At 63.5% G+C, this 41,530-nt stretch carries 31 protein-coding genes (1 of these 31 running past the window's edge); 18 read left to right on the top strand and 13 right to left on the bottom strand.

Features of this window, described 5'->3' with window-relative positions:
- The 6 genes from gyrB to dnaA all read right to left on the bottom strand — a co-directional run.
- A protein-coding gene (gyrB, locus tag AC1DRE_RS06545; RefSeq protein ID WP_476983858.1) for a DNA topoisomerase (ATP-hydrolyzing) subunit B crosses the window boundary here: on the bottom strand, window positions 1–1,024 show its 5' portion. Its footprint begins 1,067 nt before the window's first position; the window shows 1,024 of its 2,091 coding nt (coding positions 1–1,024); its start codon is at window positions 1,022–1,024; its stop codon lies beyond the left edge, outside the window.
- Window positions 1,025–1,437: 413 nt separating this feature from the next.
- On the bottom strand, window positions 1,438–1,992 hold the full coding sequence (locus AC1DRE_RS06550; RefSeq protein WP_104174614.1) for a DciA family protein: 555 nt from the start codon (window positions 1,990–1,992) through the stop codon (window positions 1,438–1,440).
- Entirely contained in the window at window positions 1,989–3,194 is a 1,206-nt protein-coding gene (recF, locus tag AC1DRE_RS06555; RefSeq protein WP_476983859.1) for a DNA replication/repair protein RecF, read from the bottom strand. The genes AC1DRE_RS06550 and recF overlap by 4 nt, the downstream gene beginning before the upstream one ends.
- 36 nt (window positions 3,195–3,230) lie before the next feature.
- Complete coding sequence (gnd, locus tag AC1DRE_RS06560) at window positions 3,231–4,115, bottom strand: phosphogluconate dehydrogenase (NAD(+)-dependent, decarboxylating) (RefSeq protein WP_476983860.1); 885 nt, start codon at window positions 4,113–4,115, stop codon at window positions 3,231–3,233.
- Window positions 4,116–4,222: 107 nt separating this feature from the next.
- Complete coding sequence (gene dnaN, locus AC1DRE_RS06565) at window positions 4,223–5,347, bottom strand: DNA polymerase III subunit beta (protein ID WP_104174611.1); 1,125 nt, start codon at window positions 5,345–5,347, stop codon at window positions 4,223–4,225.
- 536 nt (window positions 5,348–5,883) lie between these two features.
- On the bottom strand, window positions 5,884–7,305 hold the full coding sequence (gene dnaA, locus AC1DRE_RS06570) for a chromosomal replication initiator protein DnaA (protein WP_476983861.1): 1,422 nt from the start codon (window positions 7,303–7,305) through the stop codon (window positions 5,884–5,886).
- Window positions 7,306–7,773: 468 nt separating this feature from the next.
- Here dnaA and rpmH point away from each other — a divergent pair, with 468 nt between their 5' ends.
- The 8 genes from rpmH (at window position 7,774) to AC1DRE_RS06610 (ending at window position 13,480) form a co-directional block, all read left to right on the top strand.
- Complete coding sequence (rpmH, locus tag AC1DRE_RS06575; RefSeq protein WP_003800212.1) at window positions 7,774–7,911, top strand: 50S ribosomal protein L34; 138 nt, start codon at window positions 7,774–7,776, stop codon at window positions 7,909–7,911.
- A gap of 42 nt (window positions 7,912–7,953) precedes the next feature.
- A complete protein-coding gene (gene rnpA, locus AC1DRE_RS06580) occupies window positions 7,954–8,364 on the top strand; it encodes a ribonuclease P protein component (RefSeq protein WP_476983862.1) in 411 nt (136 codons plus the stop codon).
- On the top strand, window positions 8,357–8,752 hold the full coding sequence (gene yidD, locus AC1DRE_RS06585; RefSeq protein ID WP_476983863.1) for a membrane protein insertion efficiency factor YidD: 396 nt from the start codon (window positions 8,357–8,359) through the stop codon (window positions 8,750–8,752). Before rnpA ends, yidD begins: the two co-directional genes overlap by 8 nt.
- 16 nt (window positions 8,753–8,768) lie before the next feature.
- Complete coding sequence (gene yidC, locus AC1DRE_RS06590; RefSeq protein ID WP_476983864.1) at window positions 8,769–9,740, top strand: membrane protein insertase YidC; 972 nt, start codon at window positions 8,769–8,771, stop codon at window positions 9,738–9,740.
- Window positions 9,740–10,306: a Jag family protein gene (locus AC1DRE_RS06595; protein WP_104174606.1), complete on the top strand. Its 567-nt coding sequence runs from the start codon at window positions 9,740–9,742 to the stop codon at window positions 10,304–10,306. The genes yidC and AC1DRE_RS06595 overlap by 1 nt, the downstream gene beginning before the upstream one ends.
- A gap of 19 nt (window positions 10,307–10,325) precedes the next feature.
- Window positions 10,326–10,976 (top strand): 16S rRNA (guanine(527)-N(7))-methyltransferase RsmG, encoded by a 651-nt coding sequence (gene rsmG / locus AC1DRE_RS06600; RefSeq protein WP_364122771.1) that lies wholly within the window; start codon window positions 10,326–10,328, stop codon window positions 10,974–10,976.
- 87 nt (window positions 10,977–11,063) lie between these two features.
- On the top strand, window positions 11,064–12,131 hold the full coding sequence (locus tag AC1DRE_RS06605; protein ID WP_476983865.1) for a ParA family protein: 1,068 nt from the start codon (window positions 11,064–11,066) through the stop codon (window positions 12,129–12,131).
- Between the two features lie 65 nt (window positions 12,132–12,196).
- Entirely contained in the window at window positions 12,197–13,480 is a 1,284-nt protein-coding gene (locus AC1DRE_RS06610; RefSeq protein ID WP_476983866.1) for a ParB/RepB/Spo0J family partition protein, read from the top strand.
- A gap of 7,140 nt (window positions 13,481–20,620) precedes the next feature.
- Here AC1DRE_RS06610 and trxA read toward each other — a convergent pair.
- The 5 genes from trxA to AC1DRE_RS06635 form a co-directional block, all read right to left on the bottom strand.
- Entirely contained in the window at window positions 20,621–20,947 is a 327-nt protein-coding gene (gene trxA / locus AC1DRE_RS06615; RefSeq protein WP_011693983.1) for a thioredoxin, read from the bottom strand.
- A gap of 37 nt (window positions 20,948–20,984) precedes the next feature.
- Window positions 20,985–21,941, bottom strand: coding sequence for a thioredoxin-disulfide reductase (gene trxB, locus AC1DRE_RS06620; RefSeq protein ID WP_476983867.1), 957 nt, complete (start codon window positions 21,939–21,941; stop codon window positions 20,985–20,987).
- Window positions 21,942–22,149: 208 nt separating this feature from the next.
- Window positions 22,150–23,760 (bottom strand): ABC transporter substrate-binding protein, encoded by a 1,611-nt coding sequence (locus AC1DRE_RS06625; RefSeq protein ID WP_476983868.1) that lies wholly within the window; start codon window positions 23,758–23,760, stop codon window positions 22,150–22,152.
- A gap of 165 nt (window positions 23,761–23,925) precedes the next feature.
- On the bottom strand, window positions 23,926–26,016 hold the full coding sequence (gene murJ, locus AC1DRE_RS06630; protein ID WP_476983869.1) for a murein biosynthesis integral membrane protein MurJ: 2,091 nt from the start codon (window positions 26,014–26,016) through the stop codon (window positions 23,926–23,928).
- 66 nt (window positions 26,017–26,082) lie between these two features.
- Window positions 26,083–26,583, bottom strand: a complete 501-nt coding sequence (locus tag AC1DRE_RS06635; RefSeq protein WP_104174597.1) for an NUDIX hydrolase — start codon at window positions 26,581–26,583, stop codon at window positions 26,083–26,085.
- A gap of 208 nt (window positions 26,584–26,791) precedes the next feature.
- Between AC1DRE_RS06635 and AC1DRE_RS06640 the strand changes: the two genes are divergently transcribed.
- The 6 genes from AC1DRE_RS06640 (at window position 26,792) to AC1DRE_RS06665 (ending at window position 33,503) form a co-directional block, all read left to right on the top strand.
- Window positions 26,792–28,282, top strand: a complete 1,491-nt coding sequence (locus tag AC1DRE_RS06640) for a CCA tRNA nucleotidyltransferase (RefSeq protein ID WP_476983870.1) — start codon at window positions 26,792–26,794, stop codon at window positions 28,280–28,282.
- 3 nt (window positions 28,283–28,285) lie between these two features.
- Complete coding sequence (locus AC1DRE_RS06645) at window positions 28,286–28,867, top strand: histidine phosphatase family protein (RefSeq protein WP_476983895.1); 582 nt, start codon at window positions 28,286–28,288, stop codon at window positions 28,865–28,867.
- 720 nt (window positions 28,868–29,587) lie between these two features.
- The gene (locus tag AC1DRE_RS06650; protein ID WP_476983871.1) at window positions 29,588–29,728 is read left to right on the top strand and encodes a hypothetical protein; all 141 of its coding nucleotides are present in this window, start codon (window positions 29,588–29,590) and stop codon (window positions 29,726–29,728) included.
- A gap of 202 nt (window positions 29,729–29,930) precedes the next feature.
- Window positions 29,931–31,400, top strand: a complete 1,470-nt coding sequence (locus AC1DRE_RS06655; protein ID WP_476983872.1) for a glycosyltransferase family 87 protein — start codon at window positions 29,931–29,933, stop codon at window positions 31,398–31,400.
- Window positions 31,393–32,832, top strand: coding sequence for a phytoene desaturase family protein (locus tag AC1DRE_RS06660; protein ID WP_476983873.1), 1,440 nt, complete (start codon window positions 31,393–31,395; stop codon window positions 32,830–32,832). The genes AC1DRE_RS06655 and AC1DRE_RS06660 overlap by 8 nt, the downstream gene beginning before the upstream one ends.
- Window positions 32,833–33,140: 308 nt before the next feature.
- On the top strand, window positions 33,141–33,503 hold the full coding sequence (locus AC1DRE_RS06665; RefSeq protein WP_364122745.1) for a winged helix-turn-helix transcriptional regulator: 363 nt from the start codon (window positions 33,141–33,143) through the stop codon (window positions 33,501–33,503).
- On the opposite strand, the gene AC1DRE_RS06670 is transcribed toward AC1DRE_RS06665, so the two are convergent.
- Window positions 33,464–34,177, bottom strand: coding sequence for an ABC transporter ATP-binding protein (locus AC1DRE_RS06670; protein ID WP_476983874.1), 714 nt, complete (start codon window positions 34,175–34,177; stop codon window positions 33,464–33,466). The genes AC1DRE_RS06665 and AC1DRE_RS06670 overlap by 40 nt on opposite strands.
- Window positions 34,178–34,220: 43 nt before the next feature.
- Window positions 34,221–35,336 (bottom strand): ABC transporter permease, encoded by a 1,116-nt coding sequence (locus AC1DRE_RS06675; protein ID WP_476983875.1) that lies wholly within the window; start codon window positions 35,334–35,336, stop codon window positions 34,221–34,223.
- Window positions 35,337–35,542: 206 nt separating this feature from the next.
- Between AC1DRE_RS06675 and AC1DRE_RS06680 the strand changes: the two genes are divergently transcribed.
- Genes AC1DRE_RS06680 through AC1DRE_RS06695 form a run of 4 tightly spaced genes read left to right on the top strand, consistent with a single transcriptional unit; the run spans window position 35,543 to window position 41,231 of the window.
- A complete protein-coding gene (locus tag AC1DRE_RS06680) occupies window positions 35,543–36,829 on the top strand; it encodes a sensor histidine kinase (protein WP_476983876.1) in 1,287 nt (428 codons plus the stop codon).
- Window positions 36,826–37,482 carry a response regulator gene (locus AC1DRE_RS06685; protein ID WP_476983877.1) on the top strand — a complete coding sequence of 219 codons (657 nt, stop codon included), beginning with the start codon at window positions 36,826–36,828 and terminating at the stop codon, window positions 37,480–37,482. Before AC1DRE_RS06680 ends, AC1DRE_RS06685 begins: the two co-directional genes overlap by 4 nt.
- Before the next feature lie 48 nt (window positions 37,483–37,530).
- On the top strand, window positions 37,531–39,501 hold the full coding sequence (locus tag AC1DRE_RS06690; protein ID WP_476983878.1) for a penicillin-binding transpeptidase domain-containing protein: 1,971 nt from the start codon (window positions 37,531–37,533) through the stop codon (window positions 39,499–39,501).
- Window positions 39,502–39,548: 47 nt separating this feature from the next.
- The gene (locus tag AC1DRE_RS06695; RefSeq protein WP_476983879.1) at window positions 39,549–41,231 is read left to right on the top strand and encodes an ABC-F family ATP-binding cassette domain-containing protein; all 1,683 of its coding nucleotides are present in this window, start codon (window positions 39,549–39,551) and stop codon (window positions 41,229–41,231) included.
- The last annotated feature ends 299 nt before the right edge of the window (window positions 41,232–41,530 follow it).

Genomic DNA, 41,530 nt, shown 5'->3' on the forward strand with positions numbered 1-41,530 from the left:
GGAAGCCCTCTTCGTGGGTGCCGCCCTCATGCGTGTTGATGGTGTTGGCGTAGGTATGGACGCTTTCGGAGTACGCGTTGGTCCACTGCATCGCCATTTCCAGGGCGATCTTCCGTTCCGTGTCCTCGGTTTCGAAGGCGATGACGTCCTCGTGGACCACATCAACCTTCTTGCCGGAGTTCAGGTGCTTCACGTAGTCCAGCAGGCCGTCGTCGTACTGGTAAACAACCGTCCGGTATTCGGCGGCGACTTCGCCCTCGGTGGGAACGGCGTCGAGATCGAGGTCCCCGTCTTCGGAGTTTTCAAGGGTGGCGTTGCGCTCGTCCGTCAGCGTGATGCGCAGGCCCTTGTTCAGGAATGCCATCTGCTGGAACCGGGCGCGGAGCGTCTCGAAATCGAATTCCGTGCTCTCGAAGATGCTGGCATCCGGGTAGAAGGTCTGCGTCGTACCGGTCTGGTCCGTCTCTTCACCCTGGACCAGGCCGCCCTGGGGCTTGCCGCCGTCGGCGAAGGACATCCGCCAGACGTGGCCCTGGCGCCGCACTTCGGTGTCCACCCGGCTGGAGAGGGCGTTGACCACCGAAATGCCCACGCCGTGCAGGCCGCCGGAAACGGCGTAACCGCCGCCGCCGAACTTTCCGCCGGCGTGCAGGATGGTCATAACAACTTCAACCGTGGGTTTGTGCTCCGTGGGGTGCATATCCACGGGGATGCCTCGGCCGTCGTCAATCACCTTGACGCCGCCGTCGCTCTGGAGAACAATCTCGATGTGGGTGCAGTACCCGGCCAGGGCTTCATCCACGGAGTTGTCCACCACTTCGTACACCAGGTGGTGGAGGCCGCGGGGTCCCGTGGAACCGATGTACATGCCGGGCCGTTTGCGGACAGCCTCAAGCCCTTCAAGGACGGTGATGTCGCTGGCACCGTATCCCTTGCGCTCGGCTGCCTCCGCCGGCGCATCAGTTGTACGGGCATCCTCAGCTGCGTGTTCCACTGCCGGGATATCTGCATTGTCGTTAGCCACAGGCGCTTTCGACTCCTCTGTATTCGTATGGCCGGCCGTCACCGTCTCCGATAGAAGAGGTTCCTGCCAACAGGCACGTCACTGATAACGCCGATTACTTCGGTGACTGGCGGAACCGTGCCCCGGCCGCAGGAAAATGCGCCGGAAAACGGACTCAGTCAACGTTTCACCGGCGCCCAGTTATCTACCCCGATTCTACCGTGCGGGCGGGCGTAATCCCGCATTCCAGGGCCGCAAACGCGGAGGAAAGTGGCGCTGGCAGGCCATTGGCTCCGCCTGCAAGGCTCCAGGGGTCCGGTCTCTGGGTTCCTATACGGCCAAGGGCCGTTTGAGCGCCCTACACGCCGTTTGGCCATTTTTCAAGAGTCGCGAGTGCCAGCAGCCGGGATCGCAGCGGCGGTCGTGGCGTTCCGCTATCCGTAGGTGTCCCGGGGACCGCGGCCGTTGACTGTCCGTCCGCCCTTCCGCCAGCTGGGCGCCGCCGGTCCCAGGACCTGGATTTTGGTGACAACGCCCTCGCCCAGTTCCGTGCGGAATTTCTCCAGGAGACTGAAGCTGAGGAGGCGGAGCTGGGTGGCCCACGCCGTGGAATCGCACCGGACGTGGAGCGTGGTGTCGGTGAAACTTTCCGGGGTGCAGTGCGCCGAGATCTCCGGACCCACCAGGGTGCCCCATTCGGCCATGACCGAGCCGACCGCAACCGGGGACGTCCAGCCCCGTTCTGCCACCAACCGTCCCACCACTTTGCCCAGACCGAGCGGATCGCGGCCAGTGCCGTGGAACTGGGTGAAGCCGCGGGTTCCCGCGCTGCGCCCCGGCTTTTTGGCTCCGTTTGCGGGCAGTGGATGCTTGCGGCGGATTTCACCGCGGGCGGCCGCCGCTTCGCGCATGCGGTTGAGGGCTGCCTGGGGGGCATCGATGTCGTCGGGGTCGCGGCCGGGCTGCAGACCCCCGGTGTCCTTATTCATGGGGATTCCGACTCATCGATTCCTCCCGGGATGACCTTCACCCGCCGCCCGGTCAGTTCCTCCGGAATGTCGGCGTCGACGGCGGCAGTCACCAGCACCTGTTCGGCGCCGGATACTATTGCCGCCAGTTTACGCCGCCGCTGGACGTCGAGTTCGGCAAACACATCGTCGAGTATGAGGATCGGTGCAGACCCGCCCGTACGGGCATCGTCCTGCATCACGTAGTAGGACGCCAGGCGCAGGGAAAGGCACATGGACCACGTTTCGCCGTGGGATGCGTACCCTTTTGCCGGCGCCTCGCCGAGGATGAGTTCCACGTCGTCACGGTGCGGCCCCACGAGCGAAATGCCCCGCTCCAGTTCCTTGCGGCGGGACGCCGCAAACGCCTGCACATAGCGTTCGGTCAGCTCGTCGACGGAGAGTGCCCGCAGGTCCTCAACGCGCCCGACGGCGGACGGTTCGGCAGCGTAAGCCGCACCGGCGCCGTCGTCATCCAGCAGGTCCTGGAGCGTGGACCGGTAAATGGCGTCCGCCTCTTTGGAACCGTCGGTCAACTGCGCATAAGCCTTGTTCAGGTGGGGCCTGAGCCGTTCCACCAGTTCCAGCCGGGCGTGCAGCAGTTCGGCGCCGGCCCGGGCCATGTGCTGGTCCCACACATCCAAGGTTGCCTCGTGGCCGGCGGTAAATTTGCCGGCACGGCCTGATTTCAGAAGGGCGTTGCGCTGTTTGAGGACGCGGTCGTAGTCGCTTCGCGTGGCGGAATGGCGGGGTATGAGGCTGACCAGCAGCTCGTCGAGGAAACGCCGGCGGTTGGAAGGATCGCCCTTGACCAAAGCCAGGTCTTCGGGCGCAAACAGTACTGTCTGGCAGATGCCGAGGATGTCACGGGCACGCACGGGGTTGCTGCGGTTGATACGCCCTCGGTTGGCGCGGCTTGCATTGATTTCCAGTTCCAGCACGGTGGACTGCTCACCCCGGACCAGCTTGGCCCGGATCAGGGCGCGTTCTGTTCCGAAGCGCAACAGCGGAGCGTCCGAACTGACCCGGTGCGAGCTCAGGGTGGCCAGGTAACCGATGGCCTCCATGAGGTTGGTCTTGCCGATGCCGTTGTATCCCACGAGCACCGTCACCCCGGGCTCGAGGGTGAGGTCAACCTGGGCATAACTGCGAAAATCGGTCAACGAAAGCTTTTCTAGGTACACGCCGTCTTCAGGATTCCCGGACTGCCAGGACTGCCGCTACTTGGCCGGACGGGTGGCATGCCCGCCGAACTGATGCCGCAGTGCGGACACCATCTTCATGGCCGGCGAGTTGTCCTCGCGGGAGGAGAAGCGTGCAAACAGGGCGGCAGTGATGGCCGGCGCGGGCACCGCGTTCGCGATTGCTTCTTCGACGGTCCAGCGACCTTCCCCGGAATCTTCGACGTAGTCGTCAATCGAGGCCAGGCCCGGATCCTCGTCGAGTGCCTTGACCATGAGGTCGAGCAGCCAGGAGCGGACAACCGTGCCCTTCTGCCAGGCCCGGAAGGTTCCCGGCAGGTCGGTGACGATGTCCTTGGCGGCCAGGAGTTCATACCCTTCGGCATATGCCTGCATGAGCCCGTACTCGATGCCGTTGTGCACCATCTTGGCGTAGTGGCCCGCACCGATTCCGCCGACGTGGACAAAGCTGTCCGCCCGGTCGCCGTCGGGACGGAGGGCATCAAAAGCGGGCATGGCCCGTTCGATGTCGGCGGCATCGCCGCCGGCCATGAGCCCGTAGCCGTTCGCCAGGCCCCACACGCCGCCGGATACACCGCAGTCGGCGAAGCGGATACCCTGCTCAGCCAGAGCGGCCCCGTGTTTCTGGTCCTCGGTGAAGCGGGAGTTGCCGCCGTCGATCACCAGGTCACCGGCGTCGAGCTTGGAACCGAGCTCGGTGATCACGGCGTCGGTGATTTCACCGGCCGGGACCATGACCCAGATGACGCGCGGAACGGGAACGGCCGCGATGAGCTCGTCAACCGTCGCGACGTCGGTGACGTCAGGGTTGCGGTCGAAGCCAGTGACCTCAATGCCACCCTTGCGAAGCCTCTCGCGCATGTTGAAACCCATTTTGCCAAGGCCGATCAGTCCGATATGCACGGTAGAAACTCTTTTCTGCGCTGGTGGTGTGGTGGGGCTGCGGTGATGTACCCAACTGGGTCGCAGTAAGTGTCGTTTTGGGTGCCCAAAACGACATCAGCTGCTACCTAGTTGGGTAGGCGCACCGGCATGACCAGGTACCGGTAGTCGCCTTGGTCTTCGCCGTCGGCGTCGGCCTGTGCCGTGATCATGGCCGGCTTGGGGGCCGTGGTGAAGGAGAACCGGACGAACTTGGTTTCGATCACGCTGAGGCCCTCGATGAGGTAGTGCGGGTTGAACGCAACCGTGATTTCTTCGCCGGTCAGCTGTGCTTCAAGTTCCTCCGACGCCTGGGCGTCCTCGCCCGTGCCAGCGTCGAGGTGGAGCTGGCCTTCGGTGAAGGCAAGTCGAACCGGGGTGTTGCGTTCTGCAACGAGGGACACGCGCCGGACAGCTTCGACCAGTTCCTGGGTCTGCACCGTGGCGTGGATCGGCGTGGCATCCGGGAACAGCGACCGGATCTTGGGGTAGTCACCGTCCACCAGGAGTGATGTGGTGGTGCGGCCGCCGCTCTCGAAGCCGATCAGCCGGCTGTCGTCGTCAGCCAGTGCGAGGTTGATGTCTCCGCTGTTGCCGAGGGTTTTCGCAACTTCGTTGAGGGTTTTCGCTTTGACCAGGGCACTGGTGGAGATGCCCGGAGTGACGGGCTTCCACGGCACTTCGCGCATGGCCAGGCGGTAGCGGTCTGTGGCCAGCAGGGTGATGAGGTCGTCCTCGATCTCCATGCGGACGCCGGTGAGGATCGGCAGTGTGTCGTCCTTGCTGGCGGCGATGATCACCTGGGAGACGGCCTGGGCGAAGGAATCGCCCGGCACCGTTCCGCTGATGGTGGGCAGCGCAGGCAGCGGAGGATATTCGGCCTCGGGCATGGTGGCGAGGTGGAAGCTGCTGCGGCGGCAGGTGAGGGTGACTTTGTTGCCGTCGGTTTCGACTTCAACCGGAGCAGATGGCAGGCTGCGGCAGATGTCCGCAAGGAGGCGGCCCGAAACCAGGATGGTGCCTTCAACGCTGATATCAGCCGGGATTTCGAGGCGGGCCGAGGTTTCGTAGTCAAAACTCGAGAGGCTCACGGTGCCGGACTCGGCCTTGAGGAGGAGCCCGGAAAGCACCGGAACCGGCGGCCGCGGAGACAACGACCGGGCGGTCCATGTGACGGCTTCTGCCAGGACGTCCCGTTCGACTCTGAACTTCACGGAAGGGTGCCGCCTTTCATTGCTGCTGCCATTTTTTCAACGGGAACTCCCTCAGGGAGTCCAAAAAACCTCGCCCCCGGACACCGGAACCTGCATGGTCCGCGCTTGCTGAACCACAAACAGACCCAAGGATGGGAGCGCTGCTGACAGCTTAGCCGGAACATTGAGGATTTCCCCATCCCCGACAGGGACGCTGGCCCTTCCGGGCCGAGGTCACGAGGCTGTGCGGGGCGGGGAACGAGATTGTTATTTGAGGGAATTTCAATTTTTTGGGATTAGTAGTGTTAATAACTGCTGTGGAAACTGTGGATAACCCTGTTTCACGGCACGATTCCGCGGTTAAGCCCTGTTCATCCATTGTGGGCGAAGCAGGTTTTAAACAGGGTGTGGATGGGGACAACTTTTTGGGCCGTTTCGCTGATCCACAGATGCCTTAAGGGTTTTAAGCCCATTAACCGCGGTTGTCCCCTTAACTATCCACAGGCTTATCCACATGCCCCTGTTAATAAGGTAAGGATGCGGGCCGGAAGCCAGGTTCAGGAATCCCGCTGCTGCTGCTTGATGCGGTTGGTCAGCTCCGTAACCTGGTTGTAGATCACACGTCGCTCGGCCATCAGTTCGCGGATCTTGCGGTCTGCGTGGATCACGGTGGTGTGATCGCGGCCGCCGAGCTCCTGCCCGATCTTGGGAAGCGACATGTCCGTCAACTCGCGGCACAGGTACATGGCGATCTGGCGTGCGGTCACCAGCGTGCGGGTCCGAGACTTGCTGCAGAGCTCCTCCATGCTGAGCTTGAAGTAGTCGGCCGTCTGGGTCAGGATCTGCGCCGAGGTGATCTCCTGGGCGCCGTCGTCCGTGATGAGGTCCTTGAGCACCATCTCCGCGAGGGCCACATCCACCGGCTGACGGTTCAGGCTGGCGAAGGCGGTGACGCGGATCAGGGCGCCCTCGAGCTCGCGGATGTTGCTGGAAATCTTGGACGCGATGTATTCGAGGGCGTCGTCCGGTGCGGAGAGGCCTTCGCTGAGGGCCTTCTTGCGGAGGATCGCGATGCGGGTTTCCAGTTCCGGCGGCTGGATGTCGGTGAGCAGGCCCCACTCGAAGCGGGACTTCATCCTGTCCTCGAACCCTGCGAGCAGCTTGGGCGGCTGGTCGGACGTGATGACAACCTGCTTGTTGTTGTTGTGGAGCGCGTTGAACGTGTGGAAGAACTCTTCCAGCGTGCGGTCCTTGCCGGCCAGGAACTGGATGTCATCGATCAGCAGGACATCCACGTTGCGGTAGGTGGTCTTGAAGCTGGTGCCCTCGTCGTCCCGGATGGAGTTGATGAAGTCGTTGGTGAACTCTTCGGAGTTCACGTAGCGGACCCGGATGCCGCTGTAGAGGCGGCGGGCGTAGTGCCCGATCGCGTGCAGCAGGTGGGTCTTGCCCAGTCCGGAATCCCCATAGATGAACAGCGGGTTGTACGCCTTGGCCGGTGCCTCGGCGACGGCGACGGCGGCTGCATGCGCGAACCGGTTCGACGAACCGATCACGAATGTGTCGAACACGTACTTCGGGTTGAGCCGGCCGAATTCGTGGGAAGTGCTCGGCAGCATGGGCTGCGGCTTCAGTTCCACGGTGGGATCGGTCGCGAGGGAAAGTTCGACGGCGGGTTCCGGCTCCGTGTGGAGGGGCACCAGATCGGTGTCGACGTCGATGGCGCAGCGGATGTCTTCGGAGAAGACGCTGTGGAGGGCGTCGTCGAGGGCTTCCTTGACCTGGGTCTGCAGGACTTCGCGGGTGAGTTCGTTGGGCACCGCCACCAGGAGGGTGGACCCGATCAGTCCCTGCGCCTGGGCGAGGATTACGAAGCCGCGCTGCCGGGGTGAAACCCGGTGGTCCTGCTCCAGAAGGCTCACAACCCGCCGCCAGGAACTTCCGACAGTATTCGCGTGGTTGGCTTCGTCTACTGTCATCAATCAGTTCCTCAAACTTGCTTGCCTGCATTACCTGCAGCCACAAGTCCTGAACCAGGGGTGGTTCCGGCTTATATCCACAGGGTTATGCACAGAGCGTGGATAATCGGCTACTGAGCCACTCTAGGGGATCAAAAGCCTAGAAGATAGCTGGGTAGAGCCTTGTGGATAATTACACCGGTGTGGTTCGAAAACGCGCCCTGTGAGCCACTTCATCCACAGGCTGTGGGCAGAGGTTAACCACAGCGGGTGCAGGGCAGTGAACCCTGGCCCGGTTTGACTACGGCAGGCTTTTTGGCCTAACGTTGTGAAGTCCTTTGTGTCCGCTTTTCGACCTCATTTGAATCTCTCTGACGTTCTGCGTCCTACGAGCCGAGGGCAGCGTGTGCACATACAAAACTTAGCGTCGGCCAGTTCTTCCCCTTTTTGATCGGGTGGGCGCACCTTTGATCCACTGGAGTAACTAACGTGAGCAAGCGGACTTTTCAGCCGAATAACCGCCGTCGAGCCAAGAAGCACGGCTTCCGCCTTCGTATGCGTACCCGTGCCGGCCGTGCCATCCTGGCAGCCCGTCGTGGCAAGGGCCGCACCGAACTGTCGGCCTAAATACACTGACTCGTCGGTCTACATCCCTTTGCGAGTTTAACGGTGCTAGCCACCAGGAACCGTCTTAGGACACCAACCGATTTTTCAACAACTGTACGTTCCGGCGTCCGCAATGGACGCCGGAACGTAGTGTTATATACGGTAGCTATTGCTGCTGACGAACCAAGCCGGATCGGATTCATCGTTTCCAAGAGTGTTGGGAACGCTGTTGTCAGGAACCTCGTTAAGAGGAGACTGAGGGAAGCCGGCGCTTTGTCGTTGCAGGATTACGGTACCGGGTTCGCCATTGTGGTCCGGGCACTGCCTGCGGCCGCGACTGCCAGCTGGGACCAACTGCTGGCAGATTACAACGCCGCTCTGGAAACGACCATGAAACGGCTGGGCGGCCGCCTTCCTCGGGCCGCGTCAGCGGTTTCACGGGAAACAACACAGGAAGGGACACCGCGTGCGTAACGCCATTGCCGCCGTCGTCCGTTTCCTCAAACCAGCAGCGCTCCATATGGGCAAGACGCTCTGGAACCTGCCCCGCAACTTTCTTATCCTGCTGCTGATGGCCTACCGCAAGGTGATTTCTCCCTTGTACGGTCAGGTCTGCCGCTTCTTTCCTTCGTGCTCGGCGTACGCCCTCGAAGCAATCACGGTGCACGGCGCCTTGAAAGGAAGCTGGCTCGCGGCCCGGCGCCTGGCGCGCTGCCATCCCTGGAACGCCGGCGGCGTGGACCACGTCCCCGCCGGCCACCGCCACTGGCCCGAACACCGGACCCCCACAATTGTTGTACTGAACAACCCGGACAAGTACCTGGCTGCACAGTCTGATGGAGAAGGCCGCACTGCGGCCTGACGAATAGGGATATCGTATGGACTTCTTTGAAACAATCATGTTTCCGTTCAAGTGGCTGGTTTCCGTCATTATGGTGGGCTTCCATGACGGCCTGAGCGCCATTGGCCTGCCTGCCGCCAATGGTTGGACGTGGACGCTGTCCATCATCGGGCTTGTGCTGGTGATCCGTGCCGCCCTGATCCCTGTGTTCGTCAAGCAGATCAAGGCCCAGCGCGGCATGCAGCTCCTTCAGCCGGACCTCAAGAAGCTGCAGGAGAAGTACAAGGGCAAGACCGACCAGCTCTCCCGCCAGGCCATGGCGCAGGAACAGATGGCCATGTACAAGAAGCACGGGACCAACCCGTTCTCGGCCTGCCTGCCCATGCTGATCCAGATGCCGTTCTTCTTTGCCCTGTTCCAGGTGCTTTCCGGTATCACCGCCGCGAAGGACCAGGGCAAGGGCATCGGTGCCATGAGCCATGAGCAGGTGGTTCAGTTCGACTCCTCGAGCATCTTCGGCGCCCCGCTGTCGGCTGCACTTCTTCACGGTGGCGCCGGAAACGTTGCTGTGGTTGTGCTCAGCATCGTGATGATCCTCGCGATGACGGCTTCGCAGTTCATCACGCAGAAGCAGATCATGGCCAAGAATATGTCCGAAGAGGCCATGGCCAGCCCGTTCATGCGCCAGCAGAAAATGATGCTCTACATCCTGCCCCTTGTGTTCGGTGTGGGTGGCATCAACTTCCCTATCGGTGTGCTGATCTACTGGACCACCACCAACCTCTGGACCATGGCACAGCAGTTCTTCGTCATCCGCCGCATGCCGACGCCGGGATCCCCGGCCGCCAAGGCCCTCGCCGAGCGCCGCGCCGCCAAGGGCCTTCCGGCCCTGCCCATCCTGGGAGGCAAGAAGGCCGACGTTGAGGCTGAAGCCGCCGCCGCAGCCGCCGTCGCCGAGGCCAAAGGCCAGCGCATCCAGCCACAACGTAAGAACAGGAAGAAGAAGTAATGTCTGTCGATAGCACCGAAAACGCCGTTACCGCCGAGGCCATTGAAGACCAGGACGACGCCCGGGACGAGAGCCAGGATTCGGGCAAGGGTTCTTCCGCGAGCCGGCTGGAAGAGGAAGGCGACGTCGCAGCCGACTACCTCGAAGAGCTGCTGGACATCGCCGACATTGACGGCGACATCGACATCGAGGTCCGGAACGGACGGACCTACATTTCCATCGTGGCCGAGGAAGAGTCATCAGGGTTGGACAGCCTCGTCGGCCGGGACGGTGAAGTGCTGGAAGCCCTGCAGGAGCTGACCCGCCTTTCCGTACTCTCAGCCACCGAAAACCGGTCCCGGCTGGTGCTGGACATCAATGGATACCGGCAGGAGCGTGCCGGCCACCTGCAGAAGATTGCAGAGGACGCCGTGGCCTCCGTCAAGGAATCCGGAAACGCTGTGGCGCTGGAGCCGATGAGCGCTTACGAGCGGAAGATCGTCCACGACGCTGTGGCCGATCTGGGATTCGTCAGCGAATCCGAAGGCGAAGGTGCCGGGAGGCACATCGTTGTCTCCGCAGACTGAAGACGCCGGGACGCTGACAATGGTTGACATCACTGCCGCGGAGCTGAAGGCAGCCGAGGCGATCTTCGGTGATCGCCTGGACCTGGCCAAACGCTATGTGGAGCACTTGGCCACATCCGGGACCGAGCGGGGGCTGATTGGCCCCCGCGAGGTTCCCCGGCTCTGGAGCCGGCATGTATTGAACTGTGCCGTCATTGAGCGGGAAATCGCCGCCGGCAGCCATGTCGCGGACGTTGGGAGCGGTGCCGGGCTGCCGGGCTTGTGCTTGGCAATTGCCCGTCCCGACCTGGAACTGACGCTGATCGAGCCGCTGGAACGCCGGGTGATCTGGCTGCAGGAAGTTGTGGACGATCTTGGGCTGACAAACGTCACCGTGATGCGCACCCGGGCCGAACTGGCTGTGGGTATGGTGAACGCCGACGTCGTCACGGCCCGGGCAGTGTCCGCGTTGTCGAACCTGGCCGGTCTGACCATCCCCCTGCTTGCGGGCAAGGGCGAAGTCGTGGCCATCAAGGGACGCAGTGCCGGCGAAGAAATCGAGAAGGCTGCCAAAGCCATCCGGAAGCTCGGCGGTGTGCAGACATCCGTCGTAGTAGTCGGTGAGGACCTCCTGGAGGAACCCACCACTGTGGTCCGAATCATCGTTAATAAGAAGCAAAAGATTGCCTAGCCGCTGGCCCGGTGCCACAGGACTTTAGGGGGAAGCGGTTAGGCTAGTGAACGGCAGAAAAAGCCGAATGAGAGTGAGTGTGTCACAGTGACCAGTAGCGAAGCCTCCACACAGCGGATACCCCCGTTTGTGTCCCTGGGGTCCGCACGGGCCATTGCTGCGCCCTCCATCGCGCAGAGTGACTCGTGGAATCATCTGAATTCGGTTACAAGCCGCTCCAAATCGACCGCAGTTTCACGTGAAACTTCGAACTCGGTCAGCGGGAACATCATGGATTCCATCGATGATTCGAGCCCCATCGCCCGCGACCTTGCGCACGAGAACAAACGCCGTGAACGCCTGGTCGGCCGGCAGCTTCCCAAGCCTGAGAAAACCCGCGTCTTCACGGTTTCCAATCAGAAGGGCGGCGTTGGCAAAACCACCACCACGGTGAACATTGCCGCTGCCCTCGCGGCTGCAGGACTGAACGTCCTGGTCATTGACATTGATCCCCAAGGCAACGCCTCAACTGCCCTCGGGATAGAGCACCATGCGGATGTGGATAGCATCTATGACGTCCTGATCAACGATTTGCCCCTCAAGGATGTTGTGGCTCCGTGCCCGGACATAGCGAACTTGATTTGTGCCCCGGCCACGATCCACCTGGCCGGTGCGGAAATCGAGCTGGTCTCCCTCGTTGCCAGGGAACAGCGGCTCCGGCGTGCGATTGACGTGTACGCCAAGGAACGCCAGAAGGCCGGCGAGGCGCGTCTTGATTACATCTTCATCGACTGCCCGCCGAGCCTGGGCCTTCTGACCGTCAACGCCTTCTGCGCGGCCGGCGAGGTCCTGATCCCCATTCAGTGCGAGTACTACGCCCTGGAAGGCCTTAGCCAGCTCCTGAAGAACATCGAAATGATCCAGAAGCACCTCAACGCAGACCTGATTGTTTCAACGATTCTCCTCACCATGTACGACGGCCGCACGAACCTTGCTGCACAGGTGGCTGCCGAAGTCCGTCAGCACTTCCCTGACCAGGTCCTTGGTGCAGTGGTTCCGCGGTCCGTCAGGATCTCGGAGGCACCCAGTTACCAGCAGACTGTGATGACCTACGATCCGTCCTCCAGCGGTGCACTCTCCTACTTGGAAGCCGCAGCGGAAATCGCTGAACGTTAGAATTTTCAACAATTGCACTAGCCAGAGCCGGGTCTGCCGGGCTCTTCCATTGGAGGGATTTATCCATGAGCGATAAGCGACGCGGCCTCGGTCGTGGTCTTGGCGCACTCATTCCAAGTTCCGCTCCGGCTAACGCTTCGGGTAACGGCGCAGCGCCTTCACGCCCTGTTGACCTGTTTTTCCCGGAAGCCAGGAAGAAGCCGACGACGGCCGCCAGCGTTCTCATTGAAGAGGACGCAGCTGCTGCGGCGCCAGAAAAGCCACGCTCCGAGAATGCCCCGACCGAGACTGCCCCGGCTCAAAAGACTTCTGAAAACAAGGCAGCTTCAGCGAAGGCTGCGGATGCTTCTGGCTCGGCTGTAACCAAGAGTCCGGCTAATGGCGTTGCGTCTCCTGACACGAAAGCTCCTGCCCGGAAAACCGCCGCCAGCTCCGGTGCCGCAAAGCAGCCCGTAGCTGCTACGGCTGCACAAAATGAAGCCGCTACAAGCCCGGCTACAGCCACCGACGACGGACCGGAACTGGTGGAGGTTCCCGGCGTCCGGTTTGCTGAGATCCCGGTCGGTGACATCCATCCGAACCGGAAGCAGCCCCGTTCCGTCTTCGATGAGGACGACATGGCGGAGCTTATTCACTCCGTCCGTGAAATAGGCGTCCTCCAGCCAATTGTGGTCCGTACGTCAACCGAAAAAGGTGGCGAACCGTTTGAGCTCGTCATGGGTGAACGTCGCTGGCGGGCAGTACAGGCCGCAGGGCTCGAAACCATCCCGGCAATCGTCAGGGACACCACGGATGACGACCTGCTTCGGGACGCACTCCTTGAAAACCTTCACCGCAGCCAGCTGAACCCCCTTGAAGAAGCTGCTGCCTACCAGCAGCTGCTTGAGGACTTCGGCACGACGCACGAGCAGCTTGCCGACCGGATTGGCCGCTCGCGTCCCCAGGTCTCAAATACGCTCCGCCTCCTCAAGCTGCCGCCGTTGGTCCAGCGCCGGGTTGCGGCCAGTGTACTGTCCGCGGGCCATGCACGGGCTCTGCTTGCCCTTCCTGATGCGGCAGCGATGGAACGCCTCGCCCAGAAGATCGTCGCAGAGGGAATGTCGGTTCGCGCCACCGAGGAAGCTGTCACTCTGTACCAGAGCCCGGCGGAACCCACAAAGAACAACGTCCCCCGCCCGGGCGCACGCCACGAACGCTTGGATTACCTCGCGTCGTCGCTTTCGGACCGGCTGGACACCAACGTCAAGATCTCCCTCGGTGCCAGGAAAGGCCGCGTGAGTATCGAGTTCGCCAGCGTGGAAGACCTGAACCGGATCATGGAAGTTCTGTCACCTGGTTCCGAGAACTAGGACTGCACCAATGAAGTAGGGCCCGTTTCACGTGAAACGGGCCCTTTTCATTTGTCCTTTTGAGGTGGCGTAGCTACTCAAATCGGCCGGGGCAGTTGTGCACTTGCTGTTGTTGCTGTGCGTGCCGTTGGAAGTGAGCATGCTTGTCCGGTTGCTGACTCGTTGGCGTTTCTAGTTTGGCGTGACCATCCGGCGATGCTGCGAGTTGGGCTTGAATTCCATGCCTTCCGGCTCGACTTCCTTGGAATGCGGGCGGCTGGATGGGGCCTCTGCGGGGCTGCTGGAGTGCTCCCTAAGGCATTCTGGAGCCCTGGGCGCCACGGTCTGCTGTTCGCTGGTCCGGACACCCCCGATCGGCGGACGGCGCACCAGAGCGCCGTACAGGCTCCGGCCGCGTCGGAATCACCGATGTGGGACGGCCTTTGAGCTGGAGATTGCGGGAAACCGCTCATCTCCTCCTTTCGGCAGGTTTCGGGCCACAAGGGGTGTCACCAAGCGCAGTCATCACTGCGCGCCACCACTGGGTGCCTCTGTGTGTGGGTTGGCCCTTTCGAACAGCAGGGCACTCATACTCTGCAGCGGTATTCACTCCCTACAGAGAGGCTGAATCGGAGCCGCGCTCCGGAACCTAAAATGCTGGAGGAAGCCCGCTCAAGTTGCAGAGGCGAAAAGCCAAGCAAAGAGGTTCGGTCGACGGCTTGCGGCTGGGCGCCCGGAGTAGGCATCGGCGCTTGCAAACACGGTCAAGCAACCGGATTTCACCAATATGTACTTCCACGGTGGCGCGAAGGTTGGATGGAACAGACACGATGCTTCTAAGGGGTGGTGGTCAGGACAGTGAGTCTGCCTCGGACTCCCTGTTCAGCCTGACGTGTTGTCCTGGTTTCCTGGATTGCCCAGTTGAAGGCTGTCATGTTTCACGTGAAACGTGTTGGCCCACCGTTGTTCAGTGGAGGGTGCGCTGGGCATCAGGATGAGCTTTGGCGCTTCGGCGCATTGGCGCCTTCGCGGATTCTGGCTGAGGTGGAGGCGAGTACTGGGTGTGTCCATGGAGCGCTGTCTTTGAAAGAGGAGTAAATGGACAGTGCCAGGGACTACTGCGCGCTTCATCCACTGTCTTGCCGGCACATGCAGAGAGATGCAGATTCGGACGGATTCCGTGCCACGAAGCACAGCGGGTAGACCGTTACGTGGTCAAGACACCGAAAATTGGTCTGTCTACGTCGATGGTATGGTGTGAACCTGGCTAGGATTTCAGGCGTTCCGAGGGCTGGTCCTTGTCTCTTCGCAGGACTCTCGTCCGTGTTGCTTTCCCCTCTGCTTAGAGTGCAACAGTCTGCCTTGCGTACAGGTTGTCGGTTGTTGTCCGCACCCGAAGTGCACTGCGCGTATGGATCAAGCTGTTTGGCAGTTGTGGCAGTCGTCAGGTACTTCCTTGCTATGAACCCCACTTTCCAGCAGAAGAGCCTGTTGTGATCGCCGACCTGGATCCGATGCCATGGCTTCGTCGCCAACCCGACTCGGTCGTGGGGCGTACCGAGAGTCCAGGACTCAGGTTGCACGATCAAGGAGTCGGCAGAGAGGGACGGGTGGTGACGGTGCATGGATCCGAGATGTTTCACGTGAAACGTGATCATCGCCTGTGATGGACGAACGCCTGTGATGGACGAAGCCGCCTTCCTCGTCATGCCGGGGACGACCAAGTGCTGGTCGCTCCGTGGCCGATGGCGGCGACGCCACAGCACCTGAATCCCCCATGGGCCACGGCGCGTTATGACGTCAACTATGTCTCCCCTGTGGCTACGGGTCCGTCATTAGCGGAGGGGCCGGTCTCTGGAGTCGCTGCCTAGCCGACGAGGGGGTTCGACTTGGCGCCACTCAGGTTTCGTCAGCTGGGTCGGGCCAGGGATGGTGAACGGACTTGTATGTTTCACGTGAAACGTTTGACATACCTGTCGAGCCAAGTAGTCATACTTAATAGGCGGTGGAAACCGAGACGCCGCAATTCCGGTGCGTTGCCATGAACGACACTGCTCCATTGAACGCCCGTAGACCATGCCCCCACGACGCTAGAATCCGGTGGGCTCCCCCCGGCGCAGCGGCCGCAGTGCCGCCGACAGGTCGACAGGCCGGCAGCCAGATGCACTTGAACCTGCCCCAGCTCTTCTCGCATCCCTGTTCGTCCAGAACCCGCTATCCGGCTTCTGATGTACCCGTCGATGTGATGCCGGGCAGCGCAATGCGCCGCTGGCTGTGAGTCCTCTCTGAAGCGAATCTCTGAAGCGACGCTAATCGGACCTACCGGCCTAGTCGAAGGAGTTCCGCAGATTGTCGAGGGAAGCCTCGGTCGCCTCTTTTCATCCCCGCCTCCAACCATCCCCGCGTCGAATGTAGCCAGTCTCTCCCCGCGGGAATGAAGATTGGGTACGAATTCGATGGGTCAACTAGTCATGGTAGTCGGCCTGGCGGGAAGTACCATTGGGCTTCATGCCGAGTGCCTCGTGACGCATCGAGCCCTGGACGGCCCCCTTAGCGACACGCGGCCCTACTCGTTGGGCGTCGTACCGGATGTGCCCTTCCTTACGAACCGCCTCCGTGATCCTTGCCTGCCAATGGGGAGCTGGCGTAGCCGAAACATTTGGCTTAACCACATCGCGATCGCTTGAGCAGGTCGCCGCTGAACGCAGGAAGGAGCGACATCAAGGAGATCCAGTGTGTGTCCTTGCGCTGGCGTTGGTTCTCTAGTCCTGCGGCGCGGAGTCGTCTCCTCCCCCTCGGGTGAAGCTTGGCGGCATCCAAGTCTCTTGAATATAGACCGGGAGCAGTGGACACACCGGTGCATAACGTGGTGGATATCCCTGTGGATAACATTGTGGATAGAGCCGGGGTGCAACGCTCCAACCTAGGACTTAGGCGAGCGAACGTCAGCAGGCCGAAATGGCGTTTTCACCTCGCCGCCTTACGTGTTTCACGTGAAACATCGCTCGTCCCTTCCCTCCGAAGCCAAACAGCCCTCGAATGCAGCAATTTCGGCCAATATCGCCCGATTCTAACGGCTTTTGCGACTCATCCTGATGACTAATCAGTACACTTCACAAGCGTCGCATTAAGTGACTCGCGCCACATACGGCGACCGATCGCTAACCGTGTCGGATATGTCGGGAATCACAATCAGGGCCCCTCGGCCGGGCCTGTGGATAAGCTTGTGGATATCGCCTGTGGAGAAATGAAGACGGGCTGGGGAAAAGTTGGCGCCGAGACTGCTCCGCCGTGAATCGGATGATATCCGGGTGCGCCCCCGACAAGGCCTTCAAGGTCACGATGCTCGCATGATCGCCACGGGAACGCCCCCAGAATCGGAAGCCTGCCTCTCCTCGAATCATCACTGCCAGTGGCTGATGGTTGGCATCGAATGGTCCGGTGAACACGTTGGGACCTGGTCTGGATGGCCGAAAAGATGCAAACCCCGCGCCTCTGCATCCGGCCCACCCTCCGCACCGGTACCGCACACCGACGGCGATATGTTTGAAACTTTGGCATCTAGCGAGCTCTTAGTCGGAACGGGGTTTGCCCGCGGGCAGAGGTGCACAGGATCCTGGGGACGCCTCTTCTCGCCCGTCCGGCGTAAGCGGATATGCGGCTCAGACACCCGACTAAGGCATCGAGGACTGCGTGCGCCAAGCACAGCGCTCAAGTTCCATCTTGGATCAGGTGTCAGTGACAGGCTCTAGCGGGGCAGCTGAGTGGTCCGTTATCTGAGGCGTTCTTCAGTCCCCTGCTCTGATGCGCGTCGCAGTCGTGTCGGCCCCGCATCGACGCTTCGCGTTTTTGCGGCTAGTCCACGGGGAAGCCCTAGGCTGTCCGGCTGATCTGCCTGGCCAGTATTCATGGTGGAACATTTCACGTGTGGTCGGGGCGCTGCAACGGCCGGCTTCGCATGCAGTCGGGATGCCAGTTGACGTACCCGGCCAGGGTGGGGTGGGTCGAAGGGTCGGCGTATGGCACTGCATCGGGATCCATTTCCAGCGACGCAGGAGCGGGGCGGGAGGATCTGGACGGCCGGTTCGGAAGTTCAAGCAGCTCGGTGCGGCGGGTTCAGGGCAGCCGGCGGAGGGCGGTGAACATATCAAAAGATCTCGGCTTCGCTAGGTTCGTTGCAGGCTGAGCCATGGGCTGTGGAATCGGTGCGCCGACCTGTCGGCACACCGCCTGGACACTTCCGCAGGGATCCCTAGCGACGCGCAAGGCCGGGCCTGCAGTGCCGGCAACAACGTTAGCGTACGGCTGAGCCCCCAGGGGAAGCGATGGGTGATCCGGGCTCCACAAGACCGGGATCCTTCGAACCATCAGGTACAGGGAACATCGGGTGCTGCTACGCGAAAACCTGGCCTGTCCATCGTCGTGAAGGACGACTTCGTTGGTCGCTGGATTGTGCAGGCGCAACTTGTGGCCCTGCGTATGCTCAATTGTTTGCGCTCATTGATGGTGTCAGTGCCTACGCGGAGAGGACTGGAGTGCAGCATTTGCTCAGGACAGCGTGACCTGGTGGCTAGTCAGACGGGCTGCAGATCGACCACAGTCTTGAATGATGCCGTGAGTAGATGGATGACCAAGTGCGGTTGCTGCCAGAGGTTGGAGACGGATAGCGTTGCCTTGCTCATGAATCAGCCGTGCTGCCGGGGCGTTGCCGCAAGAAGGTGTGTGGCCCCGATGTGTCCCTTTGGATGTTCCGTTCCATCGAGCTCCGGGGGACCCCAGACGATGCCGTGAAATCCAGATCGGTTACTAAGCGGCGGCGGAACCGTGTTTCACGTGAAACATTGTTGGGGCTTCCGCGTCCCATCACCCTTCAGACCCACCACATGCCCTTGGCTGTGGTGCAGTGGGCGCCGCCCACACTGCCCTTCCCGTGCAACGTCAACAGTTAGTGAAGAAGCCCGGTACCCGATCCCGCAATGCTCCTGGGTTCGTTCGGCATTCCTCCGGTCGTACTGTCGACGTGCCCGAAGGCGGACGCAGTGGTTGGCTCGTACTGCCCCAAACGTATTTGCGATCCGGTTTCACGTGAAACAATGTCGGGGCCCGCCGAGTCGTTGACTCCCGTCCGGAGTGACACTTCAGAACGGGAGCAGTCAGCGATATACGCATGGCAGCTGCATCTCATGGCATCCCGGACCAAATGGGCTAGGGACGGTTACTGAAGCCCGCCGCATTCGCAATCGGTGGAGTGCTCCGGTCGGTTTATGTGGCGGAGCAGACCCGGGTGAAGATCCAAGTGCGGTCCTGCATTAGGTGTAACAGCAGTGTCAGTTTGCACGGAGCCGCCGACCGGAGGGCTTCCGTTCAGGTCGGTTCAGTCCCGGCAGGGCTAGCGGGCTGTGCAATATCCACGTCGGCCGGATCACCGTAGTGGGCAGAGCGGCCCCCTCATGGCCACGAAGGCGGAGTCGAAGTGTTTGGCTCAAATTTCCTTCGAATTGCGTGCAGCTCGGAAGCGTGGCCACAGCGGGGTAGGCGGTGGTACACCAAAATCCACCCTCGAGGCGTAGGGTTTCAGGTGTGTCCTGCGCGTCGCCGGGCCGTGGAGCTGCTGCACCCATCCGTTGCTCCCCTTCTGCAAGGCTGAGCATCCGTGTTCCCCTGTGGTGCGCTTGATCTGCGAACCTGGCTGGGTCTTGGGGTTTGCTGAGGACTCGGCCCGGGAAGTTCGCCCTGGGATGTGTGAGAGAGCTTCGGAGTGGCCCGCGTCTTGGATGTTTCACGTGAAACGTGCGGTCACCTCAGGAGCTGGTTCTTCGTTTTGCCTGATCCGAACGAATGGAGGATGGCCGTCGTCTGGCTCCATCCTCCTTGCGTGAAGCGTCCCCGATGCTCCGTTAGCCGCTCCACGGTTAGCGAGTTCGGGTGCAGGCCCGACTCATGAGTCACCAGCACCAGGCGAGACGACGAACGAAGAACTCATCAGCGCACACTAGCGGCTCGTTGGTTACATTCTCTTGCTACTCGAAACCGACAAGAAGTGCCCCGCGCGTCCACAAATGGTGTCCACTGCCCAACGCCGGACGAAGTACGGTGATCTCGGGGACCCCCTTCCCCCTCCTCCTTCCCCCCTTGACCCGACCGTAGATCCGCAAGCATTCGGATCCGATGGGAACGTCGATCACATGATCCGGGTGCACTCCAGCAGGGCCGTCGACGTGCCCCCATGCATGGCGGTTCTGTGGGTGCGACGGGTCTACGTGTTTCCAACCTAGGGAAGCGGCCCACGGCTGAACGCCGCCGGCGGTAGGCACGCACCAAAGAAGGTGCAAGGGATCAAATCGAAGTCGCCGCCGGTGGAACAGGTCCGTGGCGCATTGGAGGTGTATCGAATCGGACGCAACGGCGGTCTCTGCGCGCCCATCCCCTGGCGGCACCGTGGATTGATCACCCTGCCGAAGTCAGTAAGGGTTGGCCTTGAGTGGTTAGGGGCACCTGGAACGGCCTGCATAGGTCGGTCGCGGCCGAGACGAAGGGCGACGTGAAGTCGTGGGACCCAGGGCATCCCAGACGAGGAATGCGCCATTCGGCCAGCCCCAGGTTTCACGTGAAACATGGTCATTGAGAAACCAGTGAACGGGAGTGCGCCATAGTTCCATCCCTCGCCGGTGCGAACCACCTTGGGGCCACCCACCCACGCTCGGTTCCGATCCCCACGGCCCCCACCCGCTTTGAGTCGAGTGTTTCACGTGAAACAGTTTTCCGTCAGCTGTGATTCTTTAGGTGCTGGTACCCGCCGGGATCGAATGCGGACCGGTCGCAGTGTCCCCTGGTAAGGGAAAATCCTGGCGCCGGGCCTGGGGACGTTCTGAAGAAGAGCGCCGTTCGAAACAACTCGCCTGAGTTGAAGTCGGCTCCATGAAGCACTCCCCCGTGCTGCCGGAGCCACACGTACGCCTCGAACGATGAATCCGCCGAACGGCTACTTGCATTTCAATCACATACTCCGACCCACCGGGGAAATCGCCCAGGAAGCAGAAACGGCGGCCATCACCTGATGAGTGATGGCCACCGTTTGTGCGACTGGAAACCCGGCCTACCCTAAAATCCCCGGGCGGCACGTGGTCCGGGGCGCTTGATCCGCTCTAGGCGGTCAACGTGCTACGACAGGACGTCGGCGAATTCCTTCTCGAAGAACTGCTTCGGCTTGGCGCCGATTACGGTGTTCTTCACCTCGCCACCCTGGAACAGGTAGACAGCCGGAATTGAGGTGATGCCGTACTCGGCTGCGATAGCCGGGTTGTCGTCAACGTTTACCTTGACGACATTGACCTTCTCGCTGTACTCAACGGAGATCTCGTCCAGGATCGGGCCCAGCTTGCGGCAGGGACCGCACCATTCGGCCCAGAAGTCCACGATGACCGGCTTGTCAGCCGACAGTACATCCGTGCTGAAACTTGCGTCCGTTACGTCTTTTGCGTTGCTCATTAGCTTGTTGTTTCCCTTCGGATCAATAGTGCGCTGTTTAGGCGTGGAAGTCTGCGAGGTAGTGCTCGACGTCGATAGCTGCAACGCAGCCCGAGCCGGACGCAGTGATTGCCTGGCGGTACGTGGGGTCCACAACGTCGCCGGCAGCGAATACGCCCTTGACGCTCGTCTTGGAACTGCGGCCCTCGACGGCGATGGTCCCCTCCGGAGTGAGGTCCAGCGTGTCCTTGATCAGGTCGGTACGGGGATCGTTTCCAATGGCCACGAAGACGCCCGTCACGGCCAGTTCCGACTCGGTACCGTCCACAAGGCTCTTCAGCTTCAGGCCGGTAACCTTGTCTCCGCCGAGGACGTCGTCAACGGCGGAGTTCCACACGAAATTAATCTTCTCGTGGGCCAGTGCGCGGTCCGCCATGATCTTGGAGGCCCTTAGTGTGTCCCGGCGGTGAACGACGGTGACTGACTTGGCGAACTTGGTGAGGAACAGTGCCTCCTCCATGGCCGAGTCTCCGCCGCCAATAACGGCGATGTCCTGATCCTTGAAGAAGAAACCGTCGCAGGTTGCACACCAGCTAACGCCGTGGCCTGACAGTCGCTTCTCATTCGGAAGGCCGAGCTCGCGGTAAGCCGATCCGGTGGAGAGGATGATGGAGCGGGCCTGGAAGGTCTCCCCCGTGGCGATGGTGATGGTCTTGATGTCGCCCTCGAGGTCCAGTGCGGTGACATCCTCGAACTGGATCTCCGTGCCGAAACGGGCGGCCTGCTTTTCGAAGTTCTCCATCAGGTCCGGGCCCATGATGCCCTCAGGGAACCCGGGGTAGTTCTCCACGTCGGTGGTGTTCATCAGTTCCCCACCGGCGGTGACGGAACCGGCAAGGAGCAGCGGCTTGAGGTTGGCACGTGCCGTATAGACTGCAGCCGTGTAGCCTGCAGGGCCGGAGCCGACGATGATGACATCACGTACCTGGGACGCGGTGTTTTCTGCGTTGCTCACTGAACGGTGAACCTCTTCCTTAGTCGATGCGCCTGCTTTTGCTGGCCGGCCACATGGCACAACCCATTGTTGGTGCTGAATATTCCGGGGAAGGCGGTAGCCCAACAAGACGCCACCACTCAGGGTACCGTCTCGTCGGGCTGGGAGACGCCGTGTTACCGGGCCTCAAGCGGGTTCATGGACCCGTTGCTGCCGGGCCTGGGGTTGCCTACTGGACCTTGATCTCGGCGAGCCGGAGTCCGTAGCCGAAGCGCGTCTTGGGCGCCGCCAGCTTGGGGAGGTTCTTGATGGTCACAATCACATACTGCGCCGTCACAGGCTCAGAAAGCGGCATGGTCAGGTCGGGCGAGGTGAAGCTGTTGCTTCCAACCTGCTTGGCGCCCTCCATGGACGGGCGGTCATTCGTCAGCACACTGATATTGCCGCCGGAACCGCCCAGCTGGCTAAGTGTGATGGAGGAGACCTTCGACGCACTCTTCAGTTTGACGACAAGTGACACGTCAGGTGCCAGGCCGCCCCAGTTGTCCGTGGCGAACTCCATATCCGACCAGTAGCTGGCGCCGTTTCCGTCAAAGGTCTTTGACAGGTCGCCGTCATAGGTGGCGGCAAAGTCAAAGTCGCCCAGGCGGGATACTCCGTCGACCGCCGGCGGGCCCGCCACCGGTGAGGCGGACTGGCTCGGGGTGGCCTCCCCTGACGTCTGCGGCTGGGACGCGCCGGAGGTTCCCGGGGCGGGATTGCTCTGGGGCTCGCTTTTGAACAGGCTTCCCAGGTTGGATACAGCAAAGATGAGGCCTACCACCAGTACGGCGGCCAGCAGCCCGCCCACGAGCCATCGCATTGACCGGGGCTCGCGCTCCACCGGCTCGTCGTCGTCGTAGTATTCGTCTGTCTCGACGTCCCGACTGTTTCGGGCAAAGGCCGGGAAAGTGCCGGCCATGCGCTCCCGCGCCGTTTTGGCGGGTCCGGTGGCGGGGGCCGCTTCATCCCCGTAGTCATAGTCATCGTCGGCCCATAGGGACACCTTTGGAGACTCCGCGGCCGGGGCCTGGGCCTTCAGCGCTTCGGTGTTCCGCGGTGCGCGGGGCTCTGACGCCGGTGTGCCGGCCTGCGGGGAAACGGCCTGCTGCGGGGTGGTCGCCTGGGGTGCAGTGGAAGGATCCTTGGACGGTTTGCCCGTTGCCGCTCCGGCAGCAAGCCCGGCGGCCCCGGCCGCACCGGCGGCTGCAGCCCCGGCCCCGGGTCCGCGTCCATTGGCAGCACCGGCGCCGGAGGAGCCGAGGGAGGGCGCCGACGACGGGCGAGCCGGTGCAGCGCGAGGCGGCACCACCGGGGGTGTCGACTGTTTGCCGCTCTGGCTGGCGGGCTTGTTGTTGCCGTAATTGATGTAGCCGGCGTCGACCTCTTCTTCGTCGTAGAGGCCGTCATAGGTCTCGGGCTCGTGGGACCGCGCCTGACCGAAAATCTCGCTTCCGAGGGTGTCGGTAAAGAAGGGTTCGACGTACGGCGGGTGGGACGCAACCACAAGGTCCAGGAGGTCGGCAGCCGATGTGTGGTTGGTGATCAGGTAGGTTGTGGAATCGCTGACGCCAAGGTCCAGGATCTGGACATTTCCGGGACGTTCTCCGGTGGCAACCTCGCGGGCGCTTTGGGCTACCTGCTCCGCATTGTCCGGACCCGCAACCAGGATGCTCACCGGCCGGTTGAGGACTTGGTCAACACCATCCAGCACCAGATCATGGTCGTGTGAGGTCAATACGGTGGCGGTGACCTTGTAGCGGCCGCCGAGCACTGATCCAACATCGATCGGGTGGGACACGGGTTCCTCCTAGACTGTCCGGGGAATCGCCGCTTCGGTCATGCCAAAGCGGATTCACCGGTTAGCCGGTTAATTTCTGGTCTGCAATTACCCTAGTTAGCTTCTGATCCTAGCCGATGGAGCATAACGGCCGTGTGAGACAGGCGCTGTGAAACCGCCGCGTTGTCACCTTTTCTTCCTCCGGTGCCTGCTGAAGTACGGGTTGCGGCCGGCCGTTCCCTGGAACGTCCTGCGGCCAGGCAGGGGGATCTCCTCGCGCATGATGCTTCCCCGGGCGGTATTGGGGACTTCCTCTGCCGGGAGGTATTCGTCCGCTGATGCCGGACCCTGCCCGTCGTGGTGCTGGACCGGTTCTTCAACCTGGGGTCCCGCACGGAACGACGCGGCGTCGAATTCTCCGGAAATCCTGGGAATCAGGCCGGTGTCAACCGAAACCGTGGCGCGCTCCGCCGTCGTCCGTCCCCGTGCCGCAGGGGTACCCGGCGGCGTCCCCGCGGAGGATTCCGCCGGTCCGGCGGCGGCGGGGGCTGAGCGCCGGCCCAGGCGGCCGAGCAGGGGCTGCAACAGGTCGCGAAGTTCGGTGACGCGGAAAAGCTTCAGCAGCATCAGGTACGCCACGAGCATCACGGGCCCGACGACGACAATTGTCACCAGGGCCTCGATCCTGCCGCTCCAGGCAAACCCATCGGCACTGTAGCTGCCCATGAGCCAAAGCCCACCGGCACCGGCCACAGCGGAACCCAGCGCCGCGTAACCCATCCGGATGTAGGAGTTGGCGATCCGGGGACCGTCCAGATGACCCAGCAGGCGGCGGAGGAAGAACGCACTCACAACCACCGACAGGATGTTTCCGCCCGTGTACAGGATGGCAATGGCGAAGATGATCCGGTCGAAGGGCAGGAACTGAATGCTGAACGCCGCCACGACGTTGACGAGGGCCAGCACGAGCTGGATGTAGAACGGCGTCCGGGCGTCCTCGTTGGCGTAGAAAACCCGGGACATCATGAAGTTGGCGCTCATGAAAGGCGTGCTGAGCGCCAGGATGGTGAGCGTCTGGGCGAGCATCACGCCGTCCTGCTCTTTTCCGCCCGAGAAGAACATGCCCAGCGGCCCGGCGAGGGCGAACAGCGCCAGTGCCCCGAAGACCGTGGCCACTGCCATGGTCCTGAGGCCGTGCGACAGCGCGTCCCGCAGCTCGGCCCGGTTACCGTCCTGGACCGCACGGGTCATCCGGTTGAACAGCACGGTCGCGAGGGACAGGGCAATGATGGAGTGCGGCAGCAGGTACAGCTGGCTGGCCACCTCCAGGACGGCGTTGCCGGGCAGGCTGGCAGCAGCGGCGAGGTTCCCGGCGTGCTCAAGGCGAAGCCGCTCGGCACCCGGAATGGTGGCAATGCGCATCACGTACAGGAAAGCGAGCTGCCCGACGGCGGCAGTGAGGAGCGTCCAGACGCTCAGTTTTGCGGCCTGTCCCAGGCCCACGCCGCGCCAGCCGAACCTGGGACGGAGCCGCAGCCTGAGCCTGAACACGGGAACGAGCAGAATGGCGGTCTGGGCCACCACACCGATGGTGGAGAATCCGGCCACCAGGAAGGTCTGGGTGGGGCCCCAGTTGTCCAGCGTGTGGGGATTACTCAAGTTGGGTCCGAGGATCCAGATGAACATACCCAGGCCGGCAATGGCCACGATGTTGTTCAGGATGGGCGCCCACATGGCCGGACCGAAGGCCCCGTTGGCGTTCAGCACCTGCGTCAGCAGGGCATACAGGCCGTAGAAGAAGATCTGCGGCAGGCACCAGAACGCGAAGGACACCGCGAGTGATTTCTGTTCAGGTGAGTACCCTTGCGTGGTCAGCTCAATGACCCACGGAGCCAGAAGGGTGACGAGCAGGGTCAGGCTCACAAGCACCAGGACAGCCAGTGTGAGGAGCCGGCTGATGTAGTCCGCTCCCCGGTCCGGTGCCTTGCTGGCCTTGATGATCTGGGGCACCAGGACGGCGTTGAACACGCCGCCGGCCACGAGCAGGAAGATCAGGTTGGGCAGGTTGTTGGCATTGATGAACGTGTCATTGACGGTGGATCCGAGGCCAAGGGCAAAACCCAGCATCCAGGTCTTGCCGAAACCAAGGAAGCGGGAGACCAGGGTCCCTGCCGCCATGATGGCGCTGGAACGGGCCTCTCCTCGTTGGACGGTCCGGGAATCGGCCTGGGATTCGGCCGAGTCCGGTTCGGGAGTGGCTGGATTGGCTGCTGACATGGCCTTCATCGTCTCAAAGGTGCGCAGTTACGCACGCGGGCGCTTCATGGAATCCGTCACGTGGCCTCAGAGGTGTTCCGGCAGGACTTCTCTGGCGAGGTCGGCAATGCGGCGCTCATTCGGAAAAGAGAGCTTGCGTGCGAGCTCCTGGATGGGTACCCAGGCGACATCCACGGCTTCCTGGTCGGGATCGTTTTCGATGGTCAGCTCGCCACCGGTGGCCCGGAGCAGGTAGTGGTGGACGGTCTTGTGGACGCGGTGCCCGCTGACGGTGAACCAGTAGTCGATGCTGCCGAGCGGCGCCAGGATGTTGCCGCTGATGCCCGTTTCCTCGGCGATCTCGCGGACTGCCGCTTCCTCGTTCTTTTCCTTGCCCTCAGGGTGGCCCTTCGGCAGGCACCATTCGAGGCGGCCGCCGCGGTTAAGGCGGGCGATGATTGCAACCCTCAGCTCGCCGTCGGACGTGTCAACAACAACGCCTCCGGCGGAGACTTCCTCGACGGTAGGCAGCGAGGCCGGCCCCGGGTGCTGGGCGGGCGCGACATGGGCACCGATTGCCGACGGCAACGGTGGGTTTGTCCTCCTGCCTGGAGCACTCGGTACGGGATGGGCCATGAAGTCCACTCTAACGACTCTTGCCCCTTGGTGATGACCGGAACATGACACGAAAGTGGACTGCGTGTGACGCAGTTTCCGGAACCCGCAGCGTAACGGCATGGTTCCGCGGCCCCTATTGGTGCTTGTTGGCGTGGTTTTCTGACAAGCTTAAGTAACTATGGCGCACGCACATCAAAAGTCCGACTCCCACACCGTCGATTTCCAGGTGGACCCGGTGGTCCTGGAGCTGGGGCAGCGCTTCGTCGACGCCGGCCATGAACTGTCGCTGGTGGGCGGGCCCGTGCGTGACCTCTTCCTGGGCAGGCTCTCCCCCGACCTCGACTTCACCACGGACGCCACGCCGGACCAGACCCTGGCGCTGATCCGTAAATGGGCGGACAACTTCTGGGAGATCGGACGGGCGTTCGGGACGATCGGCATGAAGAAATCCGGCTTCCAGATCGAGATCACCACCTACCGCGCCGAGGCGTACGACCCGGAGTCGCGCAAGCCCGCCGTCGCGTTCGGCTCATCCCTGACGGATGACCTCCTTCGCCGGGACTTCACCATCAATGCCATGGCGCTGCGGCTGCCCACCATGGAACTCGTGGACCCCTTCGGCGGAGTCCGCGACCTCCACGCTTCCGTGCTGGCCACTCCCGGCGCCCCCGAGACATCCTTTTCCGATGACCCGCTGCGGATGATGCGGGCGGCCCGCTTTGCCTCCCAGCTTGGTGTGGCGGTCCGCGACGACGTGAAGCAGGCCATGACGCAGATGGCGGAGCGGATCACCATCATTTCCGCCGAGCGGATCCGCGAGGAGCTGGTGAAACTCATCTGCGGAACCCACCCCCGCGTGGGCATAGACCTCCTGGTGGACACCGGCCTGGCCGAATTCGTCCTGCCGGAAGTTTCCGCCCTGCGCCTGGAGGCTGACGAACACCACCGGCACAAGGACGTCTACCAGCACTCCCTCCAGGTACTGGAGCAGGCCGCAGGGATGGAAACCGATGCTGAGGGCCCCGTGCCCGGCCCGGATTTTGTCCTGCGGTTTGCGGCACTGATGCACGACGTCGGCAAGCCGGCTACGCGCCGTTTTGAGCCGGGCGGCGCGGTGAGCTTCCGCCACCACGACATGGTGGGCTCCAAACTGACCAAGAAACGGATGAAGGCCCTCCGCTTCGACAACGACACCATCAAGGCTGTGGCACGGCTGGTCGAGCTGCACATGCGCTTCTACGGCTACGGCGAGGCCGGCTGGAGCGACTCCGCGGTCCGCCGCTACGTGACCGACGCGGGGCCCCTCCTGGACCGCCTGCATCTGCTGACACGCTCGGACGTGACCACCCGCAACCAGCGCAAGGCGGACCGGCTGTCCTTTGCCTATGACGACCTTGAAGCACGCATCGCGGCGCTGCGGGAACAGGAGTCACTGGAAGCAGTCCGGCCTGACCTCGACGGCGGCCGGATCATGGCCCTGCTTGGCCTGAAACCCGGGCCCGTCGTGGGTAAGGCCTATAAGTTCCTGCTCGATCAGCGCATGGAGTACGGCCCGCTCGAACCCGCTGTAGCCGAGGCAAAGCTGCGTGAGTGGTGGGCGGACCAGCCTGAAGCCGCCCAACACGAGCCGGCCGCCGGCGTCGAACTTTCCACTACCGAGGAGTCATAAGTGATGTCGCTCAACAGCACTGCCCGCCCCCAGCTCTGGATCCTGCGCCACGGTGAAACCGAATGGTCAAAGAGCGGCCAGTACACCGGACTCACGGATCTTCCCCTGACGGTGGAAGGCGAGCAGCAGGCCGTGGAGGCACGGAAGGTCCTCGATAGCGTCGACTTCGACCTGGTGCTGACCTCGCCGCTGCGGCGGGCACGCCGGACGGCGGAACTTGCAGGCTTCCCCGACGCCGAACAGGAACCCCTCGCGGTGGAATGGAACTACGGCGACTATGAAGGCATCAGTTCGGACCTGATCCGCAAGGACAACCCGGAGTACCTGATCTGGACCCACGGCGTGCCCAACGGCGAGGCCCTGGAGGAAGTGGCAGCGCGGGCGGACAAGATCGTGGCCCGCGTGCTGGAATCCGGTCTCGACAACGTGCTCATGGTGGCCCACGGACACTTCTCCAGGATCCTGACCGCGCGCTGGCTGGGATTGGAGCCGCACGAAGGCCGGCATTTCATTCTGGGGACCGCGAAAGTCTGCACCCTGGGATGGGATAAGAAGACCCCCGCTGTGGTCCGCTGGGGACTATAAAGACGATTTATCAAATATTTCGAAGAATCTTCTAAATTCAGTAGGCAAAAGCCCTGAGCTTAGTGTAATTTTATTCCTGACCCCAGTGCGTTCTGCCAGGGTCACCGGCGCGCGTTGTCCAGTTAGTCAACTGGCCAGCGGCAAAGCAGAAAAGGAGGTTGGGAAAATGATTACTTTGACTAGCGGATGGAAGATGACCATCACCGCGTCCCCGGCCTCTGTTGCTGAATCGCGCCCAAATCACGGACTGACCGACTCCTGACCCACTGACCCCGGCCTTGCGGCCGAGGTATAGGTGACCGGCTTCCTGACAAAGGAAGCCGTGCGGCAGTCGGCCGTCCGCGCGGGCCCGTGCGGTTACGCAACACCACCCCATAGTTCGGAACCCAGCTTCTTGTTGGGGACTGCGGCGTAACTGCATCCAGGGGCCATCCTTCGCCTGGCGCAACCCACAAATTACTTAGCGCATTTTTTGCGCGGGTATATTCACCGGGTATTTCCCTGCCTTTATTCAAGCCATTCATTCCTGCAATTGACTGGCCTTAATTGTCATGCCCAATTCCAGGAGAATTCACCATTCAACCAATCAAAGGATCCACTGTGAGCACCACTGTCAGCACGACCGTCAGCACAACCGAGGCAAAGCGCCGTGTCGAACCCCGCCGTGTCGAACCCCGCCGCGTCCGGCACCGGCGAAACACACCCCGGAAGGAGGTAACCATGATGAAAAGACTCCGGAGCGTTCTGCGCCTGGGCTGGAGGCCTGCCCTGAAGGACAAGACGCTGTTCGACGGGCAGCTCCTCGACCAGAAACGTGAAGACGTGTACGTCGTAATGCACCAGATGGGCGTCATCCGCTGAGGCAGGACCTTCGTTTTCCGAACTTCCCGGGCTGCAGCCGGGAACGGATCAACCAGGAGGACCTGATGGCGGCAACCGATATCCATGCACAAAAAGCCCACGCGGCAACGCGTGGGCTTTTTGTTTTCCCAGAGCCGCTCCCCCGGCGGGCCAAGCCGCTACGGGGGCCCTGATCCCCTAAGTGCGACGGTAAGCTCGAGGAATGCAGGAGACTATGCCGCCGGCGCACCGAAAACGGTCCCGCCTGGTTATCCCGAGCCGAAGCGATCTCCTGCTCAGGAACTTCACCGAGCTGATCGGCGGCCCCATGGGCCACCGGGCTGCGCCGGGCGTCGTCTCACCCGGAATTTTCACCGTCGAACGCGTCCTCATCATCCTCACCGTGCTGGCCGCCCTGGCGAGTGTCCTGGTCAAGAATTACTGCCGGGCAAACGGCTGGGAGTCGCCGGGCCAGTTCTATTCCACCTGCTACTCGGATTTCCCGGAACTTTTCCGCAACCGCGGACTGGGCGACGGCACCTTCCCCTTTTTCAGTGAGGGCAGTTTCTTCGAGTATCCCGTCCTGATGGGGATTATTGCGGGGCTGACAGCTTTGTTGGTCCCCGGGCAGGGCGCCACCGATGCCCGCATCCTCGGCTACTTCGACGTCAACGCCACGCTGATCGCCGCCGTCTGGATCGTTACGGTCCTGGCAACCGCGCGCATGAGCCGCCGCAGGCCGTGGGACGCGGCCATGGTGGCCGTCGCACCCGGGATCATCCTCGCCGGAGTGATCAACTGGGACATGTGGGCGGTCGGACTGCTGGCCGTCGGGATGTACTTCTTCTCGCGCGAACGGCTGGTGCTGGCCGGCATCCTCATCGGCTTGGGCACGGCCACCAAGCTGTATCCGGTCCTGGTTTTCGGCGCGATCCTCCTGCTGGCGCTTCGCACGGGGAAGATCCGTCCGCTAGTGGTCACAGCCGCCGCAGCCGCCGCGGCCTGGCTCGCCGTCAACATCCCCATTGCCGCCATGAACCCCTCCGGCTGGAAGTACTTCTACCAATTCACGGAGGACCGCCCGGCCGGATACAGTTCCCCGTGGTTCGCATACAACCTTGTGGCCGGACGCCTGCAATGGCCGGTCCTGGGGCCGGAGGCGATCAACACCGTCGCCCTCAACCTCTTCCTCATCAGCTGCGTGCTCATTGCAGGCCTCGCCCTGACGGCACCCCGCCGCCCCCGGCTGGCACAGCTGGCGTTCCTGATTGTGGCGGCTTTCATCCTGACGAACAAGGTCTATTCCCCCCAGTTCGTCATCTGGCTGATCCCCCTGCTGGCACTGGCCCGCCCGCGCTGGCGCGACTTCCTCATCTGGCAGGGGATCGAGGGACTGCACTGGGCAGCCGTGTGGATGTACCTGGGACAGGTGACCAGCGGCGGCCCGACGCAGCACAATATCGATATGCCGTACTACGTGCTGGCAGTGGGCCTGCACATGCTTGCCACGGCGTACCTTATGGTCCGCGTCGCATGGGACATCTGGGACCCGGGCTATGACATCATCCGCCGCCACAAGCTGGACGATCCCCAAGGCGGCCCGTTCGATGGCGCCCGGGACTGGCTGCGGTTGAATCCGGGAGATCCCGCCTCGTCGGTCCTCCCCTGGCGGCGGGCGGCCAGCAATGCCTGACGTCGCCGTCGTCGGCTCCGGACCGAACGGACTCGCCGCTGCGGTGACAATGGCCCGCGCGGGCCTCAAGGTGCATGTGTATGAGGCAGCCGGCACCCCGGGCGGCGGACTCCGGACGTCCGAGCTGATGCAGCCGGGCCACCTGCACGACATTTGCTCGGCCGTGCAGCCCATGGCGCTTGCGTCGCCCTTCTTCCGGTCGTTCGAGCTGTCCCGACGCGTGGAGCTCATCACGCCGGAGCTCTCCTTCGGGTCGCCACTGGACGGGGGCCGGGCTGCCCTGGCGTACCGCTCCCTGGACCGGACGGTTGCAGGGCTGGGGGGTGACGGCCCCGCCTACGGCCGCCTGATGGCACCTCTCGTTCGCCGGGCGAACGGCGTAGCCGACTTCACCCTCAACCAGCTCCTGCGCATCCCGCACGATCCGCTAGCCGCCATCCTCTTCGGGCTGCGGACGCTCGAACAGGGTTCACCGGCATGGGGTGCCAGATTCCGGGACGAGCTGGCGCCGGCACTCCTGACCGGTGTTGCCGCGCACTCCGTGGGACGGCTGCCGTCACTGGCACCTGCGGGAGCCGGGCTGATGCTCGGGACGCTGGCCCACGCGCAGGGCTGGCCAATACCCGTGGGCGGTTCCGTGTCGATCGCCCGTGCCATGGTCCGGGACATCGAAGCCCATGGCGGGACCGTCGAAACGGGGCGGCCGATCAGCTCCCTGGAGGAGTTGCCGGCGGCCAAGGCGACGCTTCTGGATATTGCGCCGCCTGCACTGCTCAGGCTCGCCGGGGACAGACTGCCTTCCGGTTACCGCCGGTCGCTGGAGTCTTTCCGCTTCGGCAACGCGGCCTGCAAAGTGGACTTCATCCTGTCCGGGCCTGTGCCTTGGGCCGCAGCCGGATTGACCGACGCCGGAACAGTCCATGTGGGCGGCTCACGCGCCGAGATGGCCGACGCCGAAAACCTTGTGGCTGCGGGGAAGCATCCGGAGCGGCCCTACGTGCTGGTGTCCCAGCCGTCACGGTTTGATGCCTCCCGCGCTCCGGAGGGGCGGCATATCCTGTGGACCTACTGCCACGTTCCGGCGGGTTCAACGGTTGATATGACGGAGGCGGTTTCGGCCCAGCTGGAACGGTTCGCCCCGGGTTTCCGGGACCTCGTGGTCCAGGCCCACGTCACGACGGCGGCCGGGCTGGCCGAGTACAACCAGAACTACGTCGGCGGGGATTTCGCTGCCGGGCTTATGGATCTCCGCGGGCTGATCCAGCGGCCGGTAGTCAGCCCCGTGCCGTGGCGCACTCCGCTGGCCGGTGTGTACCTCTGTTCCTCGTCGACCCCGCCCGGTCCCGGTGTGACCGGCATGCCGGGCTTCCATGCCGCTAAATATGCACTCAAGGACATATTCGGGCTGCCGCTGCCCCGGCTGGGCCTATAGCTGTCCTGTTCAGAGGACGGGGTCTGCGGAGCGTCCCGGGCCGTGGCTCCTGCAGGGTTTGCCACCGTGAAGCGGGCACGGGGGTGATGGGACGGGGTCTCCAACTCGTCCGTGCCCCCGCCGCAGCGACTCCTTGCCGATCTGGCCGCCCACCATCCCGCCGGCGGCACCGTACACCGCAATTTTCGTGCCACTCCCAGCGTTGATACCGTAGGACTTCACAGTATCCATAGGATACCGTTGGCTTCAGAGAAATGAGGTGCTGCTTGGATACCCTTCTGCCCGGCCTAAGGCCTGGTGCCGACATCATGGATCCGCTGTGCCCGTCCCGCGTTGTTTTCCAACGGATCGGGGACAAATGGGCGTCACTTGTGGTCCAGGTGCTCGCGGACGGGCCCGTCCGTTTCTCCGAACTGCGCAAGCACGTCCACGTCATTACGCCCAAGGTCCTGACCCAGACCCTCAGGACGCTGGAGAGGGACGGGCTGATCACCCGGACAGTGTTCGCCCAGGTTCCCCCGCGCGTCGACTATCAGCTGACCGGCCTGGGGGAGTCGCTGCTGGGCCCTCTCGCCGTCCTCCGGGAATGGGCCGAGTCAAACGTTCCCAGCATCCTGGACGCCAGGGACGCCTACGATGACGCCCGTGACGGGGCTCTGCCGGAGGGCTGACGGGCAGAGATCCGGCCATCCCGCATGGTGGCCACGGCATCCGTTAGCGGTACGAATTCGGTGTCGTGGGTGACCATCACGGTGGCCACGCTTAATTCGTCGGTGACCTCCCGCAGGAGCCGGACAATATCCCCGCTCCGCTCGTGGTCCAGTGCCGCCGTCGGTTCGTCCACGAGGAGTACGGCAGGACGCCCCATCAGGGCGCGCGCAATGTTCACGCGTTGGCGCTGGCCACCGGAGAGCTGATGCGGGCGCTTGTTCCGGACCGGAGCGAGTCCGACCATTTCCAACAGTTCGGCTGCCCGCCGGCGGGCGGCAGCCAGCGGTTTCCCGCGCAGGTGGTCAGCCAGCAGGAGTTGGTCGACGGCCGTCAGGGACGGCAGCAGATTGGGTTGCTGGAATATGATGCCCACCTTTTCCCTGCGCAGTGCCGTCAGCCCGGCGTCGCGCAGGCCCGTGGCTTCCTGGCCGTCGACGGTGACCACACCGGAGGTCGGGCGTATCAGCGCCGCAGCGACTGCCAGCAGCGAGGACTTTCCGGACCCTGACGGGCCCACCAGGGCCAGGAACTCCCCGGCACCGACTGCAAGGCTTACCCGGTCCAGCGCTTTCAGCGTGCCGTCTCCGTCCGGGTACTCGAGAGTTACGTTGACGAGGTTGAGGGCGGTGTCCAATGAGTATTCCTTTCGAGGAATGTATGGGGAGTTCAGGAGGGATTCAGTTGCCGCCGAGGGCGAGCAGGGGGTCCACGCGCGTCACACCGCGGACGGCCGCAGCTGCTCCTGCCAGGCCGAGGAGGAGGATGCCGGCGACCGGCAGGAGCGTCGTTGCCGGTGTGACCAGGAACGGAGCGGCCTGTGCGGCAAGGAATCCGCCGAGGAGGCCCAGTGCGCCTCCGGCGAGGGTTCCGGCGGCCAGCACGATGACGGCCTGCACCATCGCATCGCGCAGCACATAGCCCGGTGAGCCGCCCATTGCCTTGACGACTGCGATGTCCCGGGTCCGCTGCACGGTCCACACCGTCAGGAACGCGACGATGACGAGTGCCGAGATTCCGTACAGGAAGGCCTGCATCAGGACCAGCGACCCGTTTTCGCTCTTGAAGGAACCGAGCGCCTGAAAGGAACCTACACGCGTGGCGCTGACTGTCCCCGCCGAAGCATTTGCGGCTTCCACATCAACCGGTGCACCGGCGTCGAACGTCACGGCCAGCACAGTGCCGACTGACCCGTTGCCCGTGCGGGCCAGTTGCCGCCAGTCGTCCAATGACGTCCAGACGACGCCGGTGTGTGAATACCACTGGTCCGGGACCACCCGGGCAACGGTGAGCTCGATGCCGCCCACCGCAAGGAGGCTTCCGGGGCCGAGATGCAGGTCTTCGGCCAGGGTTTCGCCCACCACAACCGTTCCGTCGGCCGCAGGGGCAGGCGGCAGACCGCCGGCCGGATCCGCGGGCAGGCCGTTGCGGCTGCCAAAAACGGCCACGTTGGCGGTGCCGCCGGGGGCTCCTGCGGCTGACCCAACCGCCTTCGCGCGGGCCTGGCTGATGCCAAGCGCCTCCACTCCGGAAACGCCGTCCCGGCCGGACCAGGCAGCCAGTTGTTCCCGGCTCACTTCCGACTCCGTGAACGATTCCTTGGCTGGAGTACCTGCGGGGGCGCCGAACACCACCTGGTCGGCGCGGAGCCCGGCGATCGCCGACGTCGACTGGTTTCCCAGCCCGGCGGTGAGCCCCGAGAGCATCACGAGCAGGAAGGTGATCAGGGCGATCACGGCAGCCATCAGGGCAAAGCGGCCTTTGGCAAAGCGGAGATCGCGAATAGCGAGAAACACGGGGTTCCTTTCGTGGCGGGTTGGTGTGGCTTGTTTTCAGTCTTCCGCTGCCCGCGGCACCGCACATCGGCAGGCCGGTTGGCCGCCTGGAGACAACGGGTGGGGCCGCGGGTCAACCAAATGGTTGATTTGCCGCCCGGCCCCCACCTTTGGCCCGACGAACGGGGCACCGGGAGATAGGCTGGATTGATGCGAGGCACGTGTTGATGCAGGGTGAACCCAGCGGTTCGGCGATAATCCTGCGGCTACTGAGGATCAGCCTCCACGTGGGCTTCGCCGTCCTGCTTCTGGTGGCCATGGCGCGCGTTCTGCTGTCCGGTCCGGCGCCGTCCGGCTGGATTGCGGTGGCCCTTGCGCTGCTGCTCGCGGCCGTCTACCTCATCGGGACTGTTCTCGAGAAACGCCACTCCACGGACACTGGCCGTTTTGATCCGAGGCGCTATGCCCGATGGTGGCTCGGTGCGGTCTCACTTCTATGGCTGGTGCTCATCTGGGCCAGTGCGGACTTCGTCTGGCTGGCGTTCCCGCTCTTCTTCCTGCAGCTGCACGTCCTGCCACGACGGGTGGCCCTGCCGGTCATTGCGGCGTCCACCGTGCTGGTTGTGGTGGCGCTCTGGTTCCACAACGGGGGTGCCGCGGGCCCGGGCCTGGAACTGCCGATGGTGCTGGGTCCGGTGTTCGGTGCGGCCTTTGCCGTGGTTACGGGCCTCGCGTACCGGGCGCTCTATCTCGAGGCGGAGAACCAGCGGCTTGCAGCCGGGGAATTGCGCCGCACGCGCGGCGAGCTCGCCCGCAGCCAGCACGATGCCGGGACACTGACCGAGCGGGCACGGCTGGCACGCGAAATACATGACACCCTTGCCCAGGGTTTCTCCAGCATTGTGCTGATGGGCCGCTCGGCCGAGAAGGCGCTCGAGGCCGGCGACACGGCCACAGCGCGCGAGCGGCTCCGTACGGTGCAGGAGACGGCGTCCGCGAACCTCGCCGAGGCGCGCAACTTTGTCCGCGGACTGCAATCCCCGGCGCTCGAGCAGATGTCCCTGGCGAGCAGCCTCCGCCGGCTCTGCGAAAAGACCGAGGCAGAGGCGGCGGCCCGCGGGGCAGGGCTCCGCTGCCGCTTCGACGTCGAAGGCGCCCCCGTTGAGCTGTCCAACCCGTACTCCACTACCCTGCTGCGCGCGGCCCAGGCGAGCCTCGCGAACGTGTGGGTGCATGCGAAGGCAGGCACCGCCGTCGTCACCCTGTCCTTCATGGGGACCGAAGTGGCCCTGGACATTTACGACGACGGCGTCGGGTTCCGCCCGGAGGAGGCGGCGTCCGCGGACCATCCGCAGCGACAAGACGGCTCCGGGTACGGTCTCAAGTCCCTGCGGGAACGCGTGACGGCGCTGGCCGGAACGCTCGCCATCGAGTCCGCGCCGGGCGAGGGAACCGTGGTGGCCATCCGGCTTCCGCTGGCGGACGCTGCCGCGGCGTCGGAGGAACCACAGTGACCGCAATCCGCATCCTGCTGGTGGACGACCACCCGGTGGTCCGTGCCGGGCTCCGCGCCATGCTCAGCGACTTCGAGGGCATCACCGTGGCAGCAGAAGCCGCCGACGGTGCCGCGGCACTGGCCGAGCTTTCCCGGCTCCACACCCTCGGTGAGCCTGTGGACGTGGTGCTCATGGACCTGCAAATGGGTGCCGGCATGGACGGCGTCACGGCCACGGAAAAGATCAAGGCCGGTGCGGCAGGCACCCCCGCACCGCCGGTGCTGATCCTTACCACCTACGATTCCGACGCCGACATCCTGGCCGCCGTCGAAGCCGGTGCCAGCGGCTACATGCTCAAGGACGCACCGCCCGAGCACATCCGGCAGGCCGTGCTGATGGCAGCGTCGGGCCACACGGCACTGGCGCCCGAGGTGGCCGCCCGGCTGATGGGCAGGATCCGGAATCCCGAACCGGCACTGTCCGGCCGGGAGATCGAGCTGCTGCAGCTCCTTGCCACGGGACTGCCGAACCGTGCCATCGCCCGGCAGCTCTTCATTTCCGAGGCAACTGTCAAAACCCACCTGGTGCACATCTACGGCAAACTTGGAGTGGACAACCGCACCGCCGCGATTTCGGTCGCCACGCAGCGCCGGATCATCCGCCCCGCCTGAGAACGCTGTGACAAGAACTTTGTCCGCGCCAACGGGCATAATGGCGCGGTGGGGAACTTTCAGAAACTTTCGCTTGCCCTTGTCGGACTCATAATTGGCGGATCGCTGGTGGCCTGCGATGACGGCCGTGCCGGCGCGCAGGACGCCGCGAAGCAGCTCGCTGCCGCAGTGGCTGCGCTGGATGTAGGCTCCGTCGCCTTTGACGGCAAGGACGCCGACGCCGCCAACGAACAGCTGAAAGAGGTGTTCCAGGCGCTCGAGCCTGCCAAGCCGGCTGTTGAGAGCGGCGAGTTGAAACTGGAGAAGGACACCGCAACGTTCCCGCTGAACTACAGCTGGAAAATCGGCTCCGATGACTGGAAGTACACCGTTTCCGCCGAACTGAAGAAGTCCGGCGACAAGTGGCTGACCGTGTGGAAGCCGGACATGCTGGTCCCCGAACTGGCGGACGGCGAAGTCCTCAGCTCGGCCGTACAATCGCCGCAGCGGGCCGAGATCCTGGGCGCCGGTGACGCAAAACTCGTGACATACCGGCCGGTAGTGAACGTCGGCATTGACAAGCCCCAGCTGGCTTCCGCCGATCCGGCCGCGTCCGCCACCAAACTTGCCAAGCTTGTAGGAGTGGATCCCGCTACCTACACCCAGCAGGTCCAGGCTGCCGGGGCCGAGGCCTTCGTCGCCGCCATCACCCTGCGCGAGGACGGCCGGACCATCACGGACGCGCAGATCGCCGAGATTCCCGGCGCCCGTTCCATCCGCGACTTCCTGCCGCTGGCACCCACCCGCACCTTCGCCCGCGCCCTCCTGGGCACTGCGGCCGAGGCGAACGCCGAACAGATTGAAAAGTCCGGCGGGACCCTCAAAGCCGGGGACACCACAGGCACCGGCGGGCTGCAGCAGCAATACGACGCACAGCTCCGCGGCACCGATGGAATCCAGGTCTTCGCTGAAAAGGCCGGCCTCACGGCTGAGGAGAAGCAGGCGCTTCCCAACGAAGGCCGCCGGCTCCTTTTCCAGGTTGGGATCAAGCCGGGAACGCCCGTGAAAACCACCCTGGATCCGAATCTTCAACAGCTTGCGGAAGACGTCCTTGCCGATGTGGGTCCGGCCTCCGCCATCGTGGCCCTGCGTCCCTCCAGCGGCGCGGTGCTGGCCGCAGCGTCAGGACCGGGCAGCAACGGCTACAACACCGCAATGCTGGGCCAGTACGCCCCGGGCTCAACCTTCAAGATGGTGGATTCACTCGCCATGATCCGCAACGGCATGACCCCGGACTCCAAAGTTGAGTGCACGCCCACGCTCACGGTGGACGGCCGCACGTTCAAGAACGCCGAAGGGTATCCGGCAGACTCCCTTGGGTCCGTCACCCTGCGCGACGCGTTTGCCCACTCCTGCAACACCGCGTTCATCTCCGCCCGGGATTCAGTCAGCCAGGCCCAGCTGGAGTCCGCAGCCACTTCCCTGGGCGTTGCCGTTGAGGCGCCCGGCCTGGGGGCTGACGCCTTCCTCGGCTCCGTCCCCGGAGAGGCCGAAGGCACCGAGCATGCCGCATCCATGATCGGACAGGGCAAGGTGCTCCTGTCCCCGCTGGCAGCCGCCGTCATGGCCGGATCCGTAGCCAAGGGCTCCCCCGTCTCGCCCACGCTCGTGCTCAACGCTGAAGCCGGCGCCGGCACGGCGGGCACGGACGGAGCGTCGCCGTCGTTGACCTCCGCTGCACCGGCGCCCGCGAAAGCCGCGGACAAGCCGGTTACGGCGGCGGAGGCTGCCGCCCTGGCCGACATGATGCGTGCAGTGGTGACGTCGGGCCACGCTGGCTTCCTCTCTTCCGTGCCGGGGGAACCCGTCGGAGCCAAGACAGGCACCGCCGAATTCGGCAACGAAAACCCGCCGAAGACGCACGCCTGGATTGTGGCCGTCCACGGCGACCTCGCCGTTGCCGTGTTCGTCGAGGAAGGCGGCCTTGGCGCCACCACCTCGGGCCCGCTGCTCAAGAAATTCCTGGTCGCAGCGGGGTAGCACGCCCTTCAAAAGCTCCGGCGGGGTGGCCGTGGGAGGATGGAAGCGTGGCTCATATTGACGTTTCCAATATCGATTACTTCCTGTCCGACGGCACCCAGCTGCTCAACGGCGTGACCTTCAAGGTCCCGGACGGGACCAAAACCGCGCTCATCGGGCCCAACGGAACCGGCAAGACCACGCTGTTCCGGATCATCTCCGGCGACCTCGTCGCGGACGAAGGCGTGATCGGACGCTCCGGCAACATGGGCATCATGCGCCAGTTCGTCGGACAGGTCCGGGATGATTCCACCGTGCGCGACCTGCTGGTTTCGGCTGCCCCGCCCGCCCTGGCCGCCGCTGCCCGCGCCGTTGACGAGGCCGAGATGGCCATGATGGAGCACGACGACGAGCCCACCCAGATGCAGTACGCCCAGGCAATCGTGGACTGGGGGGACGCAGGAGGCTACGACGTCGAGACCGTCTGGGACGAGGTCTGCATGGCCGCGCTGGGATTGCCGTTCGACCGTGCGCAGCACCGCCCGGCGTCGAGCCTTTCCGGCGGCGAGCAGAAGCGGCTGGTACTGGAGGCGCTCTTCGCCGGCCCGGACGAGCTCCTGCTCCTGGACGAACCGGACAACTACCTCGACGTACCGGGCAAGCGCTGGCTCGAGGGCAAGCTCAATGAGTCCAAGAAGACCGTGTTCTTCATCAGCCACGACCGCGAGCTGCTCAACAACGCGGCCGGCCGCATCGTCACCCTGGAACCGGGCATCAACGGTGCGGGTGCGTGGGTCCACGGCGGCGGCTTCGGCTCCTATGTCGAGGCGCGTGCAGACCGCAATGCCCGCTTCGAGGAGTTGCGCAAACGCTGGGACGAGGAACACGTGAAGCTCAAGGAACTCGTCAACATGTACAAGAACAAGGCCGCGTTCCGCTCCGACATGGCGAACCGCTACCACGCGGCGCAGACCCGGCTGGCGAAGTTCCTCGAAGCCGGACCGCCCGAGGCGCTGCCGATCGAGCAGAACGTGCGGATGCGGCTCAAGGGCGGCCGGACCGCCAAGCGGGCCATCGTGGCTGAAAAGCTGGAACTGACCGGACTGATGAAGCCGTTCTCCACCGAGGTGTGGTTCGGTGACCGCGTCGGCGTGCTCGGCTCCAACGGCTCCGGCAAGAGCCACTTCCTGCGGCTGCTTGCCACCGGCGGCACCGACCCGGAGCGTGAGCACCTGCCGGTGTCCGACGTCGACATCGCCGAAGTGCCCCACGAAGGCACCGTAAAACTCGGCGCCCGGATCCGTCCCGGCTTCTTCGCCCAGACGCATGTCCGCCCGGACCTCCTCGGCAAGACACTGCTGGAGATCCTGCACCGCGGCGACGAGCACCGCTCCGGTCTGGGCCGCGAGGCTGCCGCCGGCGCCCTGGACGGCTACGGCCTGGCTTCGCAGTCGGAGCAGAAGTACGAGTCCCTGTCCGGCGGGCAGCAGGCCCGGTTCCAGATCCTGCTGCTTCAGCTCTCCGGCGCCACGCTATTACTCCTCGATGAGCCGACCGACAACCTGGACCTGCACTCGGCCGAGGCGCTCGAACGCGCCATCGACCACTTCGAGGGAACCGTCCTGGCCGTGACGCACGACCGATGGTTCGCCCGGACCTTTGACCGCTTCATGGTGTTCGGTTCGGACGGCAGGGTGTACGAATCCGCCGAGCCTGTCTGGGACGAGAAGCGCGTGCAGCGCGCCCGCTGAGCAGGACGCTCTCGCACTTCCTGCACGTTTTGCGCGAACGCTCGTTCACCTTGAACTGCTCCCCGGAAGTTGGACTGAGAAATTCAGTTCCGGCTTTCGGGGAGCAGTTTTATGCATGCACGTAGTTCATTGGCTGAGGCGCAGCGTGAGGCGGCTGTAGCGTTGTTTGAGAAGGGCGTCGGGTATCGGGCGGCGGCTCGGTTGTTGGATGCGCCCTGTGTGCCGGTCAGGGCGCTGTATGGGCGGTGGAGGATTCATGGGCAAGGAGTGCTGGTGAGCAGGCCGGCGAGGTCGTACTC

The sequence above is a fragment of the Arthrobacter sp. P4_H3 genome (assembly GCF_056400885.1).

Coding starts and splice junctions, on each gene's coding strand:
- AC1DRE_RS06550 (WP_104174614.1), bottom strand. CDS start 1,992: ATGAATAAGGACACCGGGGGTCTGCAGCCCGGCCGCGACCCCGACGAC.
- dnaA (WP_476983861.1), bottom strand. CDS start 7,305: ATGACAGTAGACGAAGCCAACCACGCGAATACTGTCGGAAGTTCCTGG.
- yidC (WP_476983864.1), top strand. CDS start 8,769: ATGGACTTCTTTGAAACAATCATGTTTCCGTTCAAGTGGCTGGTTTCC.
- AC1DRE_RS06595 (WP_104174606.1), top strand. CDS start 9,740: ATGTCTGTCGATAGCACCGAAAACGCCGTTACCGCCGAGGCCATTGAA.
- rsmG (WP_364122771.1), top strand. CDS start 10,326: ATGGTTGACATCACTGCCGCGGAGCTGAAGGCAGCCGAGGCGATCTTC.
- AC1DRE_RS06610 (WP_476983866.1), top strand. CDS start 12,197: ATGAGCGATAAGCGACGCGGCCTCGGTCGTGGTCTTGGCGCACTCATT.
- trxA (WP_011693983.1), bottom strand. CDS start 20,947: ATGAGCAACGCAAAAGACGTAACGGACGCAAGTTTCAGCACGGATGTA.
- murJ (WP_476983869.1), bottom strand. CDS start 26,016: ATGTCAGCAGCCAATCCAGCCACTCCCGAACCGGACTCGGCCGAATCC.
- AC1DRE_RS06640 (WP_476983870.1), top strand. CDS start 26,792: ATGGCGCACGCACATCAAAAGTCCGACTCCCACACCGTCGATTTCCAG.
- AC1DRE_RS06645 (WP_476983895.1), top strand. CDS start 28,286: ATGTCGCTCAACAGCACTGCCCGCCCCCAGCTCTGGATCCTGCGCCAC.
- AC1DRE_RS06650 (WP_476983871.1), top strand. CDS start 29,588: ATGATGAAAAGACTCCGGAGCGTTCTGCGCCTGGGCTGGAGGCCTGCC.
- AC1DRE_RS06655 (WP_476983872.1), top strand. CDS start 29,931: ATGCAGGAGACTATGCCGCCGGCGCACCGAAAACGGTCCCGCCTGGTT.
- AC1DRE_RS06660 (WP_476983873.1), top strand. CDS start 31,393: ATGCCTGACGTCGCCGTCGTCGGCTCCGGACCGAACGGACTCGCCGCT.
- AC1DRE_RS06665 (WP_364122745.1), top strand. CDS start 33,141: ATGGATCCGCTGTGCCCGTCCCGCGTTGTTTTCCAACGGATCGGGGAC.
- AC1DRE_RS06680 (WP_476983876.1), top strand. CDS start 35,543: ATGCAGGGTGAACCCAGCGGTTCGGCGATAATCCTGCGGCTACTGAGG.